Annotated in this window: 56 protein-coding genes (1 of these 56 running past the window's edge); 33 read left to right on the plus strand and 23 right to left on the minus strand. The window is 72.3% G+C overall.

The features are described from left to right. Positions 1–109 precede the first annotated feature (109 nt). From AB0898_RS22660 to AB0898_RS22700, 9 genes are all read left to right on the plus strand, one after another. Positions 110–754: an HAD family hydrolase gene (locus tag AB0898_RS22660; protein ID WP_366804778.1), complete on the plus strand. Its 645-nt coding sequence runs from the start codon at positions 110–112 to the stop codon at positions 752–754. 93 nt (positions 755–847) lie between these two features. Then, the gene (locus AB0898_RS22665) at positions 848–1,570 is read left to right on the plus strand and encodes a VC0807 family protein (protein WP_366804779.1); all 723 of its coding nucleotides are present in this window, start codon (positions 848–850) and stop codon (positions 1,568–1,570) included. Between the two features lie 136 nt (positions 1,571–1,706). After that, the gene (locus tag AB0898_RS22670) at positions 1,707–2,918 is read left to right on the plus strand and encodes an MFS transporter (protein WP_366804780.1); all 1,212 of its coding nucleotides are present in this window, start codon (positions 1,707–1,709) and stop codon (positions 2,916–2,918) included. Beyond that, on the plus strand, positions 2,869–4,041 hold the full coding sequence (locus tag AB0898_RS22675; protein WP_366804781.1) for an acetoin utilization protein AcuC: 1,173 nt from the start codon (positions 2,869–2,871) through the stop codon (positions 4,039–4,041). Before AB0898_RS22670 ends, AB0898_RS22675 begins: the two co-directional genes overlap by 50 nt. A gap of 153 nt (positions 4,042–4,194) precedes the next feature. Continuing rightward, on the plus strand, positions 4,195–5,010 hold the full coding sequence (locus AB0898_RS22680) for a phosphatase (protein WP_366804782.1): 816 nt from the start codon (positions 4,195–4,197) through the stop codon (positions 5,008–5,010). Positions 5,011–5,139: 129 nt separating this feature from the next. Beyond that, positions 5,140–5,349, plus strand: a complete 210-nt coding sequence (locus tag AB0898_RS22685; RefSeq protein ID WP_093781815.1) for a helix-turn-helix domain-containing protein — start codon at positions 5,140–5,142, stop codon at positions 5,347–5,349. Positions 5,350–5,481: 132 nt separating this feature from the next. After that, the gene (locus AB0898_RS22690) at positions 5,482–5,580 is read left to right on the plus strand and encodes a 30S ribosomal protein bS22 (RefSeq protein WP_003948845.1); all 99 of its coding nucleotides are present in this window, start codon (positions 5,482–5,484) and stop codon (positions 5,578–5,580) included. A 199-nt stretch (positions 5,581–5,779) separates the two neighbouring features. After that, positions 5,780–6,841 (plus strand): NAD-dependent epimerase/dehydratase family protein, encoded by a 1,062-nt coding sequence (locus AB0898_RS22695; protein ID WP_366804783.1) that lies wholly within the window; start codon positions 5,780–5,782, stop codon positions 6,839–6,841. A gap of 14 nt (positions 6,842–6,855) precedes the next feature. Beyond that, complete coding sequence (locus AB0898_RS22700) at positions 6,856–7,884, plus strand: lysophospholipid acyltransferase family protein (protein ID WP_366804784.1); 1,029 nt, start codon at positions 6,856–6,858, stop codon at positions 7,882–7,884. 94 nt (positions 7,885–7,978) lie between these two features. Here AB0898_RS22700 and AB0898_RS22705 read toward each other — a convergent pair whose 3' ends face one another. The 4 genes from AB0898_RS22705 to AB0898_RS22720 form a co-directional block, all read right to left on the minus strand. Then, positions 7,979–9,211 (minus strand): DUF5667 domain-containing protein, encoded by a 1,233-nt coding sequence (locus AB0898_RS22705; RefSeq protein ID WP_366804785.1) that lies wholly within the window; start codon positions 9,209–9,211, stop codon positions 7,979–7,981. A gap of 239 nt (positions 9,212–9,450) precedes the next feature. After that, complete coding sequence (locus AB0898_RS22710; RefSeq protein ID WP_366804786.1) at positions 9,451–10,236, minus strand: ECF subfamily RNA polymerase sigma factor, BldN family; 786 nt, start codon at positions 10,234–10,236, stop codon at positions 9,451–9,453. Positions 10,237–10,559: 323 nt separating this feature from the next. Beyond that, the gene (locus tag AB0898_RS22715; RefSeq protein WP_366804787.1) at positions 10,560–11,075 is read right to left on the minus strand and encodes a DUF1877 family protein; all 516 of its coding nucleotides are present in this window, start codon (positions 11,073–11,075) and stop codon (positions 10,560–10,562) included. A 677-nt stretch (positions 11,076–11,752) separates the two neighbouring features. Next, positions 11,753–12,673: an HAD-IB family hydrolase gene (locus tag AB0898_RS22720; RefSeq protein WP_366804788.1), complete on the minus strand. Its 921-nt coding sequence runs from the start codon at positions 12,671–12,673 to the stop codon at positions 11,753–11,755. A 106-nt stretch (positions 12,674–12,779) separates the two neighbouring features. On the opposite strand from AB0898_RS22720, the gene AB0898_RS22725 reads away from it, so the two are divergent. The 5 genes from AB0898_RS22725 to AB0898_RS22745 all read left to right on the plus strand — a co-directional run bounded on the left by AB0898_RS22725 (position 12,780) and on the right by AB0898_RS22745 (position 18,463). Then, positions 12,780–13,061 (plus strand): glutaredoxin family protein, encoded by a 282-nt coding sequence (locus tag AB0898_RS22725; protein WP_366804930.1) that lies wholly within the window; start codon positions 12,780–12,782, stop codon positions 13,059–13,061. 254 nt (positions 13,062–13,315) lie between these two features. Continuing rightward, entirely contained in the window at positions 13,316–14,089 is a 774-nt protein-coding gene (locus AB0898_RS22730; RefSeq protein ID WP_366804790.1) for a redox-sensing transcriptional repressor Rex, read from the plus strand. Further along, positions 14,086–15,804 carry a glutamyl-tRNA reductase gene (locus AB0898_RS22735; RefSeq protein ID WP_366804791.1) on the plus strand — a complete coding sequence of 573 codons (1,719 nt, stop codon included), beginning with the start codon at positions 14,086–14,088 and terminating at the stop codon, positions 15,802–15,804. The genes AB0898_RS22730 and AB0898_RS22735 overlap by 4 nt, the downstream gene beginning before the upstream one ends. Further along, on the plus strand, positions 15,801–16,760 hold the full coding sequence (gene hemC / locus AB0898_RS22740) for a hydroxymethylbilane synthase (protein ID WP_366804792.1): 960 nt from the start codon (positions 15,801–15,803) through the stop codon (positions 16,758–16,760). Before AB0898_RS22735 ends, hemC begins: the two co-directional genes overlap by 4 nt. Then, on the plus strand, positions 16,757–18,463 hold the full coding sequence (locus AB0898_RS22745; RefSeq protein ID WP_366804793.1) for a bifunctional uroporphyrinogen-III C-methyltransferase/uroporphyrinogen-III synthase: 1,707 nt from the start codon (positions 16,757–16,759) through the stop codon (positions 18,461–18,463). The genes hemC and AB0898_RS22745 overlap by 4 nt, the downstream gene beginning before the upstream one ends. Positions 18,464–18,529: 66 nt before the next feature. Here the strand turns inward: AB0898_RS22745 and AB0898_RS22750 are convergent, their stop codons facing one another. After that, entirely contained in the window at positions 18,530–19,216 is a 687-nt protein-coding gene (locus tag AB0898_RS22750; protein WP_366804794.1) for an SUKH-4 family immunity protein, read from the minus strand. 9 nt (positions 19,217–19,225) lie between these two features. Then, positions 19,226–19,792, minus strand: a complete 567-nt coding sequence (locus AB0898_RS22755) for an alpha/beta hydrolase (RefSeq protein ID WP_366804795.1) — start codon at positions 19,790–19,792, stop codon at positions 19,226–19,228. 134 nt (positions 19,793–19,926) lie between these two features. Here AB0898_RS22755 and hemB point away from each other — a divergent pair, with 134 nt between their 5' ends. After that, complete coding sequence (gene hemB / locus AB0898_RS22760; RefSeq protein ID WP_366804796.1) at positions 19,927–20,919, plus strand: porphobilinogen synthase; 993 nt, start codon at positions 19,927–19,929, stop codon at positions 20,917–20,919. 138 nt (positions 20,920–21,057) lie between these two features. After that, positions 21,058–22,266 (plus strand): hypothetical protein, encoded by a 1,209-nt coding sequence (locus tag AB0898_RS22765; protein ID WP_366804797.1) that lies wholly within the window; start codon positions 21,058–21,060, stop codon positions 22,264–22,266. Between the two features lie 32 nt (positions 22,267–22,298). Here AB0898_RS22765 and AB0898_RS22770 read toward each other — a convergent pair whose 3' ends face one another. Together AB0898_RS22770 and argS are read right to left on the minus strand one after the other, a co-directional pair. After that, the gene (locus AB0898_RS22770) at positions 22,299–22,874 is read right to left on the minus strand and encodes an SUKH-4 family immunity protein (RefSeq protein ID WP_366804798.1); all 576 of its coding nucleotides are present in this window, start codon (positions 22,872–22,874) and stop codon (positions 22,299–22,301) included. Between the two features lie 283 nt (positions 22,875–23,157). After that, positions 23,158–24,939, minus strand: a complete 1,782-nt coding sequence (gene argS, locus AB0898_RS22775; RefSeq protein ID WP_366804799.1) for an arginine--tRNA ligase — start codon at positions 24,937–24,939, stop codon at positions 23,158–23,160. 260 nt (positions 24,940–25,199) lie between these two features. On the opposite strand from argS, the gene lysS reads away from it, so the two are divergent. After that, entirely contained in the window at positions 25,200–26,942 is a 1,743-nt protein-coding gene (gene lysS / locus AB0898_RS22780) for a lysine--tRNA ligase (RefSeq protein ID WP_366804800.1), read from the plus strand. Between the two features lie 74 nt (positions 26,943–27,016). Here the strand turns inward: lysS and AB0898_RS22785 are convergent, their stop codons facing one another. From AB0898_RS22785 to AB0898_RS22795, 3 genes are all read right to left on the minus strand, one after another. After that, positions 27,017–28,294 carry a DUF2637 domain-containing protein gene (locus tag AB0898_RS22785; protein WP_366804801.1) on the minus strand — a complete coding sequence of 426 codons (1,278 nt, stop codon included), beginning with the start codon at positions 28,292–28,294 and terminating at the stop codon, positions 27,017–27,019. 99 nt (positions 28,295–28,393) lie between these two features. After that, positions 28,394–29,305, minus strand: a complete 912-nt coding sequence (locus tag AB0898_RS22790) for a DUF3558 domain-containing protein (RefSeq protein WP_366804802.1) — start codon at positions 29,303–29,305, stop codon at positions 28,394–28,396. 126 nt (positions 29,306–29,431) lie between these two features. Beyond that, a complete protein-coding gene (locus tag AB0898_RS22795; RefSeq protein ID WP_366804803.1) occupies positions 29,432–30,265 on the minus strand; it encodes a DUF3558 domain-containing protein in 834 nt (277 codons plus the stop codon). Between the two features lie 226 nt (positions 30,266–30,491). Between AB0898_RS22795 and AB0898_RS22800 the strand changes: the two genes are divergently transcribed. Further along, entirely contained in the window at positions 30,492–31,685 is a 1,194-nt protein-coding gene (locus AB0898_RS22800; protein WP_366804804.1) for an RtcB family protein, read from the plus strand. 27 nt (positions 31,686–31,712) lie between these two features. On the opposite strand, the gene AB0898_RS22805 is transcribed toward AB0898_RS22800, so the two are convergent. The 4 genes from AB0898_RS22805 to AB0898_RS22820 all read right to left on the minus strand — a co-directional run bounded on the left by AB0898_RS22805 (position 31,713) and on the right by AB0898_RS22820 (position 33,780). Beyond that, entirely contained in the window at positions 31,713–32,255 is a 543-nt protein-coding gene (locus AB0898_RS22805; RefSeq protein ID WP_366804805.1) for a hypothetical protein, read from the minus strand. A 79-nt stretch (positions 32,256–32,334) separates the two neighbouring features. Further along, positions 32,335–32,484 carry a hypothetical protein gene (locus AB0898_RS22810; protein WP_366804806.1) on the minus strand — a complete coding sequence of 50 codons (150 nt, stop codon included), beginning with the start codon at positions 32,482–32,484 and terminating at the stop codon, positions 32,335–32,337. Next, the gene (locus tag AB0898_RS22815; protein ID WP_366804807.1) at positions 32,484–33,260 is read right to left on the minus strand and encodes an SDR family NAD(P)-dependent oxidoreductase; all 777 of its coding nucleotides are present in this window, start codon (positions 33,258–33,260) and stop codon (positions 32,484–32,486) included. Before AB0898_RS22815 ends, AB0898_RS22810 begins: the two co-directional genes overlap by 1 nt. A 181-nt stretch (positions 33,261–33,441) precedes the next feature. Next, on the minus strand, positions 33,442–33,780 hold the full coding sequence (locus AB0898_RS22820; protein WP_366804808.1) for a YnfA family protein: 339 nt from the start codon (positions 33,778–33,780) through the stop codon (positions 33,442–33,444). 143 nt (positions 33,781–33,923) lie between these two features. Here AB0898_RS22820 and AB0898_RS22825 point away from each other — a divergent pair, with 143 nt between their 5' ends. The 5 genes from AB0898_RS22825 to AB0898_RS22845 all read left to right on the plus strand — a co-directional run bounded on the left by AB0898_RS22825 (position 33,924) and on the right by AB0898_RS22845 (position 38,160). Beyond that, positions 33,924–34,400 carry a hypothetical protein gene (locus AB0898_RS22825; protein WP_366804809.1) on the plus strand — a complete coding sequence of 159 codons (477 nt, stop codon included), beginning with the start codon at positions 33,924–33,926 and terminating at the stop codon, positions 34,398–34,400. 39 nt (positions 34,401–34,439) lie between these two features. Then, positions 34,440–35,012 (plus strand): MarR family winged helix-turn-helix transcriptional regulator, encoded by a 573-nt coding sequence (locus AB0898_RS22830; RefSeq protein WP_366804810.1) that lies wholly within the window; start codon positions 34,440–34,442, stop codon positions 35,010–35,012. A gap of 76 nt (positions 35,013–35,088) precedes the next feature. Beyond that, positions 35,089–35,862, plus strand: coding sequence for a DUF4232 domain-containing protein (locus AB0898_RS22835; RefSeq protein WP_366804811.1), 774 nt, complete (start codon positions 35,089–35,091; stop codon positions 35,860–35,862). Between the two features lie 127 nt (positions 35,863–35,989). Next, entirely contained in the window at positions 35,990–36,718 is a 729-nt protein-coding gene (locus AB0898_RS22840; protein ID WP_366804812.1) for a response regulator transcription factor, read from the plus strand. Beyond that, positions 36,718–38,160: a HAMP domain-containing sensor histidine kinase gene (locus AB0898_RS22845; protein WP_366804813.1), complete on the plus strand. Its 1,443-nt coding sequence runs from the start codon at positions 36,718–36,720 to the stop codon at positions 38,158–38,160. Before AB0898_RS22840 ends, AB0898_RS22845 begins: the two co-directional genes overlap by 1 nt. On the opposite strand, the gene AB0898_RS22850 is transcribed toward AB0898_RS22845, so the two are convergent. Continuing rightward, positions 38,157–38,456: a hypothetical protein gene (locus tag AB0898_RS22850; protein ID WP_366804814.1), complete on the minus strand. Its 300-nt coding sequence runs from the start codon at positions 38,454–38,456 to the stop codon at positions 38,157–38,159. The genes AB0898_RS22845 and AB0898_RS22850 overlap by 4 nt on opposite strands. Positions 38,457–38,737: 281 nt before the next feature. On the opposite strand from AB0898_RS22850, the gene AB0898_RS22855 reads away from it, so the two are divergent. After that, positions 38,738–39,721: a MerR family transcriptional regulator gene (locus AB0898_RS22855; protein WP_366804815.1), complete on the plus strand. Its 984-nt coding sequence runs from the start codon at positions 38,738–38,740 to the stop codon at positions 39,719–39,721. Between the two features lie 63 nt (positions 39,722–39,784). Here AB0898_RS22855 and AB0898_RS22860 read toward each other — a convergent pair whose 3' ends face one another. Continuing rightward, the gene (locus AB0898_RS22860; RefSeq protein WP_366804816.1) at positions 39,785–40,270 is read right to left on the minus strand and encodes a hypothetical protein; all 486 of its coding nucleotides are present in this window, start codon (positions 40,268–40,270) and stop codon (positions 39,785–39,787) included. 223 nt (positions 40,271–40,493) lie between these two features. Between AB0898_RS22860 and AB0898_RS22865 the strand changes: the two genes are divergently transcribed. Further along, positions 40,494–41,921 carry a hypothetical protein gene (locus AB0898_RS22865; RefSeq protein ID WP_366804817.1) on the plus strand — a complete coding sequence of 476 codons (1,428 nt, stop codon included), beginning with the start codon at positions 40,494–40,496 and terminating at the stop codon, positions 41,919–41,921. Here the strand turns inward: AB0898_RS22865 and AB0898_RS22870 are convergent. From AB0898_RS22870 to AB0898_RS22885, 4 genes are all read right to left on the minus strand, one after another. After that, positions 41,899–42,774: a YhjD/YihY/BrkB family envelope integrity protein gene (locus tag AB0898_RS22870; protein WP_366804818.1), complete on the minus strand. Its 876-nt coding sequence runs from the start codon at positions 42,772–42,774 to the stop codon at positions 41,899–41,901. The two genes, AB0898_RS22865 and AB0898_RS22870, sit on opposite strands and share 23 nt — an antisense overlap. A 96-nt stretch (positions 42,775–42,870) precedes the next feature. Beyond that, positions 42,871–43,635 (minus strand): ABC transporter permease, encoded by a 765-nt coding sequence (locus tag AB0898_RS22875; RefSeq protein ID WP_366804820.1) that lies wholly within the window; start codon positions 43,633–43,635, stop codon positions 42,871–42,873. Continuing rightward, positions 43,632–44,561 (minus strand): ABC transporter ATP-binding protein, encoded by a 930-nt coding sequence (locus AB0898_RS22880; protein WP_366804821.1) that lies wholly within the window; start codon positions 44,559–44,561, stop codon positions 43,632–43,634. The genes AB0898_RS22875 and AB0898_RS22880 overlap by 4 nt, the downstream gene beginning before the upstream one ends. Beyond that, positions 44,558–45,082 (minus strand): YceI family protein, encoded by a 525-nt coding sequence (locus AB0898_RS22885; protein WP_366804822.1) that lies wholly within the window; start codon positions 45,080–45,082, stop codon positions 44,558–44,560. The genes AB0898_RS22880 and AB0898_RS22885 overlap by 4 nt, the downstream gene beginning before the upstream one ends. A 169-nt stretch (positions 45,083–45,251) precedes the next feature. Here AB0898_RS22885 and AB0898_RS22890 point away from each other — a divergent pair, with 169 nt between their 5' ends. Further along, positions 45,252–46,502, plus strand: coding sequence for a histidine kinase (locus tag AB0898_RS22890; protein WP_366804823.1), 1,251 nt, complete (start codon positions 45,252–45,254; stop codon positions 46,500–46,502). Positions 46,503–46,504: 2 nt separating this feature from the next. Next, positions 46,505–47,152 carry a response regulator transcription factor gene (locus AB0898_RS22895; protein WP_366804824.1) on the plus strand — a complete coding sequence of 216 codons (648 nt, stop codon included), beginning with the start codon at positions 46,505–46,507 and terminating at the stop codon, positions 47,150–47,152. Positions 47,153–47,196: 44 nt separating this feature from the next. On the opposite strand, the gene AB0898_RS22900 is transcribed toward AB0898_RS22895, so the two are convergent. Then, positions 47,197–48,168 (minus strand): LuxR C-terminal-related transcriptional regulator, encoded by a 972-nt coding sequence (locus AB0898_RS22900; protein ID WP_366804825.1) that lies wholly within the window; start codon positions 48,166–48,168, stop codon positions 47,197–47,199. 181 nt (positions 48,169–48,349) lie between these two features. Here AB0898_RS22900 and AB0898_RS22905 point away from each other — a divergent pair, with 181 nt between their 5' ends. After that, positions 48,350–49,666: an MFS transporter gene (locus tag AB0898_RS22905; protein ID WP_366804826.1), complete on the plus strand. Its 1,317-nt coding sequence runs from the start codon at positions 48,350–48,352 to the stop codon at positions 49,664–49,666. A 10-nt stretch (positions 49,667–49,676) separates the two neighbouring features. On the opposite strand, the gene AB0898_RS22910 is transcribed toward AB0898_RS22905, so the two are convergent. After that, positions 49,677–50,342, minus strand: a complete 666-nt coding sequence (locus tag AB0898_RS22910; protein WP_366804827.1) for a hypothetical protein — start codon at positions 50,340–50,342, stop codon at positions 49,677–49,679. A gap of 379 nt (positions 50,343–50,721) precedes the next feature. Here AB0898_RS22910 and hemL point away from each other — a divergent pair, with 379 nt between their 5' ends. From hemL to AB0898_RS22935, 5 genes are all read left to right on the plus strand, one after another. Then, a complete protein-coding gene (hemL, locus tag AB0898_RS22915) occupies positions 50,722–52,047 on the plus strand; it encodes a glutamate-1-semialdehyde 2,1-aminomutase (protein ID WP_366804828.1) in 1,326 nt (441 codons plus the stop codon). A 50-nt stretch (positions 52,048–52,097) separates the two neighbouring features. After that, positions 52,098–52,751 (plus strand): histidine phosphatase family protein, encoded by a 654-nt coding sequence (locus tag AB0898_RS22920; RefSeq protein WP_199587137.1) that lies wholly within the window; start codon positions 52,098–52,100, stop codon positions 52,749–52,751. 143 nt (positions 52,752–52,894) lie between these two features. Further along, a complete protein-coding gene (locus AB0898_RS22925; protein ID WP_366804829.1) occupies positions 52,895–54,220 on the plus strand; it encodes a hypothetical protein in 1,326 nt (441 codons plus the stop codon). A 102-nt stretch (positions 54,221–54,322) separates the two neighbouring features. Then, a complete protein-coding gene (locus AB0898_RS22930; protein WP_366804830.1) occupies positions 54,323–54,913 on the plus strand; it encodes a TlpA disulfide reductase family protein in 591 nt (196 codons plus the stop codon). A gap of 1 nt (position 54,914) precedes the next feature. Further along, positions 54,915–54,974, plus strand: partial view of a cytochrome c biogenesis protein CcdA gene (locus AB0898_RS22935; RefSeq protein WP_366804831.1) — the beginning only. It continues 711 nt past the right edge of the window; only the first 60 of its 771 coding nucleotides appear in the window; its start codon is at positions 54,915–54,917; the stop codon falls past the right edge of the window.

Below are 54,974 nucleotides of genomic sequence, written 5' to 3' on the forward strand. Positions count from 1 at the left end.
GGGGGGACCCTGTGGGAGAGTAGGACGCCGCCGAACTAATTTTAGGGAAACCCCCGCACCATTGGTGCGGGGGTTTTCTGCGTTCCGGACCCTTTATAGGCTCGGGTATATGCACTACGACCTCATCCTTTTCGACAACGACGGTGTCCTGGTGGACAGCGAGCCCATCTCCAACCGGCTGCTCGCCGCGTACCTCACCGAGCTGGGGCACCCGACGACGTACGAGGACTCCATCCGGGACTACATGGGGTCGGCCATGCACCGCGTCCACGACCTGGTTCTGGAGCGGACCGGGCGGCGGCTTCCCGAGGACTTCGACGACGTCTTCCACGCGCGGGTCTTCGCCGCGTTCGAGCGGGAGCTGCGGCCCGTCGCCGGCGTCGACGGGGTGCTGGAGAAGCTGGCCGCGGACGGGGTGCCGTACTGCGTGGCGTCCTCCGGGAGCCATGAGCGGATCCGGGTGGGACACCGGGCGACCGGGCTCGACCGGTGGTTCGAGGAGGGGCGGATCTTCAGCTCGCAGGACGTGGGGCGGGGCAAGCCGGCGCCCGACCTCTTCCTGTACGCCGCCGAGCGCATGGGGGTGGCCCCCGAGCGGTGTCTGGTGGTGGAGGACTCCCCGCTGGGCGTCCAGGCGGCCGTGGCGGCCGGGATGGACGTGTACGGGTTCACCGCGATGACGCCGGCCGGGAAGCTGGCCGGTGCGAATCAACTCTTCTCCGGCATGGGTGAGTTGGCCGACCTGCTGGTGTGACGGGGGCCATCGCTCCGGGGCTGACAATTGTCATGCGGACCTCCGGACGATCGTTTCTACTGCCGGATGCCCCTCGGCCGCGAAGCTGAGGGCATGACGAAGACGACGGGGAACCAGGGCCACAGCCGGCAGCCGAGCGCGCTGGAGAACTTCAAGCCGCTGCTCGTGGACGTGGCGGTGCCGCTCGGCGCGTACTACCTCCTGAAGGGCGCCTTCGGGATGAGCACCTTCGCCGCGCTCGCCGGGAGCAGCGTGGTGCCCGCCGCGCGGACCGTGTGGAGCCTGGTGCGGGAGCGCACCGCCAACGCGCTCGCGCTCCTCATCCTCACCGTGAACGTGGTCGGGCTCGCGCTCAGCTTCGTCTCCGGCGACCCGCGGCTGATGCTCGCCAAGGACGGCGCGGTCAGCAGCACCGTCGGCATCGGCATCCTCGTCTCCGTCTTCCTCGGCCGGCCGATGATGACCGAGGGCATGAAGCCGTTCCTGGTGAAGGGGGACACGGCCAAGGAGGCCGCCTGGCAGCGGCTGGTGTCGGGTGCGGCGGCCGGGTCGGCGGACTTCCGGCGCAAGGAGCGGGCCTTCTCCGTGGTGTGGGGCGTGGCGCTGCTGGCCGAGTGCGTGGCGCGGGTGGTGGGGGCGTACACCGTGCCCGTCGACACCATGGTGTGGCTGGGCGGGGTGCTGATGGCCGTGGTCATGGCGCTGACGTTCGTGGTCAGCGGGGCCGTCGCCGCCGCGCCGATGGAGCGGATTCTCGCCGACGAGACGGAGAAGGCCGACACCCCCGTGGCCCCCGTGTCCCTGGCCGCCGCCTGAGCCCCGGTCCGGCCGGCGGTCTGGCCGGCGGTTCGGCCGACGACTGGTCACCGGCCCCCGATCCGGCCGAAGATGAGCAGAACTCATCTTTGGCCGGATCTATCCATGCGCACCCCGGGGCCCTACGCTCGCCGCCATGACGGATGTGCTGCGGCGCGGCAGGGCCTCGCTGGCGTTCGGCTTCTTCACCCAGGGCGTCGCGTTCGCCCTGCTCGTGACGCGCATTCCGGCCGTGCAGGAGCGGTACGGGGTCTCCGACGCGCTGTTGCCCGTCTTCCTGGCCGCCGTGCCGGTGCTCGCCGGGTGCGGGAGCGTGGCCACCGAGAAGCTGGTGCGGCGGATACCGCCCAGCCGGCTGCTGCGCTGGTCCCAGCCGGTGGTGCTGCTGGCGCTGCTCGGTGTCGGCGCCGGGGACCAAGTGGCCGGGCTGGCGGTCGCGTTGGGGGTGTTCGGGCTGTCGGTGGGAGCGCTGGACGCCTCCATGAACATGCTCGGGGTGAGCCTCCAGCGGGCGTACGGGCGCAGCATCATGCTGAGCTTCCACGCGGCCTACAGCCTCGGCGGCATCCTCGGTGCCTCGCTCGCCTGGGTGGGCGCGCACGGGGAGTTGGCGCTGTGGGTGTCGTATCTGCCCGTGGTGCTGGTGCTGTTGCCCGCGACGCTGGTGGGGAGCCGGTGGTACGTCGACGGGGAGGGCGGCCTTGAGAGTGAGCCGGCCGGTGGTGGTGGCGGGGTCGCGTTCCGGGTGCTGTTGCCGCTGTGTCTGGTGATGACGTTCGCGTACATCGGGGACTCGACGGTCTCCAACTGGAGCGCGAAGTACGTCAAGGACGTGCTCGGCGGCTCGGAGCAGCTCGCGACCGTGCCGTACAACGTGTACATGGTGACCACGCTGGTGGGGCGGGCCCTGGGGGATCTCGGGGTGCGGCGGCTCGGGGCGGTGGTGGTCGTGCGGCTGGGGGCGGTGCTGGCGGCGGGCGGGTTCGTGGTGGTCGCGGCGGCGCCGGGGGCGTGGGCGGGGATGCTCGGGTTCACGCTGGTGGGGCTCGGGCTGTGTGTGCTGGTGCCGCAGACCTTCGCGGCGGCGGGCAGGCTGTTCCCCGGCTCGTCGGACGCGGCGATCGCGCGGCTCAACATCTTCAACTACGTGGGTTTCCTGGTTGGTTCGCCGTTGGTGGGGGCGCTCGGGGATGCGTGGAGCTATCGCGGGGCGATGCTCGTGCCGATGGCTCTGGTGCTGGTCACCGTGGTGTACGCCCGGTCGTTCGGGCCGGGAGGCGACCGATACGGTGGCGGGCATGAGCGGCCGCGCACAGCTGATGTGGGACGAGGCAGTAACGGGCTATGACTTCGGCCCGGACCATCCGATGGCTCCGGTGCGCCTGGAGCTGACCCGGAAGCTGGTGTCGGCCCTCGGGCTCGACAAGGAGCTGGAGATCGTGGCCGCGCGGCCCGCCGGGGAGTCCACGCTGCGCCTGGTGCACCGCGAGGACTACATCGACGCGGTGAAGGCGGCCTCGGCCGATCCGGGCGCGGCGGACGGGTCGTACGGGATCGGGACGGTGGACGATCCGGCGTTCGCGGGGATGCACGAGGTGTCGGCGCTGATCGCGGGGCAGTCGGTGGCGGCGGCGGAGGCGGTGTGGCGGGGTGACGTCGAGCACGCGGTGAACTTCGCGGGCGGGCTGCATCACGCGATGCCGGGCGGAGCGGCCGGGTTCTGCGTGTACAACGACGCGGCGCTGGCGGTGGCCCGCCTCCTTGAGCTGGGCGTGGAGCGGGTCGCCTATGTGGACGTGGACGTGCATCACGGGGACGGGGTGCAGGCGGCCTTCTGGGAGGACCCGAGGGTGCTGACCATCTCGCTGCACGAGCATCCGCGCACCCTGTTCCCGGCGACGGGCTGGCCGCAGGAGACCGGGGCCGGGGCGGGCGAGGGCGCGGCGGTGAACGTGGCGCTGCCGGCCGGGACCGGGGACGCGGGGTGGCTGCGGGCGTTCCACGCGGTGGTGCCGGAGCTGCTGGCGGACTTCCGGCCGCAGGTGCTGGTCTCGCAGCACGGCGCCGACACGCACTTCGAGGACCCGCTCGCGCATCTCGCGGTGTCGCTGGACGCGCAGCGGGCGGTGCAGCTGGCCTGTCACGAGCTGGCGCACGCGTACGCGGACGGGAAGTGGCTGGCGCTGGGCGGCGGCGGTTACGCGGTGGTGGACGTCGTACCGCGGTCCTGGACGCATCTGGTGGGGATCGCGGCGGGCCGGGAGATCGCTCCGCAGACGGTGGTCCCGGAGGGCTGGCGGCAGGAAGTGTACGCGCGTACACGGCAGTTGGGGCCGCAGCGGATGACGGACGGGCGCTGGCCGGTGGGTTACAGGGACTGGTCGGCGGGGTACGACCCGGCCGACCGCCTCGACCAGGCGGTGCTGGCGACGCGGCGGGCCGCGTTCCCGCTGCGGGGTCTGCTGGCGTGAGCGGCGGGCGTCCGGCGGCTTTCCGGCGGAGTCTGGCGGGTGTCCGGCGGGTTCGCCGGCCGTGTCCGGGAGGGGCGCTCGGCGTTAGGCCGACCGTGGGGTCTTTCGCCGTTCCGGTCGCCGGGGCCGCGCTGGTGGGCCACCATCGCTGCCGTGTCGGAAACCGGTGCCCTGCGGGCGCACCTGCTGGCCGCCCGGCTCGCCGGTGAGGTGGCCACCGCGCGCGAGGCGAGCCTGCGCCGGTACGGGCTGTTCGCGGCGTGCGACCCGCGTGCGCTGCTCGGGCTCGATCCCGTACGGTCCTGGGGGCCGCGCGAGGTGCTGGCGCTGATGGCCGAGCGGTGCGGGGTGTCGGCGGACCCGGGGCGGGTCTCGGGGCCGGACGTGATCGACCCGGAGCGGACGCTGGCCGCCCTTGACGCGTTCGCGGGGCGGCTGCGGGCGGCGGTGCGGCGGCGGGCGCCGGTGCTGTTCGGCACCGGGCATCCGGGCGCCCTGCTCGGGTTCTACGCCGGATTGGCGGCGGCGATGTCGGCGGCGGGATGTGTTGTGCTCACCCCGGCGCAGGGTCGCTGTGTCGACATATTGACCCGGTTCGGTCTACGCACGCACCGCCTCGACTACGTACGAGGTGTTGCGTTGGTGCGGGAAGCGGGCGGTGGGCGCCCGGGGCGTGAGCCGGGGGCGCACAGCCATTCCCCGCTGCCGGTTCGGCTCGCGCTGGCCGCTCTGGCGGAGTCCGGCGGGCCGTTGCCCGGGCTGGTCGTCGGGGACCACGGCTGGGTCTGCGGCGCAGGTCAGCTGGGGTTCGAGGCGATCGGTCTGGCCGACTCCGACGATCCCGCGCCGTTCGTCGGCGAGGCGGAGGGGACGGTGTCCGTCGTCGTTCCGCTTGACGACGCCGTGCGGTCTAGTCACTACCGCCCGCTCACCCGCTACGTACTCAAACGGGCCTGTCTGTCACAGTAGGCCGCCGATGCGTCCACCTCTTCCCCACTCGCATCACCCGCCCCTACATTGGGGAGTGAGCACGCAACGACGAAGAGTCACCGGAAGGGGAAGCCGGTGGCCGTCGAGTGCGGAAGGTTCAGGTGTGTCATGGCAGCTGGTGAGAGGCCTCTGAACGAGGTTCAGTTCCTTACCGTGGCGGAAGTCGCCTCGGTCATGCGAGTCTCGAAGATGACCGTGTACCGGCTGGTGCACAGCGGTCATCTGCCCGCGATCCGGGTGGGGCGGTCCTTCCGCGTCCCCGAGCAGGCGGTCCACGAGTATCTGCGCGAGAGCTATGTGGGGGTGGAAACGGCCTGACGGCGGCTTCGGGATCTTCCCGGAACACCTCGATTACGACCCTGGCGTTCGGGCGGGTAGGCTGTCCCCTCGTAGGTCGTATGGGCCCATGGCGCCCAACAACCGAGTCATGAGAAGTGAGCGAGGGTAGTCGTGGGCTCTGTTATCAAGAAGCGGCGCAAGCGGATGGCTAAGAAGAAGCACCGCAAGCTGCTCAAGCGCACGCGCGTTCAGCGTCGCAACAAGAAGTAGGCGACGCGCCGCGAAAGCGCGGTCGGTGGCCCTTCGTCCCTCTGGGGGCGGAGGGCCATCGGCATGTCCGGAGCCGTTCGGCATGTCCGGGCCCGTGTGGTCATCGTGGCGCAACACCGACCCGATAGGTTGGCCGCACACGGGGAACGCGGGCGTCGGAGCCGGGTTTCGCGCGAGGTCGGGAAGGAAGGCGCTGGTCTTGGGGAAGATCGTGCTCGTCACCGGAGTGGCCCGGCAGCTGGGCGGCCGGTTCGTGCGCCGCATTCAGCGGGACGCCGATGTGGACCGGGTGATCGCGGTGGACGCGGTGCCGCCCGCGCACCATCTCGGCGGCGCCGAGTTCATCCAGGCCGACATCCGGCAGCCGACGATCGCCCGGGTGCTCGCGGAGACCGGCGCGGACACGGTCGTCCACATGGACGTGACCGGCACCGCGCTCGGCGGCGGCAGCCGGGCCACGGTCAAGGAGACCAACGTCATCGGCACCATGCAGCTGCTCGGCGCCTGCCAGAAGTCGCCGGCCGTGAAACGGCTCGTGGTGAAGTCCAGCACCAACGTCTACGGCTCCGCCCCGCGCGACCCGGCCGTCTTCACCGAGACCACCCCGGCCAAGTCGCTGCCGAGCGGCGGCTTCGCCAAGGACGCCGTCGAGGTCGAGGGATACGTGCGCGGGTTCGCCCGGCGCCGCCCGGACGTCGCGGTGTGCGTGCTGCGGTTCGCCAACATCCTCGGGCCGACGGCGGACACCCCGCTCGCCTCCTACTTCGCGCTGCCCGTCCTGCCGACCGTGTTCGGCTACGACCCGCGGCTGCAGTTCGTGCACGAGGACGACGTGATCGAGGTGCTGCGGATCGCCTCGCACGAGCCGCGCCGGGGCACGCTCAACAGCGGCACCTTCAACATCGCCGGGGACGGCGTGCTGCTGCTCTCCCAGTGCTCGCGCCGGCTCGGGCGGCCCACCGTGCCGCTGCTGCTGCCGGCGGTCACCTGGGCGGGCTCCCTGGTGCGTACGCTCGGTATGACGGACTTCTCGCCGGAGCAGATCCGGCTGCTGACCCACGGCCGGGTGGTGGACACCGGGCAGATGCGCGAGACGCTCGGCTTCGCGCCGAGGTTCACGACCGCGGAGACCTTCGCGGACTTCGCGCACGGCCAGGGTCCCGGCCTGCTGCCGCCGGAGGCGCTGGCGGGAGCCGTCGACCGGATCGCCGCGCTGACCGCGAGAAGCGGTGGCCCCTTCCCGCAGCCCGGCGCCAACTGAGGAGCGCAGCAACGATGGCGGACGCCAAGGTCATTCCGTTCGACGACGACCGGTCCCGGGGAGGTGCCACAGGCCGCCCGCAGCGGCGCCGGGGCCCGGCCGGCGCCCGGCCGGCCGCGGCCGGTGAGAGCGCGCCGGTCCAGCCGCTGCCGACGCGGGCGGTGCCCGGCGAGCCCCCGGCCGGCGGTGCGCCCGAGGACGACGGCGGGCTCGACCGCCGCATCGCGCGCGGCCTCGCCTTCCTGCGCCGCAGGCTCACCGGGGACTACGAGGTCGACGACTTCGGCTACGACGAGGAGCTCACCGACCAGGTCCTGATGTCCCTGCTGCGGCCGGTGTACGACAACTACTTCCGGGTCGAGGTCAAGGGCATCGAGAACATCCCGGCCGAGGGCGGCGCGCTGATCGTCGCCAACCACTCCGGGACGCTGCCGCTGGACGGCCTGATGATGCAGGTCGCCGTGCACGACCACCATCCGGCCGGGCGGCATCTACGGCTGCTCGCGGCCGACCTGGTCTTCGTGCTGCCGGTGGTCAACGAGCTGGCCCGCAAGCTCGGGCACACCCTCGCCTGCACCGAGGACGCCGAACGGCTGCTCGGCCAGGGCGAGCTGGTCGGGGTGATGCCGGAGGGCTTCAAGGGCATCGGCAAGCCCTTCGGGGAGCGGTACAAGCTCCAGCGGTTCGGGCGCGGCGGGTTCGTCTCCACCGCGCTGCGGCAGGGGGCGCCGATCATCCCGTGCTCGGTCGTCGGGGCCGAGGAGATCTACCCGATGATCGGCAACGCCAAGACGCTGGCGCGGCTGCTCGGCTTCCCGTACTTCCCGCTGACGCCGACCTTCCCCTGGCTCGGGCCGCTCGGCGCGATCCCGTTGCCGACCAAGTGGACGATCCAGTTCGGCGAGCCGATCCCCACGGACGGCTATCCGCCGGAGGCGGCCGAGGACCCGATGCTGATGTTCAACCTGACCGACCAGGTGCGCGAGCAGATCCAGCACACGCTGTACAAGCTGCTGGTGCAGCGGCGGTCGGTGTTCTTCTGACGCCCGGGTTTCTCGCGTACGACCCTGGTCCGTACGTACGACGGTGGGGCGCCCCTGCTCGGAAAGGGGCGCCCCACCGTCGTACTGTGCGCGGCTAGTTGGAGTCCTGGCTGTCGATGCCCAGGCCGGGCAGGAGGCCCGGCAGGAGCGGGGGCAGGGTGACGTCCGGCTTGGCCGACGGGGACTTCTCGGCGGACGGGGAACCGCCTTGGTCGGAGCCCGACTTGGGCGGGTCGAGCAGTCCGCCGGTGCTGCCGCCGAGCAGGCCCTCGTCGCGGTCGCCGGCCGAGCCGCTGGGGCTGCTGCCGGGGCTCGCGTGCTTTCCGCCCGCGGAGGGCGTGCTGCCGGGCTTGCTGGGCGTGGCCGGGCGGTGGGTGCCGGAGGGGGCGGACGGGGTGGCGGCGTGCTTCCCGCCCTGCCTGCCGGCCGCGGGCGGCTCGGGGAGCAGGGACTCCAGCGGGGCCACCTCTTGGTCTATGGCGTCGAAGACCGAGGAGACCTGGTCCTTGACGTCCCCGAGCTGGACGGGCAGCTGGTCGCTCAGGCTCGTCCACGCCTCGCGGTGGGAGCGGGAGAAGGAGGAGAGGGCCTGGATGGGGCCGAGGGACTTGGGGTCGGCCTCGTAGGCCGCGTGGAGCAGCCGGTGGCCCTCGGTGACGTCCTGGCGCATCCCGGAGAGGGTGCGGCGGATCTCGCCGATGGACTCGTGGTCGAGGTGGCCGCCGCGGCCGCGCTCCATCAGTCTGCGGGCCTCGTTCAGCCGGGTGGAGGCCTGGTCGAGGTACGTCCGGCCGCGTTCGCCGTCGCCCTCGCTCAGGTAGTTCAGCCGGAAGTCCTCGATGCCGCGTTTGAGGCCGTACAGCTGGTCGCCGGGCAGGGCGTCGGAGCTGGCGGCGGCCACTCCGCCGAAGGCGCTCGCGGTGACACCGAGGCCGAGTCCGCCCGCCGTGAGTCCCTTGGCCAGCCGCGACCTGGGCCGCAGTCTGCTCAGGGGGCTCGCCCGGTGGGCGCCCCGGCCGGGGGAGCGCTGCTCGGGCACCGACGCGTCCGCGGCTCCGCCCAGGGTGCCTTCCTGGAGCATGGCCTCCATCGCGGCCACCAGCTGGGCGCGCTGGACGACCTTGACCTCGGGGTCGAGCTGCGGTTTGGGCAGCGCGTCGAGGCCTCTGGCCAGGGACAGGAGCAGTCCCTGCGCGGAGGGGTCCCCGGTCGGCGGTGATCCCGTCGGTGCTGCGGACTGCTCGGCCGCCGTGTCCCGGTCGGACTGCTCCTCCAGGGCCTGGGCGAAGGCGTTCGCCCGCCGGTGCGCCGATACGTTCGCGATCACTGGCGGCACCTCCTCTCGTCATGACGGTCGACTCCCCAGGGGATGTCCTGAGGGTTGCACGCCCGTGGCCACGTCCACACGATCGGGCGACGAGGGTCGGCCAGGACGTGCCCACAGGGAGCCTGTATCCCGCACAACGAGCGGCTCGGCACTTCGGTTACGGACGGCGGATGACCGGATCGGAAAGACAACTGGCGCTTACGGAACGTGAGTTGATCGGCGGTTGTGGTTGCGCAGCGTCAGCGGGCGTCGTCCGGCAGGAGCCGGGCGAGGGTGCGGACGGCGCGGTACTGGAGGGTCTTGATGGCGCCCTCGTTCTTTCCCATCACCCGGGCGGTCTCGGCGACCGAGAGGCCCTGGAGGAAGCGGAGCGTGACGCACTCCTGCTGCTGGGGGTTGAGCCGTCGTACGGCGTCGAGGAGGGCGGCGTTGGAGAGGGACTCCAGGACGGAGTCCTCCGGGGAGCGCTCGACCTCGTTGGCGTCGAGCATCTCGCCGGTGGTGACCTCCAGGCGGAAGCGGCTGGACTTGAAGTGGTCGGCGACCAGGTTGCGGGCGATCGTCACGAGCCAGGCGCCGAAGTCGCGGCCCTGCCAGGTGAAGGTGCCGATGCGGCGCAGGGCGCGGAGGAAGGTCTCGCTGGTGAGGTCCTCGGCGGTGGCCTTGCCGCCCACGCGGTAGTAGATGAACCGGTAGACGGTGTCGCTGTACTGGTCGTACAGCCGGCCGAAGGCTTCCGCCTCCCCTGCCTGGGCGCGCTCGACCAGGTCCATCATGCGGGCGCTGTCGCTGTCCGCGGCGGGACGGCGGGCGGCGGGCGCGCCGGAGGGCGCCGACCGGCCGCGTCTGCCTACGGCGGCGCTGCCCTCGGCCAGTGCGTAGCACGGGCCCAGGGGTGCGCCGGTGGCGAGGGCGGGGACGGTGTGCGCGGTGGGGACGAGGCCGCGCAGCGTCTCTTTGACCGTTGCGACAGTTGCGCGCAGCGTAGCCAGGCCCGAGGCGTCAACCCCGACGTGTGGGTACACGGGACTCCCAGAGGCAGAGCTTCCATCACGTGCAGTACGGGACCTTTCACCCGTCGTAGCGACGGAGGGGTACCGGTTTGCGTCTGAGGAGAATAACGCTTCGTGTAGACCCTGCTACACCCAGTTGCTCAAATCGTCGATTACGTCGCTTCCGTGACCAGTTGGCGCCCAGTTGTCTTGCTTTTTCTGATCACTTCCCGACCGAAAACCAGCCGATTTCTGCGAAGCTGAGGCTGGTTGGAGAGCGGGGCGCATAATCCCGGGCGCCCGCGAAACGATTCAGCGGGCGGGGCGCCCGGGGTTCGGGCCGGGGGCCGCTCCGGTCAGTCCCACCAGAGCACGACGAGCAGCCGGCGCCTTGCCGCGTCGCGGTAGAAGTCACGCAGGGCGTCGAAGTGGTGCAGCAGGTACTCCCGCGAGCCGCCGGTGATCCGGTCGGCTCCGTGGCCGATCAGGGACGCGGCTTCGTGGTCGTCGGCGGGCAGGAGGGCGTGCATGTCGATCTCGTCGAGCAGTTCGGAGACACGCGCTACTTGAGTGCTGGACAGAGACGTGGGGGCCGGCCCGAAGGGGCCGATCGCGTGCGGGTGCGTGTGGAGGAAGCCCAGGTCGACGGCCGTGTCGCCGTCGGTGGCCCGCCGGAGGGCGCCGAGGCGGACCTCGTCGAGCCCGGTCACCTCGCCGACGCGTACGAGCAGCGCCGGCGCCCAGTCCAGGTCCAGCACGTCCCTTGCCGGCGGATCCCACTGAGGATCACCGGCCGGTGACGCGTCCGCCGACCGGCGGCAGGCGGCGAGATACTCCGCCGGGATACGGGCGAGCTGCTGAGTGACGGCCATGACGGAAGTGTCCCGGTGCCGTCCACCGGATTGTTCGCCGCTCGGCCGAGGTGCACCGGGTGGCCCTGGTTTCCCTGCTCAACTGGGGTTCCGGCTGCCGGGTGACGCTGGGTGCGCGGGCGGCCGTCGGTGAGGGGCGTGGGTGCGGGGCTGCCTTTGCGGTGCCCGCGATGCGCCTCCGTCGGCAAGGGGGGGGCAGGGGTTGGGTCCCACGGTCGTGATCCTGCCGCCGGGCGGCGCCGGATGATCGGCTGTGCCTGCGCCCCCATGTCGGCCCGGGCGGCGGTAGTCCCGTGGCCGTGGCGCTGCCGTCGGGCGGCGCCGGATGCCGGTCGTGCTTGCGGCCGCCCCATTTACTGGCCCGGGCGGCGGTAGCCCCGTGGCAGTGGCCCTGCCGCCGGGCGGCACTGAACGCTCGGTCGTGCCCGGCGTATCCAACCCTCATGCCAACCCGGGTGGCGGCAGCTCTGCGGTCGTGGCCCCGCCGCCGGGCGGCATCAGATGTTCGGTCGTACCCGTATCCGTCGCCATGCCGGCCTGGGCGGCAGTAGCCCCGCAGTCCTGGCCCCGCCGCCGGGCGGCACCAGGTGCTCCGCCGTGCCTGCGCCCCTCTGCCCAAGCAGGGTGTTGGGGGAGCGCGGCGCCAACTGGGCTCGCTCAAGCCCCGTCGCAGGCGGTCAGCGCCTGCGGCGGGTCAGGGCGATGGCTGCTGCTGTGCCGCCTGCTACCGCGCCTACGCCGGCGGCGGCGGGGATGCCGACCTTGGCTGCCTTGCGGCCGGTGCGGTAGTCGCGGAGGCGCCAGTCCTTTGCGCGGGCGTGTTTGCGGAGTTTGGCGTCGGGGTTGATGGCGTAGGGGTGGCCGACGAGGGAGAGCATCGGGATGTCGTTGTGGCTGTCGCTGTAGGCGGCGCAGCGGGGGAGGTCGAGGTCCTCGGCGGCGGCCAGGGCGCGTACCGCTTCCGCCTTGGCGGGGCCGTGGAGGGGTTCGCCCACCAGGCGGCCGGTGTAGACGCCGTCCATGGACTCCGCGACGGTGCCGAGCGCGCCGGTCAGGCCGAGGCGGCGGGCGATCACCTGGGCGATCTCCACCGGGGCGGCCGTCACCAGCCACACCTTCTGGCCCGCGTCCAGGTGGGCCTGGGCCAGCGCGCGGGTGCCGGGCCAGATGCGGTCGGCCAGGTACTCGTCGTAGATCTCCTCGCCGATCGTCTCCAGCTCGGCCACCCGGTGGCCCTTGACGATGGAGAGGGCGGAGTCGCGCGCGTCCTGCATGTGCTCGGGGTCCTCGACCCCGGCGAGCCGGAACCACGCCTGCTGCCAGGCGAACTTGACGAGGTCGCGGGTCTCGAAGAACTTCCGCTTGTACAGCCCGCGCCCGAAGTGGAACAGCGCGGCGCCCTGCATCACGGTGTTGTCGAGGTCGAAGAACGCGGCCGCGCGGTCGTCGCCGAGCACCGGGAACTCCGGTTCGGCGGTCTCGGGTTCCGGCGCGTTCCGCGCGGACTTGCGGGCGGCCTCGGCCGAGGCCTCGCCTGCCAACACGCTCCGCGCCGTGGCGGAGCGCCTACGGGGGGTGAGCCATCCTAGAGCGGCCATGGCGTGAGCATAGCCAGTCCGTGACGCCGCTTCGGAGCCAAGAGGTTCGACGGGCGTGAACTCTGCGCGACCGCGTTGTTAAGGAGCGTGCGTGAGCGGAGTGAGAATGGGCGGCATGAGCCCCCTCTTCCGGCGCCCGCCCGCGCCCCAGGAGCGCCTGGTCACCCTCGTCCGCAAGCCCGGCTGCCACCTCTGCGACGACGCCCAGGGCGTCGTCGAGAAGGTGTGCGGCGAGCTCGGCGTGCCGTGGGAGAGCCGGGACATCACCGAGGACCGTGAGTTGTACGACACGTACTGGGAGCAGATCCCCGTCGTCCTCGTCGACGGTGAGCAGCACACCTTCTGGCGGGTGGACGAGAACCGGCTTCGTAAGGCTCTGACCAAGTAGTCCACAGGCGTCCCGGAACACCCGGAACGTCGCTTAGGATCGGACGCCTGTTTGGTCTCGGGGGCGGGATTCGCGAGGAGTGTGTAGCTTTGCCCCCAGGTGCAGCCCCGGGAAGAGGGCGCGTGACCCCGGTCACGTTGGCCGGGCAAATCGGACACCATCTTTGTGCACACGTTCACAAAGACATAGCCTGCTTTCGACGGGGCGGTCCGGGGACGCATGACCGCCAGCCCCGCTCTACCCGCAGGAGCACCGTGGCAACTGGCCGAACTCACCGACCGGCGACCCGCAGCCGAGGGATTCCCGAGGCCACCGTCGCCCGGCTTCCGCTGTACCTCCGAGCCCTGACCGCGCTGTCCGAGCGCTCGGTCCCCACGGTCTCCTCCGAGGAACTCGCCGCGGCCGCCGGAGTCAACTCCGCCAAGCTCCGCAAGGACTTCTCCTACCTCGGCTCGTACGGCACCCGCGGTGTCGGCTACGACGTCGAGTACCTCGTCTACCAGATCTCCCGCGAGCTGGGCCTCACCCAGGACTGGCCGGTCGTCATCGTCGGCATCGGCAACCTCGGCGCGGCCCTTGCCAACTACGGCGGCTTCGCCTCGCGCGGCTTCCGGGTCGCGGCGCTGATAGACGCCGACCCCGCGATGGCGGGCAAGCCGGTCGCGGGCATCCCGGTGCAGCACACCGACAGCCTTGAGCAGATCATCGAGGACAACGGTGTCTCCATCGGCGTGATCGCCACCCCGGCCGGCGCCGCCCAGCAGGTCTGCGACCGGCTCGTGGCCGCCGGGGTCACCTCCATCCTGAACTTCGCGCCGACCGTGCTGACCGTCCCGGACGGCGTCGACGTGCGCAAGGTCGACCTCTCCATCGAGCTGCAGATCCTCGCGTTCCACGAGCAGCGCAAGGCCGGCGAGGAGCTCGCCGCGAACGACGGCGCGCTGCCCGCGGCCGCCGCGCGCGCCGCCGCCGGGCAGGCCTCCGAGCAGGGACCGGACGGGGACGTACCCGCCGTGATGCCCGCATGAGCCTCCTCGTCGTCGGACTGAGCCACCGCAGCGCGCCCGTGAGCGTGCTGGAGCGGGCCGCGCTGAGCACGGACGCGCAGATCAAGCTCGCCCAGGACACGGTCGCCGCCGAACCGGCCACCGAGGCCGCCGTGCTCGGCACCTGCAATCGCATCGAGCTGTACGCCGACGTCGACAAGTTCCACGCCGGTGTCGCCGAGCTGTCCACGCTGCTCGCCCAGCACTGCGGGGTCGGCCTCGAAGAGCTGACGCCGTACCTCTACGTGCACTACGAGGACCGGGCCGTCCACCACCTCTTCTCGGTGGCCTGCGGTCTGGACTCCATGGTCGTCGGCGAGGGCCAGATCCTCGGCCAGATCAAGGACTCCCTCGCCCGCGCCCAGGAGCTGCACACCGCCGGGCGCCTGCTCAACGACCTCTTCCAGCAGGCCCTCAGGGTCGGCAAGCGCGCCCACTCCGAGACCGGCATCGACCGCGCCGGACAGTCCCTGGTCACCTTCGGCCTGGAGCAGCTGGCCGCGGGCGAGGACGTCGGGGCGTGGGCCGCAGGCCGCCGGGCGCTGGTGATCGGCGCCGGTTCGATGTCCTCGCTGGCCGCCGCGACGCTCGCCCGCGCCGGGGTCGCCGAGATCGTCGTCGCCAACCGCACCTTCGAGCGCGCCGAGCGGCTCGCGCAGATCCTCGCCGACGCCGAGGGCGCCACCGCCCGCGCCGTACGCATGGCCGCCGTCTCCGCCGAACTGACACGTGCCGACGTGGTCGTCTCCTGCACCGGCGCCACCGGTCTGGTGCTCACCGCCGACGCCGTCGCCGAGGCCCTCCAGGACCGTACCGGCGCGCCCGTGGCCGAGGTCCAGGACGGCGGCCGTACGCCCGCCGCCGGGGCCGCGCCGGCGCCGGCCACCGTCGGCACCGAGGAGAACTGCCCGCTGGACCTCGCCGCCGTGCAGGGCGCGAGCGGCTTCTCCGTGCTCGGCGAGGCCGCCGTGGCCGGACTCGACGCCGCCGCCCTGGAGCAGCACGCCGCCTGGGTCGCGGGCGGCACCGTGGACCGCCGCGAGCAGGGCTCCGCCCGCGCGCTCAAGGCCGTCGAGGACACCCGCGCCGAGGCCGGACTCATCGACGCGCTCGCCCGGACCGCCGCCTCCAGCGGCCGCGTCCCCGAGCGCCGCAGGCCCGAGCCCGTCGCCGGAATCCCGCGCCCGGTGCCCGCCGTCTTCCTGCTCGACCTCGCCATGCCCCGCGACATCGACGCCGCCGCGCACCGCCTGGCCGGGGTGCGCCTGGTGGACATCGAGTCGCTGGCCGAGGCCTCCGCCGACGCGCCGATGGCGGCCGACGTGGACCAGGTCCGGCGTATCGTCTCCGACGAGGTCGCCGCCTTCGGCGCGGCCCAGCGGGCCCAGCACATCACGCCGACCGTGGTCGCCCTGCGCACCATGGCCGCCGATGTCGTCGCCGCCGAGATCGCGCGCCTCGACGGCAGGCTGCCCGGCCTGGACGCGCGCCAGCGCGGCGAGATCCGCCAGGCCGTGCACCGGGTCGTGGACAAGCTGCTGCACGCGCCGACAGTACGGGTCAAGCAGCTCGCGGCCGAGCCCGGCGGCGCCGGGTACGCGGACGCGCTGCGCACCCTGTTCGACCTCGACCCCGAGACGGTCGCGGCCGTCTCCCGGGCCGTGGACAACACAGACGAGAAGGACCGACCGGCATGACTGACAACGCACTGAGGCTGGGGACCAGGCGCAGCAAGCTCGCCATGGCCCAGTCCGGGCTGGTGGCCGAGGCCGTGAGCCGGGTGACCGGCCGGCCCGTCGAGCTGGTCGAGATCACCACGTACGGCGACGTCTCCCGCGAGGCGCTCGCGCAGATCGGCGGCACCGGTGTGTTCGTCACCGCGCTGCGCGACGCGCTGCTGCGCGGCGAGGTGGACTTCGCCGTGCACTCGCTCAAGGACCTGCCCACCTCCCAGCCCGAGGACCTGGCGCTGGCCGCCGTCCCCGAGCGCGAGGACCCGCGCGACGTGATCGTGGCGCGGGACGCCCTGAAGTTCACCGACCTGCCGCGCGGCGCCCGCGTGGGCACCGGTTCGCCGCGCCGCATGGCGCAGCTGAACGCGTACGCCCGCGCCCACGGCCTGGACATCGAGACGGTCCCGATCCGGGGCAACATCGACACCCGCGTCGGATACGTGCGCGAGGGGCGGCTCGACGCCGTCGTCCTCGCCGCCGCCGGACTGAACCGGATCGGCCGTATCGACGAAGTGACCGACTTCCTGTCGGTCGACACGGTTCTGCCCGCCCCCGGCCAGGGGGCCCTGGCGATCGAGTGCGCCGCGGACAACGCGGAGCTGATCGCGGCACTCGGCGAGCTCGACGACCCGTCCACGCGGGCCGCCGTCACCGCCGAACGGTCATTGCTCGCCGCCCTGGAGGCCGGCTGCAGCGCCCCTGTGGGCGCGCTGGCCGACCTCCTGGCCGACGGGTCAACTGTCAAGGAAATGCGCCTGCGCGGCGTCGTCGGCACCACCGACGGTTCGCGCATGGTGCAGCTGTCCACCACCGGTTCCGTGCCCCAGACGCACGAGCAGGCGACGGCGCTCGGTCGCGAGCTCGCCACCGAGATGCTCGCCCAGGGCGCGGCCGGTCTGATGGGGGAGCGAGCACTTTGAGCCCCACCACCCTTCCCGCCGCCCGTCCGGAACACGGTCACGTCACCTTCCTGGGTGCCGGACCCGGGGATCCGGGACTGCTGACTCTGCGCGCCGTGGAGGCGCTGGGGAACGCGGACGTCCTGGTCGCCGAGCCCGATGTGCTCGACGTGGTCCGGACGCACGCCCGCCCGGGCGTCTCCGTCGTACCGACGGCGGTCTCCGCGGACGCGTCCACGAGTGCGGGCGCACCCCAGCTGACGGTGGTTGACGGCACGTCAACAACCGTTGGGGTCCCGGCCGCTGCCCGGGATGCCGCTCATCTTGTCATGGAGGCCGCGCGTGGCGGCAGGCGGGTCGTGCGTGCGGTTTCCGGTGATCCGGGGCTGGACACGGACGCCGCCGAGGAGATGCTGGCGTGCGCCGCCGCCGGGGTGCCCTTCGAGGTCGTCCCGGGTGTCGCGGCCGCCACCGGTGTGCCCGCGTACGCCGGTGTGCCGCTGCGGGACGCGCAGGGCGCGGACGTGCGTTTCGTGGACGCGCGGACCGCCTCCGCCCGCTGCTGGACCGAGGTCGGCGCCTCGGATGGCACGGTGGTCGTCTCCACCGCGCTGGACTCCGTCGCGGCCGCCGCGGCCGAGCTGGTCTCGGCGGGCCGCAAGCCGGACACCCCGCTGACGGTCACCGTCGCCGGTACGACCACCCGCCAGCGGACCTGGTCGGCCACGCTCGGCACGATCGCGCAGACGCTGAAGCAGGCGAAGGTGCTGCCGTCCCCGGACGGCGGCCGCCCGGTCATAGCCGTGGTCGGTGAGCGTTCCGCCGCCGCCCGCCGCGACCAGCTGTCGTGGTTCGAGTCCAAGCCGCTGTTCGGCTGGAAGGTGCTCGTGCCGCGTACGAAGGAGCAGGCGGCGTCGCTCTCCGACCAGCTGCGCTCCTACGGCGCGGTGCCGCACGAGGTCCCGACCATCGCCGTCGAGCCGCCGCGCACCCCGCAGCAGATGGAGCGCGCGGTCAAGGGCCTGGTCACCGGGCGCTACGAGTGGATCGCGTTCACCTCGGTCAACGCGGTGAAGGCGGTGCGCGAGAAGTTCGAGGAGTACGGGCTCGACGCGCGTGCCTTCGCGGGCATCAAGGTGGCCGCGGTGGGCGAGCAGACGGCGGCCGCGCTGATCGACTTCGGTGTGAAGCCGGACCTGGTGCCGAGCGGCGAGCAGTCGGCGGCGGGGCTCCTTGAGGACTGGCCGCCGTACGACCCGGTCTTCGACCCGATCGACCGTGTCTTCCTGCCGCGCGCCGACATCGCCACCGAGACCCTGGTGGCGGGCCTGATCGAGCTGGGCTGGGAGGTCGACGACGTCACGGCGTACCGCACGGTCCGTGCGTCGCCGCCGCCGCAGGAGACCCGCGAGGCGATCAAGGGCGGCGGTTTCGACGCGGTGCTCTTCACCTCGTCCTCGACCGTCCGCAACCTGGTCGGCATCGCGGGCAAGCCGCACAACGTCACGATCATCGCCTGCATCGGCCCGGCGACGGCCAAGACGGCCGAGGAGCACGGTCTGCGGGTGGACGTGATGGCTCCCGAGCCCTCCGTCCACAAGCTGGCCGAGGCGCTGGCCGCGTTCGGCACCAAGCGCCGCACGGCCGCCCTGGAGGCGGGCGACCCGGTGACCCGGCCGAGCGAGCGGCGTCCGGGGGCGCGGAGGCGTCGTACGACGACGTGAGGCTTGGCTGAGCCCAGGCGTGGCGGGGTGTTCCCTTCGGGGGGCACCCCGCCGGCTTTTCCGGGGTTACCAGATCCCGTGGACCACCTCTTCGAGGGTCAGGCTCCATGGGGACTCGTCGTCCGCGAACGGCAGCGGGTCGAACTCCGTGACGCGGGCGCGGAGATCCTCGGGCATTTCCTCGTCCCGGTCGGGCCACTCGGACAGCACGATCGAACCGTGGTGGTCCAGGTCCGCTCGCGACATGAACCACCCGGTGTCCGGCAGCCCCACGCGGCTCAGGAACGCTCCGGTCCACCCGTCGAAGCGGCACGCTGTGGGGGCCGGGCGTGCGTAGCGGACCACGTTGCCGAGGCCGAAGGCCTCGACCAGGTCGGCGGGGGAGACGGCGAAGGGCAGGGGGACGACCTGCTTCGTGCCCTCGGTGTACTGGTACACGACTCCCGTCCGCGGGTCGATCGCGACCGAGTTCGTGAGGAAGCCGCCGAGCTTCACGACCGTTTCGGCTCCGCCGGGGTGCACCCAGCCCTGGCCTGCCTGCTCGGCGTAGGCCCAGACATACCCGGGGTCGAACGCGTCAGGCACCCCGAACCACAGGTCGTACGCGTCGGCCGACGGCAGGCCGGTGCGGACGAGGAAGTCCAGCGTTCCGCCGTGGAAGCCGTAGGCGCGGGCGGTGGGTTCGGGGAGGCGGCTCACCTCGTCCACGAGGGCGGCTCGCGTCAGGGTGCCGTGATCGACGGTGAACAGCATTCCGGCGCCTCATTCCCCGGGCCGGCAGGCGTCCAGTGCCGCCGGGAGGGTCGTGATGCCCTCGTCCGCCAGGAAGTGGCCCGCGCCGGGGACCACCTGGGCGGTGGTGCCGAGGAGGGTGGCGAGGTGGTCGGTGTGGGGGGTGGGGACCAGGGGGTCGGCGTCGGAGCGGAGGACGGTGAGGCGGTCGACGCGGGCGGGGAGGGCGGTGAGGTCGCAGCCGCCGGCGATGTACGCGTCCAGCTCGGGTATCGCGGGCAGCGGGTCCACGAAGCCGGAGACCAGGACCAGGGAGCCCAGCCGCCAGTCGCCCGGCAGGGTGGCCAGGTGGCGCAGGACGGTGAGGCAGCCGAGGCTGTGGGCGACGACCCTGCTGCGGGCGCCGGGGGTGCCGATGGCCGCTCCGGCGGCGGCCGTCCACCGGTCGGGATCGGGGTCGTCCGTGCCGGGGAGGGCGGGGACGGTGGTGGGGACGCCGTGCTCCTCCAGGCGTTCGGCGAGCCAGCCGAACCAGTGGTCCCCGGGGGTCGCGCGGTAGCCGTGGATGATCGTGGCGCGGGGGTGTGCGGTCGTCATGGGGGAGGACGGTACGGGCTCACACCGGTGTGAGGGTCAAGCCGGGCGGGGCTGTACGGCGCCCGTGTGAGGCGTCCCCGGGTCCGACACCGTGTTGGCAAAGGCGCGGGTCGGGCGGGCGTAGCGTAGGGGATATGTCGAAGTACGGTTCCTTTCCCGGTACGCGTCCGCGGCGCCTGCGGACCTCGCCCGTCATGCGGCGGATGGTCGCGGAGACGCGGCTGCACCCGGCCGACTTCATCCTCCCCGCGTTCATCCGGGAGGGCGTGAGCGAGCCGGTGCCGATCGCGGCGATGCCCGGGGTCGTGCAGCACACGCGGGACAGTCTGAAGAAGGCCGCGCTGGAGGCCGTCGAGGCGGGCGTCTCCGGGATCATGCTGTTCGGTGTGCCGGAGGAGTCGAAGAAGGACGCGCTCGGCACGACCGGCACCGACCCGGACGGCATCCTCCAGGTCGCCCTGCGCGACGTACGCGCCGAGGTCGGCGACGACCTGATGGTCATGGCCGACCTGTGCCTGGACGAGTTCACCGACCACGGCCACTGCGGTGTGCTGGACGCCGAGGGCCGCGTCGACAACGACGCCACCCTGGAGCGGTACGCCGAGATGGCCCAGGTCCAGGCCGACGCCGGCGCCCACATCGTCGGCCCGAGCGGCATGATGGACGGCCAGATCGGCGTCATCCGCGACGCGCTGGACCAGATCGGCCGCGAGGACGTGGCGATCCTCGCCTACACCGCGAAGTACTCCTCCGCCTTCTACGGCCCCTTCCGCGAGGCCGTCGCCTCCTCGCTCCAGGGCGACCGCAAGACGTACCAGCAGGACCCGGCCAACCTCCGCGAGTCCCTGCGCGAACTGGAGCTGGACCTCGCCGAGGGCGCGGACATGGTCATGGTCAAGCCGGCCGGCCCGTACCTCGACATCCTCGCCCGGGTCGCGGACGCGGTGGACGTGCCCGTCGCCGCGTACCAGATCTCCGGCGAGTACTCCATGATCGAGGCCGCCGCGGAGCGGGGCTGGATCGACCGCGACCGGGCCATCTTCGAGACCCTGACGGGGATCAAGCGGGCGGGGGCGCGGAACATTCTGACGTACTGGGCGACTGAAGTGGCGCAGAAACTGCGGTAGTTCGGCGCCGGGAGGCGGACCGGTGCCGTACCGGTTCGGTCACAGCCTCCGGCGCCCTCCGCGCGGGGCTTGTGAACCGCGCTCGCATCGTCTACGCAAGGATCTTGGTATTTCCTTGACCCCGACGAGAGTGAGCCCGTGTCCACCGCCCCGCCCCCCGAACGGTCCGACGAGCCCGATGAGCCCGTGGACATATCCGACGAGCAGTGGGACACGTTCCTGCGGGAGACGGTCGAGGGGGGTGGGCCGTCCGGGCCGAAGGAGCCGTCGGCCCGGGCGCGGATGGTGGCGCGGCGGTTGCGGGAGGAGGGGGAGCGGGAGGACGGCGGCGGCCGGCGGTTCGGGCTGCGGCGCAAGGCCGCGCAGGCGCCCGTGGAGCCGCCCGGCTGGCGTACCGGGCCCGCCTGGCAGGAGAAGCGGCGGCGGAGTCCGTTGTGGGCGGTGCTGGGTGTGGTGCTGGCCGTGGGGGTCTGTCTGATCGCGCTGCGGCCCTCGCTGTTGCTGGACCACATACCCGGGGGCCGGCCGGCCTCCGGTGCCGCGCCCTCGCCGCTGCCCGCCGAGACGGCCCTGCCCACCTCCGCCCCCGGCCTCGCCGCCGGTGAGGCGACCCTCGCGCACCCCTTCCACGGCTCGCCCTCGGAGACCTGGGACGAGGGCGCGGACGCGATCGAGCTGCCCGAGGCCAAGGCGGTCGCCGGGCTGAGCGAGGCCGATGTGGCGCTCGCGCTGCGGGAGACCAAGGAGTTCCTCGTCGACTCCAGCCTCGATCCCGCGGTCCTGCGCGGCGGACAGCCCGACAAGGCGCTGGCCCTGCTCGATCCCAGGCAGCCCGAGACGCTCCAGGAGCTCCGGCGCGCGCTGCGCGACCCCGACGCCAAGCACGACCCCATCACCTTCATCAGCCGCTTCGACCCCGCGCGGGTGCGGCCGGCCGGTGACGTGGTCAAGGTGCGCGGCCATCTGTCCTTCGCGGCGGGGCGGCCCGGCGAGGTGAAGGTCCACGCGGACTACACCTTCGTCTACCCGCTCGTCCAGCGTGCCTCCGGCGACGACGGTGTCACGGACGACCGTGTGGCCCGCACCATCGTCCGCCGCGGGATGACGATGCTGCTGCACGACCCGGTCAAGTGGGTCGCCGACAAGGGCAAGTTGGCGGTCGGCTCGGTGCGGGTCCACACCTACAACAACGAGTGCGACGTCCACGACGGCTACCTCCACCCGGTCTTCCCCGGCGACGCCCCCACCGGCGCCCCGGCGAGCGGCGACGCCCGCGACCCGTACGACCGGACCGACACCCTGAAGAACCTCCAGGACGGCGCCTGCGGCGAGATCACGCGCTCCTGAGGCGTGCGGCGTGCGTCGGGCGGCATGTGGTCCTACGACCACATGCCGGCCGCCATGTCGTCCAGTACGGCGGGCCAGACGCTGTTTCCGCCGAACGGCAGCGGGTCGCGTTCCTCCACGGTGGCCCGGACGCCGTGCAGGGCCTTGGTGAGCCGCTCGAAGTCGGCCTCTTCCTCGTCTTCGTCGTCACTCCAGGGGAACTCCTTCAGGAGCCGCTGCAGCGCGAAGGTCAGATATGCGAGGGACGACATGTCCGTGTGCGGGGCCTGAACAGGGCCGCCGTTCTCGGAGAAGCCGTGCACCACGCCGGTCTCGGGGTCGAGGGCGAGATGGGTCTGCGGGAGCCAGCCGAAAACCGGCCAACTCCCGCAGCCGGCCGGTGTGTTCTCGTGGTGCGCGAGGTCGATTTTCTCGCTCGCCAAGGGGAAGCGGCCGGAGGGCATGCGCTTTTGGGGCTGGAAGACGCCGGTCGGGATACCGGTGGTGAGCAGGATTCGCGCGGCATGCGATTCCAGCGACTTGCTCCCCAAGGAGCCGGAGGGGGCCTGGAAGACGTTCTCTTCACCGAGCGACGAGATCATCGCTTCCCGGGAGACTTCGAACAGCATGGAATCCTCGCTGCTTCTTCTTGGGGCAGGCCCCGGTGCCCGGCCGCCCGTACTCGGCGCCGGCATGGCTGTCGTGGGCACCGGTCTCCTGCCCCAGTGCGAACATCGCGGGCCGCGCGTCGTAGAGGCCGAGTACGTCCGCGATGCCCTGCTGGTGGCCGCCGGGTACGGCGAGGGCGGACAGCACCTCGTCGTAGGCGTGCTCCGGAATCCACTTGAACCGCCGGGCACCTCTCGGTCGGTGGAGAGCGTCAACTTCCCACCGGCCGAGAGGGGGCGGACGTCAGAGCTTCTCGGGCGTCCGGATGCCCAGCAGGGCCATGCCCTGGGTCAGGGTGCGGGCCGTCACGTCGCACAGGAAGAGGCGGTTCTCGACCTGGGCGGGGGTCTCGGCCTTGAGGACCGGGCACTTGTCGTAGAAGGAGGTGTACAGGGAGGCGAGCTGGTAGAGGTACGCGGCCAGCTTGTGCGGGGCGTACTCCGCGGCCGCCTCCGTGGCGACCTCGCCGAACGAATCGGCGTGCAGGCCCAACGCCCGCTCCGCAGCGGTCAGTTCCAGCTCGGGGTGGGCGACGGGGCGGACCTCGCCGGCCTTGCGCAGGATGGACTGGATGCGGGCGTACGCGTACTGGAGGTAGACGGAGGTGTCGCCGTTGAGCGAGACCATCTGGTCCAGGTCGAACTTGTAGTCACGGGCCGCCGAGGTCGACAGGTCCGCGTACTTCACCGCGCCGATGCCCACCTGGGCGCCGCGCTCGGCGATCTCCTCCTCGGAGAGGTCCTGCGCCTTCTCGCGCACGACCGCCGACGCCCGCTCGACCGCCTCGTCCAGCAGGTCCACCAGCCGTACCGTCTCGCCCTCACGCGTCTTGAACGGCTTGCCGTCCTTGCCGAGGACCGTGCCGAAGGCGAGCTGGACCGCGTGGACGTCGTCGCCGAGCCAGCCGATGCGGCGGGCGGTCTCGAAGACCATCTTGAAGTGCAGGGCCTGGCGGGCGTCCACCACGTAGACGAGGGTGTCGGCCTTGAGGTGGAAGACGCGGTCGCGGATCGCGGAGAGGTCGGTGGCCGCGTAGCCGTAGCCGCCGTCGGACTTCTGGACGATCAGCGGGACCGGCTGGCCGTCGGGGCCCTTGACGTCGTCGAAGAAGACGCAGAGGGCGCCCTCGGAGCGCACCGCGACGCCGGACTCCTCCAGCATGCGGCAGGTCTCGGCCAGCATGTCGTTGTAGCCGGACTCGCCGACCACGTCCTCGTCGCGGATCTTCATGTCCAGCTTGTCGAAGACGGAGTAGAAGTAGATCTTCGACTCGTCGACGAACCGCTGCCACATCGCCAGCGTCGCGGGGTCGCCGGCCTGGAGGTCGACCACCCGGCGGCGGGCGCGCGTCTTGAACTCCTCGTCGGAGTCGAAGAGCACCCGGGCCGCCTTGTAGAGGCGGTTCAGGTTGGACATGGCCTCCTGGCCGGACTCCTCGGTGACCTCGGCGTCCGCGGACTCCTTGTGGTCCAGCTCGTGCGGGTGCTCCTCCAGGTACTGGATGAGCATGCCGAACTGGGTGCCCCAGTCGCCGATGTGGTGCCGGCGGACCACCTTCTCGCCGGTGAACTCCAGGAGCCGTACGGCCGCGTCGCCGATGACCGCCGAGCGCAGATGGCCGACGTGCATCTCCTTGGCCACGTTCGGCTGGGCGTAGTCGATCACCGTCGTGCCCGGGTGCGCGGCGAGCGGCACGCCGAGGCGGCCGGTGTCGTCCGCGTACCGCGCGGCCAGGTTCCTGGTGATCGCGCCGTCCGTCACGGTGATGTTGAGGAAGCCGGGCCCGGAGACCTCGACGTCCGCGATCACGTCACCCGTGGCGACCCGGGAGACGACCTCGGCCGCCAGCTCGCGCGGGTTCGCCTTGGCCTTCTTGGCGAGCGCCAGAATCCCGTTGGCCTGGTAGTCGGCCCGGTCGCTTCGTCGCAGCAGCGGGTCGGCGCCGTCGGCCTCCGGGAGGGAGGAGGCGAGGGCGTTCGCGAGGCGCTGGTTGACGAGATCGGTGAGCGACGTGACCGAAGCCATAAGGGTGAGTGCCGTTCTCCTCGTGGATGACTGGATGCGGCCAGTATCCCATGGGGGGTAAAGCGGTTTTTGCGGAGAGCCCGGGGCGCCCGGTGGCCGGGCGAGGCGCGGGTCGTGGGCGGCTGGTCGCGCAGTTTCCCGCGCCCCTGAACAGGCGGCTGCGCCGCCCGTGGGGCACAGAAGGGGGAAAGGGGTTTCCGTGGTTGCCACCGGAGCTGGGAGAATGGAGCGGTCACTCACAGAACTCGGAAAAAGAGGACGTGCCGATCGTGGCTCAGAGCAGCGAGACCACCGACTGGGTCTCCCGTTTCGCGGATGACGTCATCGAGGAGTCGGAGCGTCGGGCTCCGGGCAAACCGGTCGTCGTCGCCTCGGGGCTCTCCCCGTCCGGCCCGATCCACCTGGGCAACCTGCGCGAGGTCATGACCCCGCACCTGGTCGCGGACGAGATCCGGCGGCGTGGGTACCAGGTCCGCCATCTGATCTCCTGGGACGACTACGACCGCTACCGCAAGGTGCCGGCCGGCATCGCGGGCGTCGACGAGTCCTGGGCCGAGCACATCGGCAAGCCGCTGACCTCGGTCCCGGCGCCGAAGGGCTCCGCGTTCCCGAACTGGGCCGAGCACTTCAAGTCCGCCATGGTGGAGGCGCTCGCCGAGCTGGGTGTGGAGTTCGACGGGATCAGCCAGACCGCGCAGTACACCTCGGGCGTCTACCGCGAGCAGATCCTGCACGCCATGAAGCACCGCGGTGACATCGACGCGATCCTCGACCAGTACCGCACCAAGAAGGCCCCGGGGAAGAAGCCGCAGCAGAAGGCGGTCGACGAGGCCGAGCTGGAGGCCGAGGAGGGCTCCGGCGCCGCCGCCGAGGACGACGGCAGCTCCGGCTCCGCGGGCTACTTCCCGTACAAGCCGTACTGCGGCGAGTGCGGCAAGGACCTCACCACCGTCACGTCGTACGACGACGAGACCACCGAGCTGGCCTACACCTGCACCGCGTGCGGGTTCGGCGAGACGGTCCGGCTGAGCGAGTTCAACCGGGGCAAGCTGGTCTGGAAGGTCGACTGGCCGATGCGCTGGGCCTACGAGGGCGTCATCTTCGAGCCCTCCGGCGTCGACCACTCCTCGCCGGGCTCCTCCTTCCAGGTCGGCGGCCAGATCGTCGGCATCTTCGACGGCGAGCAGCCCATCGGCCCGATGTACGCGTTCGTCGGCATCTCCGGCATGGCCAAGATGTCGTCCTCGCGCGGTGGCGTGCCCACCCCGGGCGACGCGCTGAAGATCATGGAGCCGCAGCTGCTGCGCTGGCTGTACGCCCGCCGCCGCCCCAACCAGTCCTTCAAGATCGCCTTCGACCAGGAGATCCAGCGGCTGTACGACGAGTGGGACAAGCTGGCGGGCAAGGTCGCCGACGGTTCCGCGCTCCCCGGTGACGTCGCCGCGTACACCCGCGCCGTCGGCACCGCCGCCGGTGAACTGCCGAAGACCCCGCGCCCGCTGCCGTACCGCACGCTGGCCTCGGTCGCGGACATCACCGCCGGTCACCAGGACCAGGCGCTGCGCATCCTGTCCGAGCTGGACCCGGCGAACCCGATCACCGACCTCGCGGACGCCCGCCCCCGGTACGACAAGGCCGAGGCGTGGATCAACACCTACGTCCCCGCCGACCAGCGCACCATCGTCCGCGAGGAGCCGGACGCCGAGCTGCTGAAGTCGCTGGACGAGGAGGGGCGCCAGTCGCTGCGCCTCCTCGCCGACGGCCTCGCGGACAACTGGTCCCTGGACGGCCTGACGCATCTGGTCTACGGCGTCCCGAAGGTGCGCGCCGGCTTCTCCGCCGACGCCACCGCCAAGGAGCTGCCGCCGGAGATCAAGACGGCCCAGCGGACCTTCTTCGCCCTGCTGTACCACCTGCTGGTCGGCCGCGACACCGGCCCGCGTCTGCCCACCCTGCTGCTGGCCGTGGGCCAGGACCGGGTGCGGGCCCTGCTCGGGGAGTAGGCCGCACGGTTACGTGAGAGGGGGCGCCCGGTGTGACACCGGGCGCCCCCTCCTCGTCTGCGCACATCGCGGGCTCAAGCGATGTGGTCCTCCTCCATCTCCTTCATGTGACGCTGCTGGAAGCGCTCCGCCAGCACCTTCGCGTCACCGGAGTCGATGGCCAGGCCGTACGTGGCCTGTATGTCCTCGGCCAGCATCGGGCCCGTCGGGTAACTGCCGTCTATCGACTGCCGGAAGACCTGGTACAGGTCCTCCTCGTCCGGCTCCGGCACGCCGCCGCCCTCGCCCAGCTCACGGGTGCGGTTGGGGCCGACCGGGATCGGGAAGCTGCCCGTCTCCTCCGGGGAGGGCTGCTGGAACTGCTCGGGCGGCTGCTCCTCGTACCAGTCCCCGTACTGCTCCTCGGGGAAGTACTGCGGGTCGGGGACCGGCTCGAACGCCGGGTCGTAGCCGCCCTGGTACTCGATGTCGCCCGGCGCCTTCCCCTGGAACCAGGGGCTCTGCTCGTCGTCCTCGGGGCCCATGGGGGCGCCCTGCCGCGGGAACTGTCCGGCGGGCGGCTGCTGTGGGGGATGTGGCTGGGCCGGGCCCATCGGGTCCATCGCGGTCGCCTGGCCCACCGGGGCCGCCTGGAGCGCACCCGCCACCGGGGCCTGGGGCAGTACCGGAACCGGCGGAGCCACCACCGCCTCGATGCCCGCCGCCGCCAGGCCCGCCGGGGCCGTCTCCGCGAGCGGGACGCCGTAGCGCGCCAGGCGCAGCGGCATCAGGGACTCCACGGGGGCCTTGCGGCGCCAGGCGCGGCCGAAGCGGGAGCGCAGCCGGGCCTGGTAGACGAGACGTTCCTGCTCCAGCTTGATGACCTGCTCGTAGGAGCGCAGCTCCCACAGCTTCATCCGCCGCCACAGCAGGAACGTCGGCACCGGGGAGAGCAGCCAGCGCGTGATGCGCACGCCCTCCATGTGCTTGTCGGCGGTGATGTCCGCGATCCGGCCGACCGCGTGCCGGGCCGCCTCCACGGAGACCACGAACAGGATCGGGATCACCGCGTGCATCCCGACGCCCAGCGGATCCGGCCACGCGGCCGCGCCGTTGAAGGCGATGGTGGCCGCCGTGAGCAGCCAGGCCGTCTGGCGCAGCATCGGGAAGGGGATGCGCATCCAGGTCAGCAGCAGGTCGAGCGCGAGCAGCACACAGATGCCCGCGTCGATGCCGACCGGGAACACATAGGAGAAGTTCCCGAAGCCCTTCTTGAGGGCCAGTGCGCGGACGGCCGCGTACGAACCGGCGAAGCCGATACCGGCGATGATCAAGGCGCCGGCCACGACCAAGCCGATGAGTACGCGGTGCATCCGAGTCAGCTGAAGTGGCGCGGCCACTCGTACTCCCCTCCCGTTGCGTGTTGTTGCGCGCAACAGGGTGGCACACGTGTGCGCCGAACGTGGTGCCGGTCAGTCCTTCTTGTCGTCCTTGGCGGACGCCGAGGCGCTGGGGGACGCCGACTCGGACGCCTTGCCGGAGGGCGACGCGGACGGCTTCCCGGACGGCTTCTTCGACGGGGAGGCGGCGGCGCCGTCGCCCGAACCGGGCGCCTGACCACGGCCGTTGGCGGCCGAGACGGAGGCGATGACCTCCTTGGCGGCCTTCTCGGCGTCCTTCGTCAGATCGTCGGCGTCCGGCGTCTTCTCGCCCGCGAGACCCGCGCCGTTGTAGTCCAGCGTGACGACAACATTCTGGACACGGGCGACCACGGTCTGCTGCTTGAAGGCGCCCTCCTTCTTCTTCAGGTCGTAGCGCACCGCCGTCGCCTCGTCGCCCGCGCCGGTCAGCGGCTGCGACTTGGTGCCCTTCGCGCCCGAGACGTGCTGGGCGTCGGTGAGCTGCTGGGTGTAGTACGAGTGGGCCTGGTCGTTGCCGCTGCCCCGGGCCGCGTCGGAGTCGAAGCGCAGCAGGGAGACGCTCAGCCAGCGGAACTGCGAGCCCTTGACGCCGTTGTCGTCCAGGCTGGTCCATGTGCAGGAGGAGCGGGCGGCGGTGTCGTCGCTCTTGCCCTTCTTGCCCGACTTGGACTTCGGCACCAGGCCGTCCAGCGTCTTCTCGGTCAGCGCGTCGCAGGGCTCGGGGAGCTTCTGGTACGCGGCCGGGGCGATGGTCGCGGTGGCGTCCGGCGAGGACGTGCCCGCCGTGTCACCGCCCGCGCTCTGCCGGGCGGCCGGGGTGTTCTTGTTCGCGGAGTCGCCGGAGTCCGACGAGCATCCCGCGGTGATGAGCACCGCGGGCACCGCGGCCGCGCACACCAGAACGCGGCTCAGGCGCCCGGCTCGATGGTGGGCACGGTCGTCTCGCTGTACGGCTCGCTGCATGGTTCCTTCACTCATGACGCTCGGTGTTCGTGCGGGTTCCTGCGGGGTCACGGTACGCGGTGAAGGAGGCGTGTGTTTCCGGTTCGCGGGGTGCGCTGAGTGACGGAAGGGGCGGGCGAAGGGGCGTCAGCCGTCGAGCTGGTCGGCCAGTTGGGAGGCCAGATCCCGGGCCCTGTCCTGCATTTCCTTGCTGTCCGGGACCGCTCCGACGACCATCGGCTGCTCCTCGTACTCCAGGGTCACGACGACGTTGGACGTGCGGAACACCACAGTCACGGTGCGCGGTTCGGACGTCGAGCCGGAGGTGGAGAGCTGGTCGTCGAGGTACGCCTCGTCGCCGAGGTCGGGCAGGGCGCGGGGGCGCAGATCGGCGGAGTCGGCGGGGGTGCCGGTGCCGGTCGCGGTCGCGCCGTCCGAGGGGTCGGCGCCCGGGGAGGCGCTCGCGTCCGGGCTCGCCTTGCCGCTCGGGGCGGCGGTGGGGGAGGCGGGTTCGCCGCCCGGGGCGCCGGGGACGGGGAGATGGGCCGCCTTCTCCATGCCCTCGAACAGCTTGCGGGCCTCGTTGTCGTCGCTGACCGCGTTGTCGAAGGACACCACGCGCTCGAAGTCCACCGAGAGGCGGTCGGTGGCGGTGGTGGACTCGACCTTCCAGTGGCAGCCCACCTTGCGGTCGGTGTCGTAGGTCAGCTCGGGCACGCCCCGGTAGGCCTTGTCGCGCTGGTCGGGGTCGGTGAGCTGACGGATGCCGGGCAGCAGCGTGGCGAGGGTGTCGTGGCCGACGGCACCGCAGGGCTCGGGCAGCGTGCGGTACTTGCCGGGCTGGGCGGCGACCGTGGCGGTGTCCGCGGCGCCCGGGTTGGCGTCGTCGGTCGGACTCGCTCCGTCCGAGCCGCTCGTGCAGCCTGTCAGCAACGTCGCGAGGAGGGCGGCGGTACCGATGACGTAGGCCTTCCGCTGCACGGTCGGGCTCCTCTCGACGGGGGTGCGCATCCGGCGGCGGGCGCGCCGGTGTTCCAGTGTCCCCGCTGGTTATTCGCTTGCCGCGGCGGGGCGCCTGCTGGACACAATGTGTATCGCACGCACCACCGCGGACGCCGGTCCCTCATCCCTTTTCACCGACCATGGCGCCGCTTTTGCGTTCTGCGCCTTTTGAGGCTTTTTCTGTCACCGGGGGAACGAGGAAGAGATGTCGTACGTCGAGATACCGGGCGCCCGGGTGCCCGTCCGCATGTGGGCCGACCCCGCCACCGTCGAGGACGGCGCCCTGCGCCAGCTGCAGAACGTCGCCACGCTCCCCTGGATCCGCGGCCTCGCCGTCATGCCCGACGTCCACTACGGCAAGGGCGCGACGGTCGGCTCGGTCATCGCGATGCGGGACGCGGTGTGCCCGGCGGCGGTGGGGGTGGACATCGGGTGCGGGATGTCGGCGGTGAAGACGTCGCTGACGGCGAACGATCTGCCGGGGGATCTGTCGCGGCTCAGGTCGCGGATCGAGCAGATGATTCCGGTGGGGCGGGGGATGCACGACGACCCTGTCGAGCCCGGGCAGTTCCACGGTCTGGCCACGGCCGGCTGGGCGGAGTTCTGGGGCCGCTTCGACGGGGTCGCCGGAGCGGTGAAGTTCCGTGAGGAGCGCGCCCACAAGCAGATGGGAACGCTCGGCAGCGGGAATCACATGATCGAAGTCTGTCTCGACCAGTCGGACTCGGTCTGGCTCATGCTCCACTCAGGCTCCCGCAACATCGGCAAGGAGCTGGCCGAACACCACATCGGCGTCGCGCAGAAGCTCCCGCACAACCAGGGCCTGGTGGACCGCGACCTGGCTGTCTTCGTCTCCGACACCCCGCAGATGGCGGCCTACCGCAACGACCTGTTCTGGGCGCAGGAGTACGCCAAGTACAACCGCACGCTCATGATGGCGCTCCTGAAGGACGTCATCCGCAAGGAGTTCAAGAAGGCCAAGCCGGTCTTCGAGCCGGAGATCTCCTGCCACCACAACTACGTGGCGGAGGAGCGGTACGACGGCGTGGACCTGCTGGTGACCCGCAAGGGCGCGATCCGGGCCGGCTCCGGCGAGTACGGCATCATCCCCGGCTCCATGGGGACGAGTTCGTACATCGTGAAGGGCCTCGGCAACGAGAAGGCCTTCAACTCCGCCTCCCACGGCGCCGGCCGGCGGATGAGCCGCAACGCGGCCAAGCGTCACTTCACGGTCAAGGACCTGGAGTACCAGACCCGCGGTGTGGAATGCCGCAAGGATTCCGGCGTCCTGGACGAGATCCCTGGCGCGTACAAGAACATCGACCAGGTGATGGAGCAGCAGCGGGACCTGGTGGAAGTGGTGGCGAAGCTGAAGCAGTTCGTCTGCGTGAAGGGCTGAGCGTCAGGCCGGTCGCGGACCCGGGTTCTACCGCCGTGCGGGCGGACTCGGGTCCCAGCCGACGGCGAACGACCACGACAGGTGCCGTCCCGCCGTGACCTGGAGGGTGCCGACCTCGCCGGATTCGCTCATCGGGATTTCGTTCAGGGTCGGAATCACCTTTCCCTTTTCGCACGCGAGAGGGAAAGACACATCGGCGGGCGACACCTTTACCGACATCCGGCCGGCGCCCCGGCAGTTGATGGCGACGGCCAGTGTCCTGCCCGCCTTGATTCCGCCGGGTATGGAATAAGCGGCACTTCCCGAGATGGCCGCCGCCGAGTTCAGGACCTTGATGCCGTCCGAGGAGATCCGGGGTGCCCTGTCGACGGACGGCGCGTGCGGATCGTGCCGCGTGGCGGGCGCCGGTGCCGATGCGGCGGGAGTGCCCGCGGCGCCCTTGGTGTCATGACCGTCGCAGCCGGCCACGGCCAGCGCGAGGAGCAGTACACCGCCCGCACGCCTGAGTGTCACGCCTTTTCCGGACAACAATTCGGGCCCCCTGAGTACCAGCCGGCCTGGTGCTGACATCTCCGAACCCTCACGCAGGCGAGATCGGCCGGTCAAGCATTCCCCGAAGGTTTGAGGAAGACCTGAGCCGGCCGCTCGCTCATTTCGCGTGCCGTACCGCGTAGATCATCACGAACGCGATCACGTGGATGCCGAAGAGGAAGTACGCCAGGAAGTACCAGACCTGGCGTTCGTCCTTGGTCTCCTGGGCGAGGCGGCGCTGTTCGGCGGTTTTCTCGGAGTCCGGCATCACAGCTCCCGGTGGACCTTGGTGTTGGAGGCCTGGGCGCGGGGGCGCAGGACCAGGAGGTCGACGTTGACGTGGCTGGGGCGGGTGACCGCCCAGGTGATCGTCTCGGCCACGTCGCCGGCGGTGAGGGGGGCCGCGACGCCCTCGTAGACCTTGGCCGCCTTCGCGGTGTCGCCGTCGAAGCGGGTCAGGGCGAACTCGTCCGTCTTCACCATGCCGGGGGCGATCTCCACGACCCGGACCGGCTTGCCGACGATCTCCAGGCGCAGGGTCTCGGCGAGGACGTGCTCGCCGTGCTTGGCGGCGACATAGCCCGCGCCGCCCTCGTACGTGCCGAGACCGGCGGTGGAGGAGACGACGACCACCACGCCGTCGCCGCTCGCCTCCAGCTTGGGCAGCAGGGCCTGGGTGATGTTGAGGGTGCCGATGACGTTCGTCTCGTACATCGTGCGCCAGTGGTCCGGGTCGCCGGTCGCCACCGGGTCCGCGCCGAGCGCGCCGCCCGCGTTGTTGACCAGCACGCCGATCGTGCGGAACGCCGTCGCGAACTCGTCCACCGCCGCGCGGTCCGTCACGTCCAGCGGGTACGCCGTCGCGGAGTGGCCCGCCGCGTTGATCTCCTCGGCCAGCGCCTCGATACGGTCCTTGCGGCGCGCGGTGAGGACGACCCGGTAGCCGGCCTCGGCCAGGCTGCGGGCGGTGGCCGCGCCGATCCCGCTGCTCGCGCCCGTGACGACGGCGATACGGGCGGCGGCGGACGGGGCTGCGGGGGCCATGGGCTGCTCCTGTGCGGTCAAGAAACGGGGCGCTGCCCGTCCAGCGTAGGCGAGCGCCGGCGGCCGCTCCCCGGCGGCCGAGTCCCGTAGTGGCTCCGTCGGCCGCGACTGGGTGGTGCCGCACTTCGAGAAGGTGCTCTACGACAACGCGCCGCTCTGCCGGGCCCGCGCCGCCCGCTCCTCAGCCCCCGTTCCGCGGCGCCCACATGATCAGCCCCATCCCCGCCAGGCACACCAGCGCCCCCGCGATGTCCCAGCGGTCGGGGCGGTAGCCGTCCGCGACCACGCCCCACAGGATCGACCCCGCCACGAAGATGCCGCCGTACGCGGCCAGGATGCGGCCGAAGTGGGCGTCGGGCTGGAAGGTGGCGACGAACCCGTACGCGCCGAGGGCCAGTACCCCGCCCGCCGTCCACAGCCACCCCCGGTGCTCCCGTACGCCCTGCCAGACCAGCCACGCGCCGCCGATCTCGAAGAGCGCGGCGACGACGAAGAGGGCGGCGGAGCGGAGGATCAGCATGGGGGGAAGGGTGTCATGTCCCCTCCGGGGCCGTACGGGGTCCGGCCGGGGCGTTCACCTGATGGACGGCGCCTGGCCCGCCGCTGCCGTGGCATACATCCCCTGGGCAGCGATACGGCTTCGGGCTGGAAGTGGTGAGCGGCATGGGCGTGCGGGCGAGGGCGTGGGCGCTGCTGGGTGCGGGGGCGGGTGTCCTGGTGGGGGCGGCGGGGCCCGCGGGCGCGGCTGAGGGAACCCCCCGCGCCGATCTCTCCTTCCACGGCAGTGCCGTCCTCACCGGCGACCGGGTCGAGGTGCGGCTCACCCCGCGCGACGCGGGCCCCGCCGCCGTGGCGGACGCGAGCGTGCGGCTGCGCTGGTCGGTGCCGCTGGCGGAGCGGCAGGAGCTGCCGTCCGCGTGCGCGCGCACCGGGGAGCGGACCGTGGTGTGCGGGACGGGCGCGCTGGCCGCGGGAAGGGCCGGGCGCACCCTCGCGCTGACCGTCGCCCTGCGCCGGGCCGCCTCGGAGGTCACCCTGGAGGTGGAGCCCGCCTGGAACGGCGGCGTGAGCGACCCGGACCGCTCGAACGACCGCCTGAAGGTGCTGGTCCTGGACACGGGGGACGCGTACGCGTTCTGAGCGGCCGCAGTCGACGGACAGGACGTACAGGAGGTCCTCATGGCCGGGAACCGCACCGCCCGGGCCGGGCTGCTGGCGGAGCTGGACGCGGTGTCCCGGCGGTACATCGCGTCGTACGCCCTGTTCAGCCAGGCCGTCGCCGACCGGATCGGGCTGCACCCCACCGACCTCCAGTGTCTGAACCTGCTCACCCTGGAGCCGGAGCCGGTCACCACCGGCCGGGTCGCGGAGCTGACCGGGCTCACCACCGGCTCCGCCACCCGCCTGGTGGACCGGCTCGAACGCGCCGGGTACGTCGTACGGGGACGGGACGAGGGGGACCGGCGCCGGGTGCTCGTGGTGCCCGTGGCGGAGCGGATCGGGGAGTTCCGGCGGGTGTGGGAGACGCTGTCCGGCGACTGGTACCGCATCTTCGACGAGCTGGACGACGCCGAACTGGCCGTGATCGTACGGCACATGGAGCGCACGGTGGAGTTCTCGCAGGAGCAGGCCGCCCGGCTGCGCGAGGCGCGTGCGGCGGAGGACCGGAGGGGGCCGGCGGGGCCCGGCGGCGGGCGTCAGCACGACGTCAGCGGGGCGTCAGCGAAACGTGGGGACGGGGGCGGAGAGTAGTCGACGTCAGCAGGACGGGGCGGGTTCCACCCGCTTCGTCCGGTCACTCTTCGCAGCACCTCACGGGGGAATTCCCATGCGTACGCTCCACCGTTCGACCGCACTCGCCGCCGCCGGTACCGCCGTCCTCGCCCTCGCCCTGACCGCCTGCGGCGGCTCCGGCTCCGGCTCCGGCGCGAAGGACGAGGGCGCCGCCAAGCCCGCGGCCACGGTGGCGGCCAAGCCGTCGAAGGAGGCCTCCGCGCCGGCCGGGTCCGCCGGCACGGCCGCGAAGTCCGGCGGCACCGCGAAGTCCGGTGGCACCGCCGAGGGCACCACGACCGTCGCGAAGACCACCACCGCCCAGCAGGCCGCCCCCAAGTCCGGCGGCTCCAAGGACACCGACAGCTACGCCTACACCCACCCCTGCGCCGGCGGCCAGGTGACCGTGCGGGTGACCAAGCGCGCCACCACCCAGCGGGTCATCGAGGTCCGCAACACCGGCGCGAGCGCCTGCGGCCTGAGCTACTACCCCACCGTCGACCTCGGCTCCTCCACGTCGGCCGACCAGAGCCACAACATCAAGCCGCTGGTCCCCGGCGGCCTCGGCGGTCCGCCCGCCTACGCCCTCCGCGCCGGCCGTACCACCTACGCCGTCATCGACCTCGACCCGAGCGGCGCCACCACCGGCACCGCGCGCGGCATCGACGAGATGAACGTGCTGGCCGACGGCGACCACATGCCCAACGCCGAGACCCGGAACTTCCCCCTCGGCTCCGGCGCGAAGGTCCTCAAGCCGAAGCTGGGCCTGTACAGCGCGACGGTCGCGCAGGCGGTCGACTCGATGCGGCAGGCGGACACGCGGGCCTGATCCGGCGCGGGGCGACAGCCCGCCCGGAGCCTCCGGCCGGCCCGGTGACGGTGAGATCCCGGTAAAAAGGACCACCGTGGATCACCGGGCCCGGCCGAACGCTCCCGCGCCTTGGCAGACTGGTCGGGTGCCCCAGACTGTGCTCCTCGCCGAAGACGACCGCGCCATCCGCCACGCCCTGGAGCGTGCCCTCACCCTGGAGGGCTACGCGGTGACGGCGGTCGCCGACGGTGTCGAGGCCCTGGCGCACGCCCACCGCACCCCGCCGGACGTGCTGCTGCTCGACGTGATGATGCCCGGCATCGACGGCCTCCAGGTCTGCCGGGTGCTGCGTGCCGAGGGCGACCGCACGCCGATCCTCATGCTCACCGCGCTGGTGGAGACCGCCGACCGCATCGCGGGCCTGGACGCGGGCGCCGACGACTACGTGGTCAAGCCGTTCGACGTGGAGGAGGTCTTCGCCCGGCTGCGCGCGCTGCTGCGCCGTACCACCTCCACGCCGGCGATTCCCGCCCCCGCCGTCAGCCCCGAGGACCGGCCGGTGCTCGCCGAGCGCCACCAGGTGGGCGCCGCCGGGCTGCGGATGGACCTCCAGGCCCGCCGCTGCTGGCGCGGGGTGCGCGAGCTGGAGCTGACCCGCACCGAGTTCGAGCTGCTGGAACTGCTGGTGCGCAACGCGGGCATCGTGCTCGACCACTCCACGATCTACGACCGCATCTGGGGCTACGACTTCGGGCCGGGCTCCAAGAACCTCGCCGTCTACGTCGGCTATCTGCGCCGCAAGCTGGACGAGCCGGACGCCCCGCAGCTGATCCACACCGTGCGCGGTGTGGGGTACGTGCTGCGGGAGGAGTAGTGGACCGTCCCTGGTGGCCGCCGGGCCGGTCGCGGGCCGGCCGGACGAAGCTGGTCTCGCTGCGCACCACCTTCGCGGTGTCCTTCGCCGCCGTCACCGCCGCCGTCACGATCCTGGTCGGCATCCTGTCGTACGGCTCGGCGGCCCGGCTCGTCCGGGTGGACCAGCAGTCGGTGTTCACACAGGTCGTGGGGGACGTACGGGACGAGGTGCGGCAGCACGACATGACCCCGGACGACTTCTCCTCCTCCCGCCCCGGGCACGACGTCGTACGGCCCGCGCGGACGGATGTGCAGGTGCTGGGCGCGCGCGGGGAGATCGTCGACCACGGCAGCCCGGTGCTGCCGGTGACGGCCGCCGACCGGGCCGCCGCCGGGGCGCGGGCGGCCGGGAAGCTGGCCGAGCACAAGGACGTACGGGTCGGCGAGGACCTGTTCCGGGTCGCCACCGTCTCGCTCGGGGACGGCAAGGGCGCGGTCCAGGTGGCGCAGGAGTTCAGCGACACCGAGGACCTGCTGCGCACGCTCCAGCAGCGGACGCTGATCCTGATGGCGGCGGTCGTGGTGGGGGCGGGGCTGTTCGGCTGGTGGCTGGCGCGCCGGATCACCCGGCGTCTGGTGGTGCTCACGGCGGCCGCCGAGGACGTGGCCCGCACCCGGCGGCTCGGCATCGAGGTGCCCGTCGCCGGACTCGACGAGGTCGGGCGGCTCGGCCGCGCCTTCGACCGGATGCTGGGCCGGCTCGCCCAGTCGGAGGAGGACCAGCGGCGGCTGGTCCAGGACGCGGGGCACGAGCTGCGCACCCCGCTGACCTCGCTGCGTACGAACATCTCGCTGCTGCGGCGGCTGGACGAGCTGCCGCCCGGCACGCGCGAGGAGCTGGTCGCGGACCTCGGCCAGGAGGCCCGCGAGCTGACCGACCTGGTGAACGAGCTGGTCGACCTCGCCGCCGGGCAGTCCGACTCCGAGCCGCCGCAGCGGGTGGACCTCGCCGACCTCGCGGAGGACGTGGCGGGGCTCGCCGGGCGCCGTACCGGCCGGGAGATCGTGCTGCGGGTCAGCGGGGACACCCGGACCGAGGGGCGGCCCGGGATGCTCCAGCGGGCCATCTCGAACCTGGTCGAGAACGCCGCGAAGTTCGACCGGGACGGCACCGCGCCGATCGAGGTCCGCGTCACCGGCCCCGCCCGCGCGGGCACTGTCCGCGTGGAGGTCCTCGACCGGGGCCAGGGCATCGCCGAGGGCGACCTCATCCGCATCTTCGACCGCTTCTACCGCGCCGCCGACGCCCGCTCCCTCCCCGGCTCCGGCCTCGGCCTCTCCATCGTCCGCGAGGTCGCGACGGCCCACGGCGGCGCCCCGTTCGCCTACCGCCGCGAGGGCGGCGGCGCGGTCATCGGCTTCACGGTCGGCGGCGCGGTGGCCGGGGGAGACACCCCCTAGTGGTCGCGGGCCGCCGCGTTCCGGCGGGATGTCGCGAGGGTCCAGGCCAGGTTGCCGGCTGCCGCGCCGGCCGCGACGGCGGCGACGATCACGCCGCCGGTGGCCAGGCCGTCGCTGAAGAGGTGGGGGCGGGGGTCGAGGCTGTGGAGGCCGAAGCCGCACAGTTCGTACACCCCGACGGCGGCGACGACGAGGCTGACGAACAGCAGGGTCAGGGTCGGGGTGAGGTCGCGTACGTCGATCCCCACGGCGGTGCCCGGCGTCGCCGGTCGCGTGTCCGTTCGCGTCTCCTGCATGTCTCCCCTGATGAGCTGGATGGACTGGCCTGTGGCCGATGGCGGATGGAAACCCACGGTATGGAGGACGGGCCCGGTGGGGGTCCGGTGCCACGCGCATCGGCGATGTGCGTCACTGGTCGGGGTGACGCCCACGGCACCCGGCCGGGGGCGGTGACGCGGTCTTTCCATGATGACCGAGATCGCGGACACCTCCGTACGGCGCGCGCGGACGGGCCCGTACTCACCTCCCGGGCCGTGCTTGACCCTGACCCCGGGGGCAGGGTCTAGCGTGCCGTGACATGAGCGGCGGGCGGAGCGGGGCGGCGGGGATGCGGATCGGGGAGCTGGCCCGGCGGGCCGGGACCACGGTGAAGGCGGTGCGGTACTACGAGTCCCTGGGCCTGGTGACCCCGGCCCGCCGCCCGAACGGCTACCGCAGCTACGACGGGGCCGACCTGCGCCTGGTCCAGGAGATCCGGGCGCTGAAACGCCTCGGCATCCCCGCCGAGCGCACCCGCCCGTTCCTGGACTGTCTGACGGCGGGCCGCAGCCACGCGGACTGCCCGGCCTCGCTCGCGGGATACCGCGACGCGGTCGCTGAACTCACCCTGCGCATAGAGGAGTTGACCGCGAGAAGGGCGCTGCTGACCGCACGCCTGGAAGCGGCCGCGCAGCCGGGCGCACCCCTGACGGAGGAGAGCGGAACGATGGACGACCACCTCACCCTGCCCGCCGGCCTGCCCGTACCCGAGGACGACGGCGCCGCCCGTCACCTCCCCGGCACCCGGATGCCGCCGCTGGCCCTGCCGGACACGGCGGACGGGACCGTACGGCTCGGCGCCCTCGGCCCCGGCCGCACGGTGATCTACGTCTACCCCCTCACCGGCCGCCCCGGCACCGACCTGCCCGAGGGCTGGGACGCCATCCCCGGCGCCCGGGGCTGCACCGTGGAGTCGTGCGGCTTCCGCGACCACTTCGAGGAGCTGCGGGAGGCCGGCGCGGCCGGGGTGTACGGGCTCTCCAGCCAGGACACCGGCTACCAGCGCGAGGTCGTGGAGCGGCTCCGGCTGCCCTTCCCGATGCTCTCCGACCCCGGCTTCGCCCTCGCCGGAGCGCTGGACCTGCCCACCTTCGAGGCGGCGGGGAGGCGTCTGTACAGGCGGCTGACGCTGATCGTCCGTGACGGGGTGGTCGAGCACGTCTTCTACCCGGTCTTCCCGCCCGGCGAGCACGCGGAACGGGTGCTGGAGTGGCTGCGCGGGCGCCGGGGGGCGGTGGCGTAGGGCGGCTGCGAGTGGCCGGGCTCGGAGTCGTGGCGGCCGGGCTCGGCGGCGTGGCGGTGCGTCTCAGTGGCGCAGTGCCGTCGCCACCGTCGCCTTGATGTCGCCGCTCAGCTTGCGGTGGCTGCGGGCCGTGGCCTGGCGGTGGGAGCCCGCGCCGACGTTGTCGATGGTCACGACGACGGTGTCGAGCAGGTTGCCGTTCTTGTCGTCGAAGTTGACCTGGGCCACGAAGGACTTGCGGGAGTCGGTGGTGTTGTCCGCGGTCACCGCGACGTTCGCCCGGCCGTCGGAGTCGGTGGTGATCCCGCCGAGCTTCACATCGCTCTTGGCGTTCACCCCGCCCTTGACCTGGTCCAGCTTCCGCCGGGCCTCCGCCGTGGCCGAGGCCAGCGAGTCGCCCGCGCGGGAGGCGAGGGAGGAGGCCGCCGAGGCCGCCCTGCTCGCGCTGTCGGACGGGCTGCTCGACCCGTCCGAGCACCCGGCGGACGCTAGCCCGAGCGCCACCGCGACCACGGCTCCGGCCGTGCCTCTTATCCAGTACCCCGCCATGTCCCGCCTCCGTATCTCGCCGAAGATCACCGCTCCAGTCAAGGGGCGCGCACCCCGCCCCGCACGCCGTGTGGGACACCCGTGCGACCGGTCCACCCGAACGGGTCACCGTCGCTCGCGCGCACCCCGCGCCCGGGATCTGCTGCTCACAGGTGCCCGTCCGGCCGGGCCGCGGCGGAGTCGGAGCGGAGTCGGCGCGCAGCCGGAGCGGAGGAGGGCGGGCATGGCGCAGGAGCAGCCGTCGGAGAGCGCGGACTGGGAGGAGCTGCGGGCCCGGGTGGCCGCGCTGGAGGGGCGGCCACGGCCGCGGCGGCACCCCGGGCGGGCCGTCGTCGCCTTCGTGCTCGTCGTGCTCGGCTGTCTGCTCGCCCCGCTCGGCGTCGTCGCCGCCTGGACCGCCGACCTCGCCGACGACACCGACCGGTACGTCGCCACCGTCGCCCCGCTGGCCCGCGACCCCGCCGTCCAGGACGCCGTGGCGAACCGGGCCACCGACGCGCTGATGGACCGCCTCGACATCCCGAAGCTGCTGGCGAAGGTCGCCCCGAAGGACCGCCCCCTCGTCGACAAGGCGCTCGGCGGCATCGGCAGCTCGCTCCAGGGCGCGGTGCGCAGTTTCGTCAACGACAAGACGCGCGAGGTCGTCGCCTCCGACCGGTTCGCCACGTTCTGGACCAACGCCAACCGGCAGATCCACACCAGCGTCGACAAGGCCCTCACCGGCAGCGGGGGCGGCGCGGTCCAGCTCCAGGGCGACAAGGTGCAGATCGACCTCGCCCCCGTCATCGAGCAGGTCAAGGACCGGCTGGTCGGCGCGGGGCTCGGCCTCGCGGGCAAGATCCCCGAGGTGCACACCAGCTTCACCGTGCTCCAGGCGGAGGAGGTGGGCAAGCTCAAGACGTACTTCCGGCTGCTGGAGATCGCCGGGCTGTGGGTGCCCGTCCTCGCCGCCGTGCTGCTGATCGCCGGGGTGCTGACCGCCGTACGGCGCCGCCGGGCGCTCGTCGCCGCCGCGCTCGGCTTCGCCTTCACCGCCCTGCTGCTCGGCCTCGGCCTCACCGTCTTCCGGGTGGTCTACCTGGACGCCCTGCCCTCCGACGTCTCCCAGCCCGCCGCCGAGGCCGTCTACGACACCCTCACCCGGTTCCTGCGCACCGCCGTACGGGCCGTGATCACGCTCGGCGTGGTCGTCGCCCTCGCGGCCTGGCTCTCCGGACCCGGCCACTACGCGCGCGGCGTACGGGAGTTGTGGCACACGGGCATCCACGCCGTACGCGGCCAGGCCGACCGGTTCGGGATGCGCACCGGGCCGGTCGGGCCCTTCGCGCACCGCTACCGGCGCTGGATCGAGTGGCTGCTCGTGGCGGGGGCGGTCGTGGCGTACGTCCTCTGGGACCGCCCGACCGGCTGGGTGGTCGTCGGACTGGCCCTGGCGCTGCTGTTCGCGCTCGCGGTGGTGGACTTCCTGGCGGAGGCGCCGGAGCCGTCGAAGCCGCCTGGGTCGCCTACGTCGTCGGGGCCGCCTGGGGCGTCGGGGCCGCCTGAGTCGCCTGGGCCGGCGGGGGCGCCTGGGCCGGCGGGGGCGTCTGGGCCGCCGGAGGACCGTGGAGGCGGTCTGGGGGCCGGAGTCAGTCCGCCCGGCCGTCCTTGACCTGTCCCGGCCCGCCCTTCTCGATCCGTTCCGTCCCCAGCCACCGGTTCAGCGGCGGCTCCTGCGCCAGCACCGCCCCGATCGTCACCGCGAAGGTGATCGCCGCGCTGAGCACGATCAGCCAGGACAGCAGGGCCAGCACCAGGCCGAGCGAGCCGTACTCGCGCAGGGAGCGGTTGAGGGCCTGCGGCATGTAGATCCGCGCGGTGAGGCTGAGCGCGGTCGAGGCGGCCGACGCCAGCAGCGCCCCCGGCAGCAGCGCGAGCCACGGCACCCGCGCCGCGAGCAGCAGCCGCTGGGTCCACAGCCAGACGAACGTGCCGACCAGGAAGAGCAGCGGGGTGCCGAGCCACAGCCCGGCGCCGAAGCCGTCGCGCACCGGCGCCTGGAAGAGGATCACCAGCACCAGGACCAGCAGCCACACCACCCACCGCCAGGCCGCGATCCGCGTACCGGCCTTCGGCAGCCGCCACGCCCGCTCGCACACCCGCGCCATCGCCCGGCTGAAACTGGTGGCCGAGACCACCGTCACCACCAGCCCGATGATCCCGCTCGTCTCCCGGTACTCGGGGTCGGTGGACTCGTTCAGCACCTGGTCCAGCTGCCGGCTGGAACCCCCGGTCAGCCCGAACACGGCCCGCAGCGAGTCCCGCAACTGCTCCCGCATCCCCTCCGGCGCGAACGCGGCGAACGCGAACAGCAGCGGTACGGCCGCCAGGAACGCCTGCGCGGCCAGCCGGGTGGCCGCGTCCAGCAGGTTGGCGGAGAGCAGCCGCCCGGTCAGCTCGGTGATGACGGGGAAGCGCCGCTCGGCCTCCGCGCGCAGCCGCTCCAGCCGCGCCTTCCACGCCATACCGCCTCCCGACCCACCCGGCCCACAGAAGCCCAGTCAACGGGGCGGCCTGCGGGGACGGCGAGCGGTACGCGTCCGATCGGGCGTGTCGCCGCGTCAGTCCCCCCGCCCCTGGTCCCACCGGAACCGCCGTACGGCCACCACGGCCCCCGCCGCCCCCCACAGCGCCGGCACCCCGAGGTCGCCCCAGGGGAGGGTCGCCGGGCCGGGGCCGAAGGAGTGGAGGAGGGCGTCGTTGAAGGGTTTCACCGGGAGGGCGGAAGCGACGGTGTTCAGCAGGGAAGAGTGGATCGGCAGGTAGGTGCCGGAGATGAACACCAGGGGGAACAGCACGAGTTGGACCACCGCCGGGGCCGCCTCCGCGTTGCGGATCAGGGCCGAGACCCCGACGCCGAGGGCGCAGAAGGCGGCGGCGCCGAGAAGGAGGGAGGCGGTGAGGGCGGGCCAGTGGGCGGGGCCGGGGAGCGGGACGCCGTAGAGGGCGCCCACCGCCGTGATCAGCAGGACGTCGACCAGGCTGACCAGGACGCAGTGCGCCAGCAGCCCGACGAAGTACACCGAGGCGGGCAGGGGAGTGGCCCGGACCCGCTTCAGCACGCCGGTCTGCCGCCGCATCGCCAGCACGATCGCCAACTGGCTGTAGCAGGAGCCCAGTACGGACAGCGCGGCGATCGTGGAGACGTAGTACTGGAGCGCGGAGCGGCCGAAGTAGAACTCGGCCGAGCCGACACCGCCGAAGAGGCCGCCGAAGACCGCCATCACCACGACCGGGAACACGAACGTGAAGAACGCGCTCTGCGGATTGCGCCAGAACGACAGCTGCTCGTACCGGATCTGATGCCACGTCATTTCTAGGTTCATCCCGCGCTCCTCTCCCGTGCGTCCTCCGCCGGGGCCGTCAGTCGCAGATAGACCTCCTCCAGGCTCGGCCGGTCCACGGTCAGGCCCGTGAGGACCGTGTCGTGGCGCAGGGCCCAGCCGGTGAGGAGGTGCAGGGTCGCGGTGGGTTCGGGGGTCTCGACGGTGAGGAGGCCGTCGTTGTTGCATATCGCCTCAACTGGCAAGTCAGCCAAGGTGGTTCCGGGCGGCGGTGCGAAGCGGATGCGGGTGGTCGCGGTGTCGCGGCCGCCCAGTGCCGACGGCGTGCCCTCGGCCACGATCCGCCCGTCGGCGATCACCGCGACCCGGTCGGCGAGGCGCTGGGCCTCCTCCATGTAGTGGGTGGTGAGGACGATGGTGGTGCCCGTGTCGCGCAGCTCTCGTATCAACTGCCAGGCATTGCGGCGGGCGTTGGGGTCGAATCCGGTCGTCGGCTCGTCGAGGAAGAGCAGCGCGGGATCGCCGATCACCCCCAACGCCAGGTCCAGGCGCCGTTTCTGGCCGCCGGAGAGCGCCCGCACCTTCTGCCGCTCAAGCCCCGCGAGCCCGACCAGACCGACGACCTCGTCCACATCGCGCGGCGCGGGGTAGTAGCCCGCGTTACGGGCGACCGTCTCGCGGACGGTGAGGTACGGCTCGACCGCCACGTCCTGCAGCACCAGCCCGATCCGCTCGCGCAGCGCCCGCCCGGTGGCCTTCTCACCCGGGTCGAGACCGAGCACCTCCACCCGCCCCGCGTCCCGGTCCCGGAACCCCTCCAGGATCTCCATGGTGGTGGTCTTGCCGGCCCCGTTCCGCCCGAGCAGCGCGAAGATCTCCCCGTGCGCCACGGCGAAGTCCACTCCGCGCACGGCGTGCACGTCCCCGTGCCGCTTGTGCAGCCCCGCCACCACCACGGCGTCGGTCATGCCCGCACGCACCGCGCCACCACGGTCAGTTCGAGCCGCCGCCCGGCCATCCCCGGCGAGGCGGTCACCCCGAACTCGGTGCGGTCGACCCGGAGGGTGGCCCGTACGGTGAAGGCGTCCGCGAGCACGTCGAGTCGGACGACCGACAGCCGCACCGGCCGGGAGACCCCGTGCGCGGTCAGCGTCCCGGAGACCGCGTCGGCGCCCACCTCCGCGGAGACGAACGTGATCAGCGGGTGCGTGCCGGTGTCCAGGAACCGCGCCGACCGTACGGCGCCGTCCCGCTGTGCGTTGCCCGAGCGGAAGCTCGCCGCGTCGACCTCCGCGCCGATCCGCGAGCCGGAGAGCGGGTCCGCCACGTCGACGGTGCCGCCGCGCAGCGCGAACGTGCCGCGCACCGGCAGCAGTCCGAAGACGTGCGTGGTCCGGAAGGAGAGCGCCGAGCCGTCCGGGTCGATCGTGTAGCGGCCCGGGCGGGGGGTCTGGGTGGGCGTCGGAGTGGTGCCGCCTGTCGCGTTCATGCCCCCATTGCACGACGCGGGCGGGCCGGGCGGAAGAGTGAACGGTCTTATGCGCGGCCTGCGTTGGGAGCTGTCGTACCCGACTTTCGTAGGGGTCCGCCCCCGCCGGAGGTCCCCGATCCGCGCCGGCCGGGTCCGCCCCCGCCCCCGGTGTCCTACCGTGGCCCGCATGAGCGACGGACCGTGGCACTGCCGGCACCGGCTCGCCGTGGACGTGGCGATCGCGGCCGCCTTCGTCCTGCTCGACACCGTCCTGACCCTGACCGGCGCCACCTGGTGGCCCGACCGTCCGGGCCCGCTCGCCTGGACCCTGCTAGGCGCCCAGGCCCTCGCGTGCGCCTCGCTCGCCGTACGCCGCACCGCCCCGCTGACCGTCGTCGCCGTACTCGGCGCGTTCACCCTCGCGGTGTCGCTGCTGGTCTTCCCGGCGGGGCTGCTGACCCCGCGCCACCCCGGCGGCATCTGGGCGCCGTTCGCCACGCTCCCGGCCGCGTACGGGCCGCTGTTCTACCGGCACGGGCGGCGGGACCGGTGCGGCCGGCGCGACCGGTACGGCCAGCGTGACCGCCGCGACCGCCGTACCGCGTACGCCGTGCTCGCCGCCCTCACCCTCGTCGTCATGCGGCCCTGGGAGCCGTCGCTCACCACCATGACGATCGGGCTGCTGCGCACGGCCGTCGGACCGCTCCTCGCGCTGTACTTCGACGCCCGCCGCCGGCTGCTGCGGGCCCTCGTGGAGCGGGCCGAACGCGCCGAAAGGGAAAGGCACCTGCTCGCCGAGCGGGCCCGCGCCGAGGAACGCGCCCGGCTCGCCGGGGAGATGCACGACGTCGTCACCCACCGGGTCAGCCTGATGGTGCTCCAGGCGGGCGCCCTGAAGGTGACCGCCCCGGACGAGGGGACCCGGCGCGCGGCGGAGGAGCTGCGCGCCGCCGGCTGCCAGGCGCTGGAGGAACTGCGCGACCTGGTCGGCATCCTGCGCACCGCCCCGGAGGGCGACCGCACCCCCTCGGTGACGGGCTTCGCCGCTCTGGTGGCCGAGTCCGTGGCCGTCGGCATCCCCACCGAACTGACCGAGGAGGGCGACCCCGCGCTGGCCTCCCCGGTCGTCGGCCGCACCGCCTACCGGGTGCTGCGCGAGGCGCTGACCAACGTACGCAAGCACGCGCCGGGGGCCAGGGTGCGGGTGAGCGTGGCGTACGACAGCACGCGGGTACGGCTCACCGTCCACAACACCGCGCCCACCGCCGCCCCGGCCGTCGCCCTCGCCGGTACGGGCTCCGGGCTCGGCATCGCGCGGCTCCGGCAGCGCATCGAGCTGGTGCACGGCACCCTGCGTGCCGGACCCTGTACCGACGGGGGGTTCGGCGTCGAGGCGACGCTGCCCGCGTTCGTCCCGACCGCCGAAGCGGAGGCATGAGCATGATCCGGGTCGTAGTGGTGGACGACGAGCCCATGGTCTGCGGATTCCTGCGCACCATCCTCGGCTCGGCCCCGGACATCGAGGTCGTCGACGAGGCCCACGACGGCGCGGCCGGCCTCGAAGCGGTACGGCGCGGCCGCCCCGACGTCGTCCTCATGGACCTGCGGATGCCGGGCATGGACGGCCTGACCGCGATCGAACACCTCGGCCGGCTGCCCGACCCGCCGCACACCCTGGTCCTGACCACCTTCGACGCCGACCAGTACGTCCTGCGCGCGCTGCGCGCCGGGGCGACCGGCTTCCTGGTGAAGTCCACCCCGCCCGAGGAACTGATCGGCCTCGTACGGACCGCCGCCCAAGGCCACACCGTCCTGTCCCCCTCGGCCGCCCGCCGCCTGATCGCCGCCTCCACCGACCGCCTCTCCGCCCACGACCGCGCCCGCGACCTCCTCGCCACCCTCACCGAACGCGAACTCCAGGTCCTCACCGCCCTCGGCGAAGGCCTCCCCAACGCCCACATCGCCACCCGCCTCCACCTCTCCGAGGCCACCGTCAAGGGCCACGTCTCCCGCACCCTGGAGAAACTGGGCTGCGCGAACCGGACCCAGGCGGGGCTGCTGGCGCACGACGCGGGGCTGACGGGCTGACGGGTTGACAGGCTGACGGGCTGACGCGCGCGCCCTGATGCAGGTCAGGTCCCGGACACCGGCTCGTCGAGCAGTCCCGACGTGGCGATGAGGTAGCCGAGCTGGGCCCGGCTGCCGCTGTTGAGCCGCCCGGAGATCCGCCGCACGTGCTCGGTGACGGTGCGGCTGCTGACGCCGAGGCGGTGGGCGATGGCGGAGTCGGTGCTGCCGGTGACCAGCAGACGCATGATCGACAGGTGCAGGTCGGAGACGACGTCCGGGCCGGCCGCCCGGGCCGGGTCCGGCACCACCGGCACCGCCCGCAGCCAGGCCCGCTCGAAGACGCCGATCAGGAGATCGATCACCCCGGCGTTCCGGATCTCCAGCATCTCGTCGCGACGGCCCGCGGACACGGGGATGAAGGCCACCGTCCGGTCGCAGACGATCATCCGCTCGCTCAGATCGCTCAGCGTCCGCACCTCGCCGCCCGCCTCGGTCACCTGCTCCACGAAGCGCATCGTGGGCGGGTGGCTGCGCACCACGTGCTGGTACAGGCTGCGATTGCGCACCCCCTGCCGCAGCTTGGGCAGCACCCGCTCCGCGCTCTCGGCCAGCGCGCTCTCCGGCCGGCCGCCGTCGGGCTGCACACTGATCAGGTCCCGCTCACAGGCCGACACCGCGCTGTGCAACGCCGCTTTGATCTCGGCCGCGCCGACCAGCGTGGTGGGCGCCAGCCGCCGCTCCCGTCGCGCCGCCGCGTACACCGCTTCCACCGGCTCCAGCACGCCGCGCAACTCCTCTACCTGCCGGGCCAGTTCGGTCATGCGGTCCTCCAGCGGCCGGCACAGCTCGGCCAGCGCCACCGACGGCGCCACCGGGTAGAGCCGTTCCGGAGCGCCGGGCACCGGGCGCGCCAGCCGCAGCCTGGCCAGGCAGGGGGGAACGTCCTGTGCGCGGCTGTGGCCCTGCTCGACCGTACGGCGGAAGTACTCGATCCCCCTGCCGCAAACAGCACCCATATCACTACTGGTGCACATTTCTTGACATTCCCGCATTTGTTGCACGTGCCAGATCTTACAATGTGTAAATCCGCAATGCCCTCAGGCCTTTTCCGCGCCTTTCCCGATGACAGGCTGGCGACCGAGAAGGCGTCAAGAGCGCTGTCCGTCCGGGCTGTTCGGCAAGGGGGCGGAGCGAATTGCGAGGGGTTCCCGGCACATGCGAATGGCGATCAGCGGCGGCTCCGGCACCACCGGCGCGACACCCGCGACACCGGAGACCAACGGCACCCCGGCCGTGCCGGACCGCCGGCGCCGCTCCGTCCGACTGGTGTTCGCCGCGGCCGGCATGGCCTACCTCGCGGTCGGACTGACCATCCCCGTGCTGCCCGGCTACGTCACCGGGACGCTGCACGGAAACGCCGGTGACGTCGGCTGGGTGATGGGCGGATACACCGTCACCGCCGTACTGTCCCGGCCCGCCGCCGGCCTGCTGCTCGACCGGATCGGCCCCCGGGCCGTCCTGTCCTCCGGCATGCTCCTGATGGCCGTGGCCACCGGCGGGTACGCCGTCTCCACCACGCTGCCCCTCCTGCTGGCCTGCCGTCTCCTGCTCGGCGTCGGGCTGGGGGCCACCCTCTCGGCGGCCACGGTCTGGATGGTCGCGCTGGCCCCGCCGGAGCGGCAGACCTGGGCCATCGGCCTGGTCGGGCTGGTGAACTACCTCGTGCTGGCCGCCGGCGCCCCGATCGGCCAACTCCTCGTGGACCACCTGGGCATGAACGACACCTGGCTGATCGCCGGAGCGATGCCGCTGCTGGCCGTGCCGCTGCTCGCCGCCGTACCGGGCAGGCGCCGGCCCCCCGCCCCGGGAACGCGATCCGGCGGGGCCCTCGCCGCCACCCTCCGGCCCGGCACCGCCATGGCGCTGGCGGCCTTCGGCTACGCCGTGGTGATCAGCTTCGCGGTCACCGCCCTGACCCGGCGCGGAGTCGGGGGCGCCACCGCCGTGGTCACCGGCTACGCCCTGGCCATGGTGGCGATCCGGCTGGCCGGCGGACGCGTGCGGTCCGACTTCACCTCGCCGAGAGCGCTCGGCGGCGTCCTGGCCGCCGAACTCGCCGGCGTCCTGCTCATCGGCGCCGCCCCCTGTCTGCCGCTCGCCGTACTCGGCGCGGTCCTGGTCGCCGTCGGCATGGCCCAGAGCTATCCCGCGCTCGGCACCCTGGTCGCCCGTTCCGTCGACGACCACCGCCGCGGCACCGCCCTGGCCGCCTACGGCGCCTACGTCAACATCGGCATCGGGCTCGGCAACCTCGTCCTCGGCAAGGTGGCCGCCTCGGCCGGCAGCACCGCCATGTTCCTCACCGCGGCCACCGCCCTTGCCGCGGCCACCGCCCTCGCGGCCCACACCGCCCACACCACCCAACGCCCGGGCCACTCCCGGCACATGACGGAGGCGGGGTCCGAAAACCCCGCCCGCAACACCCCCGCCCGGAACAACTCAGCCCGGAACAACTCCGCCCGAAACCGGTGAAATCCCGGACTCAGGGCCACACCAGGCAATACGGCTGATGCCCCGCCTCGTGCAACCGATGGCTGAAGTCCTGCCATTCATGCAGCAGTTGGTACACATTGAACGCGTCCCGAGGCCCGCCCCGGTCCGGGACCGTCGACCAGATGAAGGCCGCCGCGCCCACCGCCTCCTCGCCTATGTCGCGGAGGGGGTCCACCACGGTCATGGGGAGTTTGACCACCGCGTAGTCCGGGTGGAGGACGACGAGTTCGAGGGGCGGCACCTTGTGCAGGGGGACACCCTCGATGCCCGTCAGCACCATCGCCGCCATCGTCTCCGGCTTGATCTTGGTGAACATGCCGTTCATGCCCAGCTCGTCGCCGCCGAGTTCCTCGGGACGCATCGAGATGGGGACGCGGGCCGCGGTCGCACCGTCCGGCGCACCGAAGTACTTGTACGTCACCCCCACCCGACCACCATTCCTGCTCCCCAACCGGAGGCTCTCGGCCCGGTCGTCGGGCCGGCGGTCGATCTGCCGGTCGTGCCGCTCGGGCTCACTCGGTACACCCTGTGTCTGACGTGCGTCAGCCTGACGTCTTTCGGTCGCTTCCTCCGCTTCGCGCCGGTGCCTTCCCCGCCGGGCTCGCCGAGGACCCAGGTCATCAGTCCCCTCGCCCAGTCCGCCACCGCGATGCATATCTCCACCCGAGTGCTTTTCTAGGACGCGTGGCCCCCGCCGCGCAACCCGATCATCGTGTCAGTGACCTCCCCCACGGCCGCCCGCCGAAACGTGCGGTGAATCTTCAGTCCGCAGGAAAATCCCCGGTCCCCGATCACTACGTGCCGCATGAGGTGTGTGTATCAGGTGTCAGTCTCGCAGATCGTGAAAGATCGGCCAGGGGTTCCGGAAGGAAGGCCCGGGAGGCACCGGTCGAAAGATTCGAAAGATTCGAGAGGCCCGGAACATCCGCACGCGCCCGTCCCGCCCCCGCTCCCTCTCTCCTCTCGGCCCCACCGCCTACCCTGAGGGAGTCCCCCCGCAACCGGAGTCCGAGAAGCCGGAGTAGTCGCACGCCATGAGTGCCCAGAGCGAAACGCCCTATCCCTACGACGCGCCCGCATCCCAGGCGCTCTTCGACCGCGCCTCCGCCGTCACCCCGGGCGGGGTGAACTCGCCGGTGCGTGCCTTCCGTGCCGTCGGCGGGACGCCCCGGTTCATGGTCTCGGGCAGCGGGCCGTACATCACGGACGCCGACGGGCGCGAGTACGTGGACCTGGTGTGCTCCTGGGGTCCGATGATCCTCGGGCACTCGCACCCGGAGGTCATCGCCGCCGTGCAGGAGGCGGTGGCCCGGGGTACGTCCTTCGGTACGCCCGGCGAGGGCGAGGTCGCGCTCGCCGAGGAGATCGTGGCCCGCGTCGAGCCCGTCGAGCAGGTCCGCCTGGTCAGCAGCGGCACCGAGGCGACCATGAGCGCGATCCGGCTGGCGCGCGGGTTCACCGGCCGGGCCAAGGTGATCAAGTTCGCCGGCTGCTACCACGGTCACGTCGACGCCCTCCTCGCCGCCGCCGGCTCCGGTGTCGCCACCTTCGCGCTGCCCGACACCCCGGGCGTCACCGGCGCGCAGGCCGGGGACACGATCGTGCTGCCGTACAACGACCTGGAGGCCGTGCAGGAGGCCTTCCACCGGTACCCGGGCGAGATCGCCTGTGTGATCACCGAGGCCTCGCCGGGCAACATGGGTGTCGTCCCGCCGGACCCCGGGTTCAACCAGGGCCTGAAGGACGCCTGCGCCAAGAACGGCGCGCTGTTCATCTCCGACGAGGTGATGACCGGCTTCCGCACCTCCCGCGCGGGCTGGTTCGGCGTCGACGGTGTCGTCCCCGACCTCATGACCTTCGGCAAGGTGATGGGCGGCGGCTTCCCCGCCGCCGCGTTCGGCGGCCGCGCCGACGTGATGGCCCACCTCGCCCCGGCCGGCCCGGTCTACCAGGCGGGCACCCTCTCGGGAAACCCGGTCGCCACCGCCGCGGGCCTCGCCCAGCTGAGGCTGCTCGACGACGCGGCGTACGACACGGTCGACGCGGTGTCCGCGCAGATCCAGTCGCTGGTCACCGAGGCGCTGGGCAAGGAGGGCGTGGCCCACCGGCTGCAGAACGCCTCCAACATGTTCTCGGTGTTCTTCACCGACCGTCAGGTGCGCACCTACGAGGACGCCCGGCGGCAGGAGTCGTTCCGCTTCAACGCGTTCTTCCACTCGCTGCTGGCGAACGGCGTGTACCTCCCGCCGTCGTCCTTCGAGTCCTGGTTCGTGTCCACGGCCCACGACGAGCGGGCCATCCAGAAGATCGCCGACGCCCTTCCGGCGGCGGCCCGAGCCGCCGCGGAGGCGACCGCGTGAGCACCCACACCGACGGGACGAACGAGCAGGACATCACGGTCGTCCACGTCATGCGGCACGGCGAGGTCGACAACCCCGCCGGTGTCCTCTACGGCCGGCTGCCCGACTACCACCTCTCCGAGCTGGGCCGCCGGATGGCCGAGCGGGTCGCCGAGCACCTGGCCCCGCGCGACATCACGTACGTCGTCGCCTCCCCGCTGGAGCGCGCGCAGGAGACCGCCACCCCGATCGCCAAGGCGCACGGGCTCGACCTCGCCACCGACGAGCGGCTGATCGAGGCGGAGAACGTCTTCCAGGGCAAGACCTTCGGTGTCGGCGACGGCGCGCTGCGCAAGCCGGAGAACTGGAAGCACCTGGTCAACCCGTTCAAGCCGTCCTGGGGCGAGCCGTACGTCGACCAGGTCGTCCGCATGATGGGCGCGCTGAACGCGGCCAAGGACCGGGCCCGGGGCCATGAGGCGGTGCTGGTGAGCCATCAGCTGCCGATCTGGATCGTGCGCTCCTACGTCGAGCGGCGCCGCCTGTGGCACGACCCGCGCAAGCGGCAGTGCACCCTCGCCTCGCTGACGAGCTTCACCTTCCGGGGTGACAAGATCGTCTCCGTCGGCTACAGCGAGCCCGCCATCGACCTGGTCCCGGCCCACCTCCACGCGGGTGCCAAGCCCGCCAAGGGCGCCGGACAGGGCAAGGCGTTCGGGGCCTGAGGCAGGTGTGAATCCACCCATAAGGCGTGGTTCGTACGGCTTTGTCGTGTCCGCTGCGAAATAGGCGGCGGATCGCGGAACCACCCCCTTCGTCACGCCCTCTGACCCAGTGACACCAGCGGGCGTGACGGATCGGGGAACCCATGCACACCATCTCCCGGAGGGGAATACTCGGGCTCGGCGCGGGCGCGGCGGTGGCCGCCGGACTCGCGGGCTGCGGGACCGAGAAGTCCGCCCACTCCCCGGACGCCGGCGGGCACAAGCCCGGTTCCGGGAAGCACGCGGCCGACGGCAAGGCGCACCCCGCGCACCCCAAGGCCCGCCCCATCGGCGACGGCTCCACCTCCTTCACCGGCGCGCAGCCCCACCAGCCCGCCCGCCCCGAGCCGCTGGAGCCGGGCCAGACCCCGCCGCAGTTCGTGGTCTTCTCCTGGGACGGCGCCGGAGAGGTCGGCAACGGTCTCTTCCCGCGCTTCCTGGACCTCGCCAAGGAGCACGGCGCGAGCATGACCTTCTTCCTCTCGGGGCTCTATCTGCTCCCCGAGTCGAAGAAGCGGCTCTACAACCCGCCGAACAACCCGCGCGGCGCCTCCGACATCGGCTACCTCACCGACGCGCACGTCAAGGCCACGCTCACCAATGTCCGCCGGGCCTGGCTGGAGGGCCACGAGATCGGCACCCACTTCAACGGGCACTTCTGCGGCGGCTACGGCACGGTCGGCAACTGGACGCCCCGGCAGTGGAAGAGCGAGATCGAGCAGGCCAAGTCCTTCGTCAAGGAGTGGCGCACCAACACCGGCTGGACCGACCTGCCCTCGCTCCCCTTCGACTACGACAAGGAGCTGACCGGCGGCCGTACGCCCTGTCTGCTCGGCCAGGACAACCTGCTGCCCACCGCCCGCGAGCTGGGCTGGCGCTACGACGCCTCCTCGCCCGGCGGCCGCCAGGTCTGGCCGTCCAAGCGGCTGGGCATCTGGGACCTGCCCCTTCAGCAGATACCTTTCCCCGGACACTCTTTCGAGGTCCTGTCCATGGACTACAACATGCTCGCCAACCAGTCCGTGAACTCCACCAACGCCCCCGCCTACAACTACCCGGGCTGGCGCAAGCAGGCCGCCCAGGCGTACATATCCGGCTTCCAGCGGGCCTACGAGACGAACCGCGCCCCCTTCTTCATCGGCAACCACTTCGAGCAGTGGAACGGCGGCCTCTACATGGACGCCGTCGAGGAGGCGTTCAAGCACATCGCGCGCGAGAAGGAGAAGGGCGCCGACGTGCGCCTGGTCTCCTTCCGGCAGTTCGCGGACTGGCTGGACGTGCAGAAGCCCGAGGTCCTCGCCGGGCTGCGCACGCTGGACGTGGGCCAGAAGCCCGCCGGGGGCTGGAAGGGGTTCCTCGCCGGGGAGGCGGGCGGCAAGGGCACGGGCGCCAAGGGTGCCAAGGGTGCGGGCGGCAAGGGCGCCGCGTGACGGCCCGTCCGTTTTGCCCGGTGTAAATACCGGCTGAAATGGGGTTTTCCGTCAGCAGGGGGGCGGCCGAAGGCCCCGGACCGGCCATGCGAAACTTTTCACATGAGTACCCGTAGCCGCGCCGCTCTGCTCGGTGCCGTGACCGCCCTCGCGGCCCTGGTCCTGTCCGCGTGCGGCAGCGGCGGCATCTCCGGCGGGGGCGGCGACACCAACTTCGTCACCGGGAACAACGGTGTCGACACCGTCGCCCCGGCCCACCGTGTCAAGGCCCCGGACCTGTCCGGGAAGACCATCGACGGCAAGAGCCTCGACGTCGCCGATTACCGCGGCAAGGTCGTCGTCATCAACGTCTGGGGCTCCTGGTGCGGCCCCTGCCGCGCGGAGGCGAAGTACTTCTCGAAGGTCTCCAAGGAGTACGCGGACAAGGGTGTGCAGTTCGTCGGGATCAACACCCGCGACTCCAACACCACCCAGCCCCGCAACTTCGAGAAGGCCAACGGGATCACGTACCCCAGCCTGTACGACCCCACGGGCAAGCTCATGCTCCGCTTCAAGAAGGGCACCCTCAACCCGCAGCTGATCCCCTCCACGCTGATCATCGACCGGCACGGGAAGATTGCCGCGCGCGCCCTGGAGCAGCTGGACGACCTCGCGCTGCGGGAGATGCTCAAGCCGGTCGCGGCGGAGAAGTGACGTGAGTCCGCTCCTCACGCTCGCCGCCGGCGGGCAGAACCAGACCGTCCTCAACGGCGCC

The sequence above is a fragment of the Streptomyces sp. NPDC005435 genome (assembly GCF_040703155.1).
Taxonomy (GTDB): domain Bacteria; phylum Actinomycetota; class Actinomycetes; order Streptomycetales; family Streptomycetaceae; genus Streptomyces.

What these genes read in the sequence shown, in the direction of transcription:
- AB0898_RS22665 (WP_366804779.1), top strand. Translation starts at nt 848, where the DNA reads ATGACGAAGACGACGGGGAACCAGGGCCACAGCCGGCAGCCGAGCGCG.
- AB0898_RS22850 (WP_366804814.1), bottom strand. Translation starts at nt 38,456, where the DNA reads ATGCAGGAGACGCGAACGGACACGCGACCGGCGACGCCGGGCACCGCC.
- AB0898_RS22700 (WP_366804784.1), top strand. Translation starts at nt 6,856, where the DNA reads ATGGCGGACGCCAAGGTCATTCCGTTCGACGACGACCGGTCCCGGGGA.
- AB0898_RS22785 (WP_366804801.1), bottom strand. Translation starts at nt 28,294, where the DNA reads ATGCACCGCGTACTCATCGGCTTGGTCGTGGCCGGCGCCTTGATCATC.
- AB0898_RS22800 (WP_366804804.1), top strand. Translation starts at nt 30,492, where the DNA reads ATGTCGTACGTCGAGATACCGGGCGCCCGGGTGCCCGTCCGCATGTGG.
- AB0898_RS22930 (WP_366804830.1), top strand. Translation starts at nt 54,323, where the DNA reads ATGAGTACCCGTAGCCGCGCCGCTCTGCTCGGTGCCGTGACCGCCCTC.
- AB0898_RS22835 (WP_366804811.1), top strand. Translation starts at nt 35,089, where the DNA reads ATGCGTACGCTCCACCGTTCGACCGCACTCGCCGCCGCCGGTACCGCC.
- AB0898_RS22885 (WP_366804822.1), bottom strand. Translation starts at nt 45,082, where the DNA reads ATGAACGCGACAGGCGGCACCACTCCGACGCCCACCCAGACCCCCCGC.
- AB0898_RS22920 (WP_199587137.1), top strand. Translation starts at nt 52,098, where the DNA reads ATGCGGCACGGCGAGGTCGACAACCCCGCCGGTGTCCTCTACGGCCGG.
- AB0898_RS22735 (WP_366804791.1), top strand. Translation starts at nt 14,086, where the DNA reads ATGAGCCTCCTCGTCGTCGGACTGAGCCACCGCAGCGCGCCCGTGAGC.
- argS (WP_366804799.1), bottom strand. Translation starts at nt 24,939, where the DNA reads ATGGCTTCGGTCACGTCGCTCACCGATCTCGTCAACCAGCGCCTCGCG.
- AB0898_RS22895 (WP_366804824.1), top strand. Translation starts at nt 46,505, where the DNA reads ATGATCCGGGTCGTAGTGGTGGACGACGAGCCCATGGTCTGCGGATTC.
- AB0898_RS22820 (WP_366804808.1), bottom strand. Translation starts at nt 33,780, where the DNA reads ATGCTGATCCTCCGCTCCGCCGCCCTCTTCGTCGTCGCCGCGCTCTTC.
- AB0898_RS22755 (WP_366804795.1), bottom strand. Translation starts at nt 19,792, where the DNA reads ATGACGACCGCACACCCCCGCGCCACGATCATCCACGGCTACCGCGCG.
- AB0898_RS22870 (WP_366804818.1), bottom strand. Translation starts at nt 42,774, where the DNA reads ATGGCGTGGAAGGCGCGGCTGGAGCGGCTGCGCGCGGAGGCCGAGCGG.
- AB0898_RS22825 (WP_366804809.1), top strand. Translation starts at nt 33,924, where the DNA reads ATGGGCGTGCGGGCGAGGGCGTGGGCGCTGCTGGGTGCGGGGGCGGGT.
- AB0898_RS22890 (WP_366804823.1), top strand. Translation starts at nt 45,252, where the DNA reads ATGAGCGACGGACCGTGGCACTGCCGGCACCGGCTCGCCGTGGACGTG.
- AB0898_RS22675 (WP_366804781.1), top strand. Translation starts at nt 2,869, where the DNA reads ATGAGCGGCCGCGCACAGCTGATGTGGGACGAGGCAGTAACGGGCTAT.
- AB0898_RS22830 (WP_366804810.1), top strand. Translation starts at nt 34,440, where the DNA reads ATGGCCGGGAACCGCACCGCCCGGGCCGGGCTGCTGGCGGAGCTGGAC.
- AB0898_RS22815 (WP_366804807.1), bottom strand. Translation starts at nt 33,260, where the DNA reads ATGGCCCCCGCAGCCCCGTCCGCCGCCGCCCGTATCGCCGTCGTCACG.
- AB0898_RS22900 (WP_366804825.1), bottom strand. Translation starts at nt 48,168, where the DNA reads ATGTGCACCAGTAGTGATATGGGTGCTGTTTGCGGCAGGGGGATCGAG.
- AB0898_RS22660 (WP_366804778.1), top strand. Translation starts at nt 110, where the DNA reads ATGCACTACGACCTCATCCTTTTCGACAACGACGGTGTCCTGGTGGAC.
- AB0898_RS22790 (WP_366804802.1), bottom strand. Translation starts at nt 29,305, where the DNA reads ATGCAGCGAGCCGTACAGCGAGACGACCGTGCCCACCATCGAGCCGGG.
- hemC (WP_366804792.1), top strand. Translation starts at nt 15,801, where the DNA reads ATGACTGACAACGCACTGAGGCTGGGGACCAGGCGCAGCAAGCTCGCC.
- AB0898_RS22860 (WP_366804816.1), bottom strand. Translation starts at nt 40,270, where the DNA reads ATGGCGGGGTACTGGATAAGAGGCACGGCCGGAGCCGTGGTCGCGGTG.
- AB0898_RS22670 (WP_366804780.1), top strand. Translation starts at nt 1,707, where the DNA reads ATGACGGATGTGCTGCGGCGCGGCAGGGCCTCGCTGGCGTTCGGCTTC.
- AB0898_RS22880 (WP_366804821.1), bottom strand. Translation starts at nt 44,561, where the DNA reads ATGACCGACGCCGTGGTGGTGGCGGGGCTGCACAAGCGGCACGGGGAC.
- AB0898_RS22925 (WP_366804829.1), top strand. Translation starts at nt 52,895, where the DNA reads ATGCACACCATCTCCCGGAGGGGAATACTCGGGCTCGGCGCGGGCGCG.
- hemB (WP_366804796.1), top strand. Translation starts at nt 19,927, where the DNA reads ATGTCGAAGTACGGTTCCTTTCCCGGTACGCGTCCGCGGCGCCTGCGG.
- AB0898_RS22805 (WP_366804805.1), bottom strand. Translation starts at nt 32,255, where the DNA reads ATGTCAGCACCAGGCCGGCTGGTACTCAGGGGGCCCGAATTGTTGTCC.
- AB0898_RS22810 (WP_366804806.1), bottom strand. Translation starts at nt 32,484, where the DNA reads ATGCCGGACTCCGAGAAAACCGCCGAACAGCGCCGCCTCGCCCAGGAG.
- AB0898_RS22875 (WP_366804820.1), bottom strand. Translation starts at nt 43,635, where the DNA reads ATGAACCTAGAAATGACGTGGCATCAGATCCGGTACGAGCAGCTGTCG.
- AB0898_RS22865 (WP_366804817.1), top strand. Translation starts at nt 40,494, where the DNA reads ATGGCGCAGGAGCAGCCGTCGGAGAGCGCGGACTGGGAGGAGCTGCGG.
- AB0898_RS22725 (WP_366804930.1), top strand. Translation starts at nt 12,780, where the DNA reads ATGGGCGGCATGAGCCCCCTCTTCCGGCGCCCGCCCGCGCCCCAGGAG.
- AB0898_RS22720 (WP_366804788.1), bottom strand. Translation starts at nt 12,673, where the DNA reads ATGGCCGCTCTAGGATGGCTCACCCCCCGTAGGCGCTCCGCCACGGCG.
- AB0898_RS22715 (WP_366804787.1), bottom strand. Translation starts at nt 11,075, where the DNA reads ATGGCCGTCACTCAGCAGCTCGCCCGTATCCCGGCGGAGTATCTCGCC.
- AB0898_RS22685 (WP_093781815.1), top strand. Translation starts at nt 5,140, where the DNA reads ATGGCAGCTGGTGAGAGGCCTCTGAACGAGGTTCAGTTCCTTACCGTG.
- AB0898_RS22905 (WP_366804826.1), top strand. Translation starts at nt 48,350, where the DNA reads ATGCGAATGGCGATCAGCGGCGGCTCCGGCACCACCGGCGCGACACCC.
- AB0898_RS22770 (WP_366804798.1), bottom strand. Translation starts at nt 22,874, where the DNA reads ATGCTGTTCGAAGTCTCCCGGGAAGCGATGATCTCGTCGCTCGGTGAA.
- AB0898_RS22855 (WP_366804815.1), top strand. Translation starts at nt 38,738, where the DNA reads ATGAGCGGCGGGCGGAGCGGGGCGGCGGGGATGCGGATCGGGGAGCTG.
- hemL (WP_366804828.1), top strand. Translation starts at nt 50,722, where the DNA reads ATGAGTGCCCAGAGCGAAACGCCCTATCCCTACGACGCGCCCGCATCC.
- AB0898_RS22910 (WP_366804827.1), bottom strand. Translation starts at nt 50,342, where the DNA reads ATGCATCGCGGTGGCGGACTGGGCGAGGGGACTGATGACCTGGGTCCT.
- AB0898_RS22750 (WP_366804794.1), bottom strand. Translation starts at nt 19,216, where the DNA reads ATGCTGTTCACCGTCGATCACGGCACCCTGACGCGAGCCGCCCTCGTG.